This is a genomic window from Ochrobactrum sp. EDr1-4, from assembly GCF_049199085.1.
In the GTDB taxonomy this organism is placed as follows: Bacteria; Pseudomonadota; Alphaproteobacteria; order Rhizobiales; family Rhizobiaceae; genus Brucella.
In genome coordinates this window covers 1-52,885 of sequence record NZ_JBLZOF010000017.1, presented here as the reverse complement: position 1 = coordinate 52,885, position 52,885 = coordinate 1, and the positions used below count along the sequence as shown (strand labels likewise).

Genomic DNA, 52,885 nt, shown 5'->3' with positions numbered 1-52,885 from the left:
AGTTTGAACCGGTGACGGAAACGTGCCGCGTCAAGCAAGATGGCTCAGACCATGGGTTCGATACAAAATCGAAGGGGACAAGCTATGGAACAATGATTGATCTTGACGACGAAATCCTCATGTGAGCTTTGAGAGCGGTTTTTAAAGCGCCATGAATCGTTGCCTGTCTCTACGATTTCGCAATGGTGCGTCAGGCGATCCAGAAGTGCGGTTGTCATTTTGGCATCACCAAAGACGGTGGGCCACTCGCCGAACGCCAAATTGGTTGTAACGATGATCGAGGTTCGCTCGTAGAGCTTGCTTATAAGGTGGAACAGCAATTGTCCTCCTGCCTGAGCGAATGGCAAGTAACCCAGCTCGTCGAGAATAACAAAGTCGAGACGGTTGAGATATTCCGCGGTTCTGCCTTGTTTCCCGTTGCGTGTTTCTGTTTCAAGGCGATTGACGAGATCAACAACATTGAAGAAACGGCCACGTGTGCCATTGCGAATGAGCGCGCGCGCAATGGCAATGGCCAGATGGCTTTTTCCTGTTCCCGTGCCACCAACAAGAACAACATTTCTTTGATCGCTCACAAAAATGCCCGTGGCCAGCTCGCGAACCAAACCTTCGTTGATTGGGGTGCCGGCAAAGTCGAAGTCCTCAATGTCTTTAGCAAGAGGTAGTTTGGCAATGCTGAGCTGGTATCGAATGGAACGTGCTTTGGAAAAGCTACCCCAACTGCATCATGCCGTAGGTAAAGCTATCTGATTATGCTGCTTCCTGCAAAAGTGTAGCAAAAGCCTCGGCAGGTGTCTTAAATCCAAGACACTTTCGCGGTGTTGCATTGAGATTATGGGCGAGGGCGGTCAACTGTGCCTGGCTGACTTGTGTCAGGTCCGTGTTGCTGGGTAAATACCGTCGAATGCGCTTGTTGATGTTCTCAATCGCGCCTTTCTGCCAGGGTGAGTTTGGGTCACAAAACCAGCTTTTAGCTCCCATTCCATCCTCCAAAGCCCGATACGCCATAAACTCGGAACCACGATCAAAGGTAAAACTTCGACGTGCGTGATAAGGCAGTGCAGCAAAGGCCTGAATGATTTTATTCATGATAGGCTTTGAGTGCCGACTGTTGTTTTTAATGATGACGCAATAACGACTTTTGCGTTCAACAAGGGTCATGACATTGGCTTCTCCAAGGTCACGATCAAAGATAATCAAATCACCTTCCCAATTTCCAAATTGCAGGCGATTGCCAATAAAATCAGGACGTTGATGAATGTTAAACGCTTCTGGAATGCGGGAACTGCGCGATCGTCTGGTGCCACGTGGGCAGCGCTTTGTTCGCATCTCGGCCAAGTGTTCATACAGTTTCAGCGCGTATTCTTCCTTGGAATAAATGAAACGATAGATTGTTTCGGCACACAGACGTATCGCGCTCAGGCCATGGCTAATCAGCCGGCCGCAGATCTGTTCCGGCGACCAATGGGCTTCCAATTGTTCAATGACGAACTTACGCAGCTCTGGATAACGTCTGAGCTTGCGCAACCGTGTTCTGCGGTCTTTGCTGATGTTGTCGGCAACAACGCTATGATAGCCATTATAGTCTGGTATCTCAGTGTCCCGAAAGCTGTTGCGCTTGATCTCGCGATAGATCGTCGAGCGATGGCGACCCATCAGCCGCGCTATATCGCCGAGCGGGACTTTGAGCTGTTTAAGTTCGAAAAGACGGCGACGTTCGGACAAAGTGATCTGCGAATAGCAATTCGACATCCAATTTCCTCCATGGCTAACCACATGAATTCATTGGCATGTTGCAGTTTAAAATAGAATGTACCCGGCTACAAATTTTGGTCGCATAAGATAGGTTATGGAACTGTCATCATTCTAGAAGTGCTAACCCAATTAGCGAGCCAATGTTGATTGTTAAACCATTCGTTAAGCTGAAGTCGAGCATGCTTTTCTTCAAACCATAACAATCTTCGAATTCCAGCAGGTATCAATGAACTTCAAAGTTGATCGCCGCACAAAACGGCTATTCAACATTTTAACTGCCATCACGAAGCCTGTCTGCCAATCGGATCATAAGATCCATCCGCTCATGAAAAATCGCAATGATAAGCGATGGCTCGTTTTTCCGGGGCAGACAAAAGACATAATGGTGTTCGCACTTTTTCATCCGCAAATTTGGATACAGATCACCCATATCTCGAGACGCACTATTACCATCAGCGAGACTCACAATCCCCTGCTCCAGTTTGTCGATATAGCGACCGGTTTGCGTATCTCCCCATTCTTTACGCGTATACCGAATAATACTTCTCAAATCGGCTTCGGCTTTCGCGGTCAGAAGATAGTTTTTCAAGTGCGGCCTTCGATCAGTTCTTCATCGAGAATCTCAAGAATAGTCTTATTCGATACTTTTCCCGAAAGTCCTTCTTCGACCCGGGTTTCCACTATGGCTTTTAATTCCTGCCAGGCTTTGTCGGCGTCGTTGTCACCTGGAAACAGCCGCTCTAAGGCATACTGTTTAATGGTTTTTCCTTGCAAGGCAGCAAGGGCCTTCAGGCTCTGATGCTGCTTATCGGAAATATCAATCGTCAGGCGGCTCATGGTCGATCTCCTTACATTTTTACAAACCCACATTAGCGCACTTGTAGCGATGGCGCCATGCCGGGAATGTTCTGTCACGCGATCTAACTCGTCGAGGTAATTCGGCAATTAGAAAATTCGAAGTGTTCGCAGCAGTGTCAGGCCAACACGAATTAGGCAAAGGATTATCGCATATCAAAGAACACTTGATCAGACTGGCGTATAGCCCCGTTTTATTTTTTGACGATGTAAGCGATCTAATGCAGCATAGGCATCTTGCGAGCTATCAAATGATTGGCATTTTGACTGGCCGAAGCTTCCTATTCGCCCCCAATTACGAGTAAATACCCAGACACCAAACAGATCAGGCTCAACAGACAAGCCATAAAAACGCGCCATGTTTTGTGACGGATTTCTGCGTAGCAGATCGACGTGTAGATAATTTGAATTATTCATACACGGGAGTCTGATTCATCGCTCAGACAATATCCAATGAATGTTTTGAATCATTGGGCCGACATTGATTCAAAACTTTGTCGAATTTCAGTACGTTTAGGCAATTTGAACAAGGAAGTGTCGCTTAGCATGGCGTTCAAGCGATATATTCATTCTGATCTAAAATGTTTGGGCCTTCATCTTAATTTCAGCTTGACTGCAATAGAACCCAACTTTCAACACCAAACCCCAGTGCGACGCGGTATAAATTATCGATTGATATATTTTGCTCAGATCTTTCTACAGCACTCAAATACGTGCGATTGAGCCCACATTTATTTGCCAAAAACTCCTGTGACCAGCCACGCTCCGCACGCAGTTTGCGCATATTCAGCGCAACCACGTCTCGCAGTGGGCTTTTGGGCGTCGTTTTCATAGACAAAGCTATTGTGCTTCGACGGTTTTAACGCTACCTGTTTTAACATACATTCGACTTTGGCAGCTGTCATTTTTAAGATGACCGCTAACCATACTGCGCAAATTTGGCCTCATGGGACCTTGCAATGAGACATCAGCGTGTTGGCGAGATTGGCTGTTATCTGAAACTATCGCTGCTGCGGGCCTTGTCGGATGGCTATCGCCTTGGCATCGCCTGGTATTTGGTGCCTGACAGTGAGCGACCAAGTTCAGGCCTGCAGACCGGGTATCTCGACTTACCCGATCGGTGGCGACAGCTAGATCCAGAAGTTTTTGATGCATTGCATTCACTTGTGCGTTCCGGTCGGCGTTCCGTGCCTGCATTGCAACGATCAGGGGTTATCAATGCCATTCATTCATCTCGGCCTCTTGAATATGAACGCGTGCACTCGACGCAACGCGTTAGTTATCGTCGAGCATGGTTTGAAGGCGTCCTTGCCGACTTACGTGACTGCAATCTGATCTTTGCGGATCCGGAAATGGGTTTGATCGAAAAGGGCAAGCCGATACGTGCCGATCATTCCCTTCGCATAACGTCGGAAGAAGCAACAGCGCTGGCAAGAGGCCGAACTGCCATCTTTTTTCATCGAAACTCATTGCGTGCTGGCGGCCATGATGAGGAAGTTCAATACTGGCTCGATCAGTTTGACGCTAATGCATTCGCTATTCGCGCGAACGCCTATAGCGCTCGAACATTTTTCATTATGAACCCGACGCCAGCAATTAAACGCAGAGCTTTGCGTTTTTGCGCGCGCTGGCAGGATCTCAGCGTTAATCTGCAAGGTGCACCACCTGTGATGTTGAGTGCCTGAGATAGCAGTTAGCAGTTGTCCTAACCGCCGCTGATAGCTCGCCTCACTCTACTTTGCGCAAGCCTTTCAAACAGCTCTCGGAAATACCGATTGCTTGGATGGTTTCGTGCGCCTGCAAATCCATTGATCCATTCGCCCTGCTCCCCAATCATGCCTATGAGGTTACAATGACCGTACAAACATTCGCCACCCGTATCCTGGTCGTTCTGACCATGCTTTTAAGCTTGCCTATTGCGCCCGGTTTTGCGCAACACATGGATAATGTAAGAGGCGTGTTGAAAGAAGGTTTTGGGCGGCAATCTCTGCCTCATACAACCGATTGGGGATCAATCAACAGCATTGTCCTGCCGGAAACACGCAATATAATGGACTTGGGACTTCCAGGCGATCGGCCCAGTCGAGGCAACAAGAGGTTGCCTGTTAGGGTAGATCAACTCGACCCATTCGGCTTTAAAAATTACCTGATGAGTAAGAGTGACACGCAAGCCTGCCGGTTTTTAGTGGAGATGGACATATTCTCGTCTTGCCCGCCGCTTGAGATAATCCTTGTTAATCCAGAAAACATCACAGAATTCATCACAATCTCCAAAGAGGTGAAAGCCGGATATCTTTCCAAATCCTTTGTCGAGAAGACGCTGCTGCCTGAACTCATCAAAAATCGTCAGGAAATAATTGGCGACGAAACCATCGATGGAATGAACTCCAAAATTGCGTTGATTGAACCGCCAACTTTTACAACCGAGCATGCCAATCCGCGCATTTCGTTCAAGACACAGATGGTCATTGATAATGGCAGTGTGGTGCTGCGCTATTTTGAGCAAAATGTCTATGTGCTCACTCGCCATGGCTATATCGGGATCAACATTATCAATACCAAGTTTTTGGACAAGAAGCAGATTGATGAAATCATTGATCGCATCATTGGGGTAGACGCGCCCCATCGTTACGACGACACATCCATGTTCGATTTCAACGGCGCCGATATTAAAGCGGAAGACTTTTTGATTTTCGAATAACCGGGGCGCGCGGCACCAAGCGCATGTGGCAAAGCCCTACCCAACGGTCTTGTAACCGGGGACGACTGGTTAGCAGCATTCACCAAAACCGTGCGGCACCGCTCTCAACAAAAACGGCAAATCAGTCCGCGGTCCCTTGCTGCCGTAGGCCGATCTGCAATCAAAAACTTTCACTCATCCTAATTCACAACGACCAAAGGATTTGATCTGTATGATTATCACCGAAGACATCAAAATTGGCAGCGGAGTCTATCACTTCATGGCTATAACCGGAGCCATTGTTGCCACCGATCAGCGCAGCGACACCCATATCAGCGGTCATACCAATGTCAGTGTCAACGATGGTCGCGGCAGCGGCTCGCATTCGATCTCATCAGAAGTCAAAGTGGTGCGCGATGTCTGGTTTAAACAAGAAAATGGTCAGGAACATCATGTACGCATGCATCGTGATATGCCCATGCGCCCGGGACATCAGGTTGCACTGATTGCGGTTGGTGGGCCGCGCATTAAAGGGAAAAATGATATTGAGCTGATGTTTTACAATAAAGACACCAATACCAGATCAATACTGAGTGGCTATCCAATCCATAAACCGGTCAACGCCCTTTACTGGTTCGCTTGCTTTGTACCAATCGCCATCGCCATTTTAATCGCATGGGCTTTTTACGTCGGCACGCCGATCAATAAATTCGGGCTGTTCGTGACGGTCTTTGGCGGCGGCTTTATTAACAATCGTTTATGCAATTACATCCGTGACAGGCGGTTTGAAGCGCTGCTGAAAGCGAGTGACGAGTTCATTGTAAGCGTTCGCACACGCATGGATGAGCAAAGACAAGGACGGCTTCAATCGAAATGAAATCGGTTCACCAATCGTTTGGTTTCCGTTCTGCCTACCCCCTCACAGCCTACAGCGCCGTTTAGCAAAAAACAGCGCTGGCAGAAGCTTCAGAATGTAGGAGAGATGTATCACGTATCAGGTTGGCAGAGAACAACGCTAAGTTTTAGAATCGGTGGATTCAAGAAACATCGGTAGTCGCACGTTTTCGGCAGCTTTTTCTAACCTGCCTTTTAGAAACTCATCGTTCTTTATTTGCGTGAGCATCATGCAAGCTGCGGTAATCGCATCATTTGTATCAAACAGGCGCTTACTTTGCTTCACCAAATCGCCACCTCTGACTGCATATATCTGCATGGCCATTTCGAGGATTTGTTTCCGTAAATCCTCATCGATAATGAACGTAAGATTGCCTTCGGTTATGCCAGGCGAGATTTGATCATCGATATCTTCAAGGGCAGCTTTCACGACGGTCACTCCTATAAAGATTATGCTCTGGACAAAGTTTTGAACACGCACGTTTAGGTCGAAAAGCCTTGAGCCAAGGATTATCCCTCTCGGATTGCCGAGCAATAGAACATTTAGTTGACTCACCTCCGTAAGGAATTAAGGCAGTCATGCAACAATGAATATTTTGTTGATGAGGCAGTATTATCGGTTGGTAGGCATGAAATACCGAATTCAACTGAAGTGGGTTCAGTACGACAACTGACGTCAGAAAATAAACCTTTGTTATCATACCCAAATAAGTGAGAAGCATTCCGCCCAACAACCCGAAAGAACTAACAGAAGCTATCTTTCGGCGATTATAATTATCTAAATCCATTACAGCCACCATCGCGGAAAATATGCACCGAGAAAGAACGACAACGCAGCAATGAAGGCTAACAACGCGATCACCATCCAACCTTTTAAGCCCAAGGTGGTTGAGTTCGAAATCTGCTGCATCAACTTTTGTAATTGTTTTAGAATTCCGTTGAACTCGTCCTTCGTGGCATATTTCGCAACGAATGCATCGTCGTGTTCTTTGAAAGCTCGCTTAAGAGCAGCTTCGCCATCTAGTACGCTCTTGCGATAAGCTTCCTTGGCATCGGCCATTTGTTGCTGATGCTGTAAAACAGAAGCTCTGGGAAACTGCTTTAGCTGATCACTTAATACGTGCACGCCCTCGGTGATATCTCGAAAAGCAGTTGCCAAAGTCAAAGTGGCAAAAAATGACCCTATCAAACGCACCAGCTCAGGTTGTGATTGCACACCGAATACAGCGACAAGCCTGCGTAGGCGTAGTTCCGTTTCTCTATCCAGTTCACCGTCTTTTCGCCAATCCGCGATGAACTTTTCGAGTATATCTGAATCACTCATGTCCATTCTCCAATCCAAGAGTTAGAGCGAGTTCATTCAAGCCTTTGACAGCCTGTTCAGCCTGAAATGCTTTGACGATGTCTTCCTGCGACTCTTTGATGTATTGTGCGAGAGGCTTGCGCTCCGTCAGCAACGCTTCAAGCAAGTTGGTCGGCATACGGGGGATGTTGAAGACGTCCCCACCGCGCAAATCGAAATTCGATCGATATTTCTCATAGGTGGAAAAATCATGTTCATTGAGTGCCTGAGCCATCTGGCGTGCCACAAAAACAGGTTCACCACTGTTTCTCTTCAGGTAGGCATTTAGTAAAACAACAGAGTCTTTATACGGACTGATAATGAAAATCGTTTTCACCTCCACCCGACCACTTTGTTTCAGACGGGATATGGCACTGAGCCCATGATCATTCATGTCTTCTTCGCCCTGTGCCGGCATGTTGACAATCATGACGTCGTAGCTCTCATCCAAAGCTCGCTTCAGATGCTCTACCCAAGACTCGCGTTGGCGAATAAAACGCCCTACCCCATCGGTATCTTTGGTTAGCTGCAACACATCATCATTGTTGCTATCAAAGTCCTCGTAAATGACTTTTAAACCCGTAGTAGATGCAAGATATCCTGTGAGAATAGCCGTAACGCTTTTCCCGATCCCTCCCTTGTAACCTGTAATGTAGATAACAAGAGGTTTTCGTCCCTTTTGCGGGATACTCATAAACCCGTCGAATATTTTACTCATTTTCAACCTCATAATGGTGATTAATCTATTCCGCCCTGGTCTCGGGCTGGCCGAGAGCCTGATGATTGTGTTTGTGGTCGCTCCGTCTTCTCCTCTCTTGCAAATCCTTTGACTGTTTCGTGCGTGACGTTTGTTGTTGTCTCTTTAGTTGCGGGGCTGCTGGTTTTATCGGAGTGCCGTTTTTCCGGGCCTCTTATGTGAGTTGCTTCAATCCCCATCGCAGTTTGCTCATGATAAAAGCTGTTGAGCCTCTTCGCGGTCACCGGAATGCCAATTGCTTTGAGATGATGACAAACAATTGTTGCGTTCGTGAACTTGATCGCGCGTAGAACCTCGTCCTTGAATTCCACTACGCTCAAGTATTCATCAAATTTTGACTCATCCGGTTGCAAGCGCAGCCGAACAATTTTGCGCAAGTGCATCGCCGCATGCTTCGGTGAAGCTGGCTTTTGATTTGATCTTACTTCGTCAACCGATGGGTCGTTTCGTTGAATACGCGACCAAAGCGCGACCAGAGTTTTCATGTTTTGGTGGTCTGGAATATATTGCTGCAGTGCCTGCCGGACCGTTAGACCTTGATCCACCGAGGCTCGGATACCATCCGCATTCTGCTTCAATATCTCCGTGAAGTTTTTGGTTGCCATCTTCGCTCGCACATTGTTTTGCTTTTATGCCTTAAACCTGCTTTGCATTTTCTGTTATGTCAATAGCCATTTTGCAAATAATTCTTTTTATGTTCCTATTATGTCTTCAAATATCTGCAGGTCATGCTAATTATAACGTATTTCGTGTGTACGTCGAAAAGTCCTACTTCTATGCAGAAATGTTGGCACGCAGTGAATTAATATGCAAGCTTGCTTATGAAGAAAAATGGTGCAACATTTTCTATGTTGTAAGAATGGAGAAGGGCCAGCCATCTCCTTTGTACCCACAAAGGACTTTTTTGAAGGAGTGGTTTTTATGCGTCAGGGGTCGCTCGGCTCAGCCCTTCCGTGTTCATAAAAACAATTTAACCAAGGTAAGAGGCGTGATGAGTAAAGAGATAGGCAAAGAAAAGGTCATTCAAATAAGGGTCAGCCAACAACAGGCAGATGACTATAAGCAGCTTGCAGAACTGAACGGGATGAGCCTTTCAAACTATATCAGGCAACATTTTTCTGAGATGTTGCGAATCCAGAAGACATCCAATTTGAAAATCGAAGCTGATGCGCTTCCACAACTGAGCAACCAGAATGTCTTTGCTCTGCGACGCGATTTGTCATTTGTGGGAAGTAGGCTTAATGATCTTTGTGTCGTTGCCAGCAAAAACGGCGGCAACATAAAAGAAGTTGAGCAGCAGTTGAAAGACGCCATTGGCCTAACGGTCAAAACGCTTCAGAAACTCGCTCAATGATCATCAAAGACATTGTCCGTAAGCGGCAGACCGATCCGCATTCAATTCGGTTTGCAAGCAGTATCCAATATAGCCGACTGGACAAACACCAATGGCGTTTAGCACAACGCAATGGGTTTGATCAGAGCATAGAATATTCGAGGAAGCCCGATTTAGAAAAGTTGGTTGGCGAACGCGTCATTCATTCATTTGCGCGCGGAGTGACGGCGATTGAAACTGCCGTTTGGGAGATGGATGCTGTTTCTCGACTTTCTATTTGTCGCGATCCCGTGCTTCATGCGGTCCTTAGTTACAATTCTGCGCATGATGAAAATCCAACCTTTGAACAAATTGAGGCGGACGTTGAAACATTTCTTCGCGCGCGCGGCTATATCGATGCCAAAAGGCTGCGCGGCGGTGAAACTAAGCAAGCGCTTAAAGAGCGTGAATGGGCGGAGGTTAATCAACATGTGGCGTTTGTGCATGGCGACACAGATCACCTACACGTCCATGTCATTGCCAACCGTGTCAGCCGAACGGGCTATGCTGCCAACAATGATAAAAACTATCTGACCAATGAACGCACAGCCGCAAAAATTGCGGGTGAGAGAGGATGGTCGATAGTTGTCGGTCATAATAATTTCGACTTGGTGACCGCTCAGGCCTTGGAACTTGGCGCGAGCGCCGAAGAAATTAAGGCGCTTGCAGACAAAGAATTCCCATCTCTTAAGCACCTGAACCTGAATCATCAGATAAAGCCGCTCAATGCCGAACGTGTGCAATCAGGACGACAGCGTGAATTTTCCGAAGATTACTCTTCGTTTGTTCAGTCAAGCTTTCTCGGATCAAAATCGATGCAAGAGTTTCGTGAGCAATGTTTAAAAGGGGGAATCCTTGTCAAGTTTCGTGTGAAATCGGCAAAGAATGGCCAGGAGTTTCCCACCTTGGCGTTCACGGATCTTGAAGACAAAACTGGTCAATCGGGCACGAAATTAGGCGTGAGTGCAAAAGACATAATCGAAAAATTCGGACCATGGCGTCAAGAATGGCTACTTCCGATCACAACGCGTCCGCCTGATGAGCCCGAATTGCCATCCTTTGTGACGATTGAAGAAATCGCGCAGCAGACCCAGCACGCACATGAGCAAATTCTTCGCACACCTCCTAAAGCCGACAAACAAGTGCGTGCTGACGAAACAATTCACGAAGCCACCGAACGCGTTGTTTCCACACTGGTGAGAAAAACTCAGCACCCTGCCCCGAAAATTGATCTGGAGGATAATGCTTTCGCGCAGCATGCTGAGAAACACGATAGTTCGGCAAACTTGTGCGAAAGATTTCGTCTTTTACGCAAAGTGCGTGAAATGCGGATGGCCAAAGTTATTGGATCTGCACACACTCAAAAGACACAACTCGCTTTGGATAAGGCGTTGCGGGAGCTTTCCAGGGAGCGAATTCGAATCTCACTGCTTTGGAGTGTTACTCCCGTGGAAGACGACAATAGAAAGCGCTTGCTCAGGCGATTTCTGGCGCTCGACGCAAAAGCCGACTACGCTACGTTCACAAAGAAATTTAAAGACAACGAAGTGTATGAACTTAAGTTACAAGGCCAAACCAACCGTCTGACACTCAATTTTGAACTGAACGCCAGATTAGCCGCAGCACGTCTAAGGGCCCTCATTGACCGCCAGTTCCATGGCAAGGAATTTGCGAAAAATCAGTATGAGAAACGAGAGAGTAAGATCAGAAGCGACATCAAAAAAGAGTATGCCGCCGCTGCAGCTCTGATCATAAAACAGCCCTTGCCGACTTTTCAACAGTGGCTCCTCGATCAGCATAAAACACATGCTGTTCTGGCGGCAATAGAATGCGAGCGTGAACGGGCCAAGGCGCCCGTTCAAAAACATCAGCTCAAAACGCCCCCATTAGAGAAGACATCTCAGATCACAGCGAGTCCAGAACATTTAGTTAGAGTTAAGACCGCGCGGGAAATATTTGACGATGTAAAAGCACTGCGGCCCGATCACCGCGATATACCGGTGAATAATCTTTTACAGCAGACCAAAACGGTAAATACCTCGACAAATTCTGGCAGAGATAATTGCGAAATAAATAACAATCCCCAACTAGCTCATACAGAGACACCAAGACAAGGGGACCGAATAGAACCGCCCAAAAAGAAAATTAAAACGTCTACAAAAAATGCCAAGGTTAAGAGTAATAGGAATAAATCTGTGGGACGAGAGATATAGAGATCAAACAAGCTAAGTCTCAAGTTTTTTTCTCGCTTCGCCATTCGCGCGTCTTGTTTCGATCAATGACTTAGTCAGCATCGGATAATCAGCCGGAAGTCCCCATTTTTTTCTGTACTCATCCGGTGTCAGGTTGAATTTTCTTTTAAGATAGCTTGTTAACATTTTCTTGTGAACTAAGTCTTCTAGACAAATAATGTAGTCCTTACTGTACGTATTTTCTGGATCCAATATAACTGCGCCTGACTTACAAAAATCTTTATTCTGCTTTCGCTCATCCCGAAGCTCCTTAAATTTTATCATAGGTCGTGCGATAACTCTTATGCCGGACGCATTAGTATATGAAATGGTATCCTGATTTGAGTTTTCGCTATCACTCGTGTCATGATAATTCTCGTCTAGTTCATAATCACTAATTGGCCGCTCATCCACTGTGGGCAAAAACACATTTTTCAAATTTTGCGTCAGCTCTGCGATTTCGACCGGCGTCATATTACCTTTTTCAATCGCACTCCGAACGATTGATGTAATGCTTTCATGGGCAAGTTTGATAATTTCTTTGTCCATTGGTTGAGCTCTCAATTTGCTAAGGTTACGCACTGGTCTAAGATCGTTGGCATCAAGATAGGCTGAGGTGGAGTTAATTTCAAAGTCTTTTCTTTTTAGACACAGGTTTCTGCATTTTTTATAAAAATTTCCCGCGCCACACTGCGTTAAAGTGAAATTTCCTTCAAATTTTTATATTTTTGCATGCAAGATGTGGCGTGATGACTGTGCTTTCTCAGCTCATTCAGTAAGGCAATTCAATGGTGACCCATGCTCTGTTACGATTTGCATAGTAAACGCACGCGCCCAAGTGACTGACCCATAACCCAATACCATGTCTCAATCAGCTGAGGATGCATAGGCAGGGCGTCAAAGCGGGCCATTTATTTTGAGCACATGATATTCGTATCACATGCGCAGCTTGCTGCGTGAGGGGTTTGGGATGATTGTAAGCGCCATCGTCAAACGATTAATTTGAGCAGTTGGTTGGACCGATCATTTACTCATTGAAGGTGAGCGCCGTTTAAAAGGTGTCAGTGACAAGCCCACAGTATTTTGAATGTTTCTGAACTCTTCGTTTAAGCCGCCCGATAGGTGTTTGAGGCGAAGAAGATATTTTTAAAGGATCGATCTGTGATCTCTTTTAGTTTTATTTCCCGAAAAAAGTTTGATTAGCGCGCACGAGATCTGAGAAGCGCGCAGCCATTCATGAAGAGAGTGGAAAGGTTTCAGGTTTCAGTTTTGCTGGGCCAGGCTTTCGCTCATTCAAAATTATAAGGAGTTATCAAATGCGAATAATAGGAATGTTTGATCAGCGCGGCAGCAGCTTTGCCGGTCAAATGGAACTGATCGGACAGACGATTGATCTGGTGTTCTGGCCGCGTGAAAAGAAAGGAGAATTCAGTCCAGATTACGATATTTATAAAAAGAGCTTTGTCGTGGGTTCTGCCTGGTGCCGGAAGACCTTGGATACAGAAAGAAACTATCTCTCCGTTAAATTCGACGATCCGAGCTGGGTCACACCGATTTACGCACGCCTTCTCGATAAGGATGCAGACGGCAAATATGCCCTCGTCTGGCAACGCCCACGAGCCAAATCCGTTTAAACTTTTCAGGATATTCCTGACTGCCAATTGTCATTCGCATTCTTTGCGTCTGACAACTCGTCGAAAGCTTTCAGCTGTTCGACCATTTTGAGGCAACAAGCCAACGCCGCCGTCTGATCCTTCAGCCTGCAGCCCTTCTCGCCTCCCCTTCCAAAAAGACTGATCGCGCAATTCATCGAACTTTGTCTGAAGCATTCCTGCTTCCGGCATGCCTTTGCGCGCGGTTCGTCAGCTTTCATCAAAACCATCAAATCAACTGACAATCAGAAAGACTGAATTTTATGACAACCGGAAATACCAGTATCCAACTCACCATCTCATTTGATGCGGACAATGAACCAAAATCCGCGACGTTGCGCATTGAACTAGGGCGAGCCCAGATTTCCATGCCCCTCCCCAACGGTCTTCGCTTTGAGGGTGAAAATCCCCTGAGCATCAGCCTGTCTTTTCCCGACAATTTTATTGTTAACAAAGAAGCCCTTCATGCAAACGACACAACAGACACCGAAACCCCGCACGAAACCATCACGTCAACGGCCGCGCAGAACAAAACAGATAAAAAGCAACTGCTGTTGCCGTCTCCCCGTTCATCAAAAGCGCCATCCCGCTATCAAACCCAATGGCCGGTGATTGGTGGGGATGATCTCCTGCTTGAGACCGCAGACGTTTTAAATTCGAAAGTGTTCTCTGACAAATTTGTGCCTGGCATCAAACGACACATCTATATCGCCGGCTGCGATGGTCTCAGAGACCTTAAAAGGCAGCTCAGCATTCCGATCTTCAAGGTTGGAGAATGTGGCGAAGGCCGCATTGCGGATCGTATCAAGCAGCAGAGCAAAGACCGGTACGGGTCCTATTACAAGCTTGATGGTGATTGGCCGGTGCAAGATGAAGGCTATGATGATTATTCTGCCCTTCAGATTTATCTTCCCGAGACCCTCCATGAGAAAAGTCCGGTTCGCGCTTTAACCCGCGGTTTATCCGTTACCCTCCCCCACGACATGAGCCGTCAGCAATTCAGTCGCGGGTTTCAAAAGCGGCTGGCGTCGTGCAGTTGGCTTAATTGGCGCAACACCGACGATGCCATTGATCACTTTGAACGCAAGAACATCAACAGGGATATCATCGACCGCTATACGGATTATGGGGTCGGTGGTGGAGTGGATATAACACAAGCGACCGAGCTCTACTGCATTCGCAATGAAAATCCAGAAGACTGCAAGCGCCTGATAGCCGTCATCGAAAACGTCATTCTCGAGCATATGGGTTTGATTTAGAGAATATTAGGGCGGCAGATGAATGTCTGTCGCCCCAAACCAGATCTACGTGGAAAACCGTGGGTACTCGAGCGGGTGGAGGAGCGATGTCTTGGCCAACGTTTGCAGACAACTGCTTAGCTCACGTTTAATTTCAATCCTCTCTGTCGGTCAATGGTCGCTCAAACTTCACGCAGTTTTGTCATGTAAACGAAAGGGCTACGATACCTATCCCGCACAAAAATGATGTCTTGAATGCAGGACCCAAAGGACCAACTTAGGAGGAAAGGCCTCTGCTGAGCTGCACGGCTCCTTGACGAGGGCATATCACGACGTCGTTATCGTTAATGATCTTCCAGCGCACAAGTTCGTTCTGTGATTACCGATATTCAATGATTTCAGTAATCTAAATTCGAATCCGTCTCCAAGATTTGCATGAATTTTGTAAAAAATTGCATTCATAGCTATATGTCGCTATAGTCAGTGCAGGAGCTAACCCATGACGAAGTTACAGGAATTGAAAAAGCATCTGCGGTCGGGCAAGGTCTATCGTCGGGAAGATCTCGTCCAATGGTCGTCGTCTGTCGATCGGCATCTTCAGCAGCTGCTGGCAGAAGGTTACCTGACCAAGCTATCGACCGGCGTCTATCACCGGCCGAAGCAGACGGCGTTCGGCAAAGCTCCCCCCGAGGATGACGCGCTCGTCGAGGCTTTTCTGAAGGATGACCGTTACCTCGTGACCTCGCCTAATGCCTATAACAGCTTGGGGGTGGGCGCGACACAGCTCTATAACAAGACCGTCGTCTATAACCATAAGCGCCACGGCAACTTCATGCTGGGCGGCCGAGAGTTCGAGTTCCGCAGAAAGCCAGCCTTCCCAAAAACCCTGACCAAAGAATTCCTACTGGTCGACCTGGTCAACAATCTCGACCAGCTAGCAGAAGACCGCGATCAGGTGCTTGCTCGCGTTAAGGAACGTGCCCTGCAAGGTAATCGCACCGCTATCACCCGTGCCGCCAAGGATTACGGCATGGTGCGCACGCGGAAATTCTTCAACACCCTCGCCGCGGATACGCATGTCAGCTGATTTCCTCCATAGACACAAAGATTTTGCTTCCCTGCTGCGCATCGTTGCTGACCAAATGAAGGTGCAGCCAGTGCTGGTCGAAAAAGACTACTGGATCATGCATTGCCTGTACGGCCTGCAGCAGCTGGAGATGGCTTTTGAGCTGAAGGGCGGCACCTCGCTTTCGAAAGGATACGGCATCATCAACCGCTTCTCGGAGGATATCGATATCCGTATCGAACCGCCGAAGGCAATGGAGGTAAAAACCGGTCCCAATCACGACAAAGCGGCGCATCGTGAAAGCCGGAAGACCTTCTATGACTGGCTGGCAGATACAATCACCATCGACGGTATCCAAAATATTGAGCGCGATACCGAATTCGACAATGAGACGTATCGCAGCGGCGGCATCCGCCTTTACTACCCCGAAAAGACCGGCATGAAATCGGATCTCAAGAACGGCGTTTTGCTCGAAGCCGGCTTCGACACAGTGGCTCCCAATATCCACAAGGATATCAGCTCTTGGGCCTATGATTACGCGGCATCGCGTGTCGAGCTGATCGATAATCGCGCACTGGCCGTTCCCTGCTACGAGCCCGGCTACACGCTGGTCGAGAAGCTCCAGACCATTTCCACCAAATATCGCAAGCAGCAGGAAACCGGCCAGTTCCCCGCCAATTTTCTCCGGCATTATTACGATGTCTACTGCCTGCTCGACCAACCGGACGTGCAAGCTTTCCTCGGCTCGGGCGCGTATGATGCCCACAAGCAGAAGCGCTTTCCGAAGGCCGATAATCAGGACATCAGCAGCAATCCCGCGTTCAGCCTATCCGACCCAACGACATTCGCACTTTACGAGCACGCATACAACCGGACCGCGGCGCTCTATTATCATGGCCGGCCCACCTTGAAAGAGATCCTGGCCCGCATCACGTATTACGCTGATCGTCTTTGACGACGACGTTCCATTTGGGCTGATCTTTAGCGGATCAAATGGAACAAGCGCCAAAGGGGCGGCTTGGTTGTCCGGTATGGTCGAGTTCATATCGCAAATCCACAGTTCTACACAGATCACAACTTAAATCGACGCCATTGCACAGTGGTCTTTTGCAATAACTTGAAAGGACATGAACCACTGGCCCCTGTAATTGTGCGAAGTATTGATTGCCAGTCAAGAATAGCGGTTGCAATCAAAAGGAGCTGCGCCACGTCTCAAAATGCCGTGAAAATGAACTGCAGAAATATAGTTCCGACACGACACCACTGATTACTTAATGGACTTAAATAAACCTCTCCAAAAAATTTGCCGTTGGTCCAATGAAATACTTGAGGGAGGCGTTATCTGCCGATAATCTAGGAATACTCATATGCCTATAGCACTCAATTGTAGCCGGGCTACGCAATAGAATAGCCTCCATCGACTGGAATGACGGTCCCATTCACATAGGAAGCTGAATCCGAAATCAGAAATGCTATAACTTTCCCGACCTCTTCCGGTGCTGCCCAGCGGTTGAGGGGAATCCGATTAATTATTTTCGGCGCGCGTGTTGGATCATTTTTGGCTCGCGATGCCATACGCGTATCGATCCAGCCAGGAGCCACTGCATTCGCACGCACCCCTCTTTTCCCACCCGCCACCGCAAGGGAACGCGTTAAAGAGACAATACCTCCCTTGCTCGCGCCATATGCGGGGGAACCGGGCGTCCCAAATATGCTCCACATGGAAGCAATATTGACAATTGATCCGCCGGTCTTCTCAAGTTTTGGCAACGCCAGGGTGCAGATATTGAAGACAGAAACAAGATTGACATCAATTACCGCTGCAAAATCTTCTGCAGTCCACTCCCGATCATGCCGCTGAATACCCGCACAAGTAACAAGCCCGTAAAGACACGAAGTGCTTTCAACGAGATCGGTGACGGCAATGGAACATGATACATCCAATTCTACGAATGTAAGCCCAGGAGGCAGCTCAGTCTCCCGATCAAGCCCGGCTGCAATTACTTTATATCCGTCATTCAGAAGAATCGTTGAGGTTGCCAGTCCAATGCCGGTGCCTCCGCCCGTTACAATAACTGTTCTCATGTCAGTCTCCGTTGGTTACCGGATGGACATCACGTCCATCCGAGCACGAAACTTCAGTGACTCCGCTCAGACCGCATCATGATCTAGGATCAGATCGCGTTCTTTGGTTTCAGGTGACAGAAACGCACTTATAAGCGAGATTGCGGCGAGCAAGATGACGTAAATCGCGACCGGCCACCAACTGCCGTATCTGGCAACCAAAGCTGCGCAGATAAACGGTGCAAAAGCTCCACCGATCAGGCTTCCAATTTCTTTAGACGCCGTGACACCTGCAAGACGATAACGCGAACCAAACATCTCAGCCATCCATGGCGACTCGATGACATACATGCCCATGATCGAAACGCTGAACCCCAGCATAAAGGAAAGCGTTATCAGGACCGGATTCCCGGTTGAGACCATTGCAAATGCAGGAATGGCAAACAGAATGAGAAAGCCTGTCAGACTCATATGAACATGGCGGCGCCCAAACCTGTCACAGAGCTTACCGACAACCGGAATCGTGAAGTAACAAAAGACTGAGGCGAGAACGAGTGCGAGGGTTCCAGTTGTTTTAGTCGCGTTCGGAAGGTTTGCGATGTAACCGATCAGAAAAACCTGGAAGATCATTGATGGGCCAACTTCGCCGATGCGTAGACCCAAGCACCGCAGAAAAGCACCTCGCCCTGGGCCGAATACCCCACTATAGATTTCTTTGAGTGTCGCTTTGGACTGCCGTTCAGCAACCTCCGAAAAGGCTGGGCTTTCCTTCACGTCGCGGCGAATGTAGAGCCCCCAAATAGCGACAAATAAAGATGCCAAGAAGGGTAGTCTCCATCCCCAACTTAGTAGCTGGTCTGACGGTAGCATGCTAACCGCGAGCCAGACGGTCGAAGCAATCAGGGTGCCTGTGTTCGAACCTATACTCAAAAAAGATCCGACAAAACCCCGTTGATTTCGTGGTGCGCTTTCGACCAGAAGGGTAGAAGCACTTGCGAGTTCCGCACCTGCACCGAAACCCTGGAGAATGCGAAGAAGAACAAGCAGCAACGGAGCCCAGATTCCGATATGGGCATATGTTGGTAGTAATCCTATAAAGAATGTGGAAATGCCCATGATCAGAATGGTAATGTAGAGAATGTACTTGCGCCCTATCTTGTCGCCCAGACCTCCAAGAATAAGTCCCCCTATGGGCCGTGCAGCAAAACCCACTGCATAGGTGGCGAGACTAGCAATCAGCCCTACCGCCGGATCGGTTCCCGGAAAGAACAATTGATTGAAGACGGTCGCCGCTGCTAGCCCGTATATAGCAAAGTCATAATATTCAAGCGCCGTTCCGATAACACTTGAAGCTGTTCCTTTTCCGTAGACAGAACTCCGTTCTTGCCGTTCTTCGGCATCACGGCTTTCATTCGTAACACTCACCATGCCCGTTCCTCCCAAAATCAGGTTACTTCAGAAAATCCAGCCAGCCTCACGCTTAACCAGAGAAATCGATCAATACTTTGTATGAGGTGTTCTTGTCCGAGGCGGCTTCGAACGCCTGCCTGGCATTTTTTAAGTCGAAAGTAGACGTGACGAGTGGATCAACATCAACTGCACCGCTTCCAATCAGCTCGACAGCTTTTTCAAATTCGTGATCAAAACGGAAAGCTCCAACCAATCGAAGTTCTTTTACGGTCAGAAGATTTAAGCCACTGGATGGATTGGCGGGAAACAGACCCACCTGCACGATCGTTGCGTTGCGGGTAGCCTTTTCAAGAGCCACGTTCAAACCGTTTTCGTTACCAGAGCACTCAATAACTGCATCATAGTCGCCAGCAATTGCAGAATTACCCCGAAGGTCTAAAACAGCATTTGCTTTCAGATGCTTCCCCATCGCCAAAGCAAGGCTTGCAACATCTGCGACGTCAATGGTGTCTGCTCCGGCTTGTCGCGCAGCCAGCAGGCAAAGCGCTCCAACCGGTCCAAAACCGACAATAAGAATCCGTTTCCCTGCGATGTCCGGGATTTGTTTTACAGCATGTAACGCCACCGCTAGCGGCTCGGCAAAGGCACCGACGTGTATCGGTACTTTATTGCCCAGCTTAAAGGCTCTTTCAGCGCGACAATGGATATATTGTGAGAAAGCACCCGGTTCAGGTGGATTTCGCATAGCACTTCCCATAAAGCGCATGTTTTCACAAAATCTCGTCCTTTTCTCCCGACAATATCTGCATTCGCCGCATGGTTGTGATGGATTGATACAAACCGCATCTCCTATCGCCAGACCCGATACGCCTTGTCCCACCCGTTCAATCGTCCCGACGACTTCATGCCCTAACGTCATCGGCGCTGTCATTTTTACAGATCCAAACCCTCCATGACTGTAGTAATGCAGATCTGATCCACAAATACCGCCGAAGGCTGTCCTGATCCGCACTTCGTCCGGTTGAAGTTCAGTCAAAGGATCTTCGCGTAGCGCAATAACGCCGGGACGCTCCAACAAAACTGAAATCGTTGACGCGCTCATTTTGACAGCAACCATTGATGTGCGGCTTCATTGTGAAAACGCCAGTTTCTCTTCGGACCAGCCATTACGCACAACTGATAGAGATCATAACCGTGACAGACAGCGACCGGATGATAACCGCGAGGGACAAGCGTCAGTGTCCCTTCTTCCAGCACGAGTGCCTGATCCAGGCTTCTGTCATCGGTGTATACGCGCTGGAATGCAAAGCCTTGGGGCGGATTGAAGCGGCTGTAATAAGTTTCCTCCAATTGTGTTTCTGTCGGGAAATCATCGATATCGTGCTTATGCGGCGGATAGCTCGACGTGTGCCCACCCGGGGTGATCAGCTCAATGACAAAGAGCGTGTCTGCGGCATCGTCCCCTTCGGCTAGAATATTGGTGACGTAACGCTTATTCGTACCTGAACCTCGAGTTTCTGTGACGAGATCTTCAGGTCGAAACTGACGAAGAGTTTTATTTCCCTCGATTGAAGGGGCGGAGCATATGGCAAGCTCCAGCTCTGTCTTCGCAATAACACGCCAAGTCGTACCCTTCGGAAGATAGATTGCGTGTGGTAATCCATCGAACGGTGACATTCGCTCACCGAAGTTTCCTCTCGATAATTCATCGATGAAAAGTTCGCCTTGTCCTTGGACAACTACCAGACACACTTCGTTATTGTCGTCGTGGCCTTGGGCCGTGCCACCGTCCTTCAAACGCTCAATGCGAAAGCCAATATACTTCCATCCGGCAGTTTCCGGCGTAACGTCGATTGGGATATTTGTCTTGTTATCTGGCTTGATAAGCAGGTTTTCCATGTTTTCACTCATATTCAATGCGTTGGCAGTCTGCAGCGCGGTCCGCTGTCAGCTGGATTTCTAACGGCTGAGTGCGGCGTGCACCTGCCCGATAAGGGAGGTGCTTTGTTGTGCGAGCAGCCAGGTATCAGCCCCCACCGCCACGAAATCAGCCCCCTGGTCAAAGAATTTTGCTGCAGCGTTCTCACCATATCCAAGAACTCCTGCACCGCAGGACGTTGCGCGGATACGGTTCAATGCCTCACGAATGGCTTCAGCAACTTCAGGCACGCTTGCACCTTGGCCGGTAAAGCCCATTGAGGCGGCAAGATCGCCGGGACCTATGAAAATCGCATCGACACCTTCGACTGCAGCGATATCTTCAAGATTTGCGAGGGCCGTCGGTGTCTCAGCCTGGACAATCACACAGATACGGTCATCCTCTGAAGCCAGATAGGATGCTGTGTCCCGACCATATCCTGTCGCCCGTACAACCCCAGAAATTCCACGCATTCCCCTTGGAGGATATCGCGTCCACGATACGGCCTGTCTCGCCTGTTCTGCTGTATCAATCATCGGAAACATGATCGATCTGGTGCCAATATCGAGAAGTCGTTTTGTAACGGTCTGGTTGGCCTCCGGGGGGCGAACAATCACTTCGCAGTCATCACCGACAGCACGAAGCTGTTCGAGAACGGTCGAAATCTCGTTCGGAGAATGCTCCATATCAATCAGCAGCCAGTCGGCCCCCGATCGAGCAAGAATTTCGGCCGAGGCAGCATTGCCAAGACTGACCCACAAACCGATTTGCTGTCTGTCTTTCAGCCTTGCTTTAAAGGTGTTGCTCTTCATAGCTTTTTCCTGTGAAGCTGTATTTCTCGCTCAGTCATCCGACGGTTAGTCAAGCGACAGATTCTGGACAGTGCGCCCCCCATCGGCGAACAGGCTCTGCCCCGTGATGTAACTGGCAAGATCGCTCAGCAAAAAAGCAATGCCAGCAGCAATTTCCTCTGGCTCACCAACACGCTTCATAGGCGTACGTCGAAGTACGGCCTCCAATGCTTTTGGCTTTTCTTTCTCAAGTGCATCAAGCAACGGTGTTCGGACCGTTCCAGGCGCCATTGCGTTCACCCTGATGCCAAAAGGCGCAAGCTCGACCGCCATAGCACGCACCATCTGTGCCACCGCTCCTTTGGAGGTCGCATAGGCAGTGTGCGAGGGCGTTGCGATGACAGCGTTGACGGAAGACAACAACACAGCCGAATAAGGGTTAGCGTGAGATCGCGGTGCCTTTGCCCAGATCCGTGCAAGCCGTTGCACAATGCGAAAACTGCCCAATACATTGATCTGGAGAATTTCGGCAAACTCTGCGTCTTCAAGTTCCAGAAAATTATGATGCCGGTCAACACCGGCACTGGTCACAACACCGTCCGGGACACCGTGCTCCTCTATAAGCTGACTGATCATCTGGTCGACATCATTCGGCTCTTTTACATCACAACGCAGAAAGCTGATCCCACGAGGCAGGGTGGATGAGGGAATGTTGCGGTCCGTTACCACAACTCGGGCCCCGCTCTCAGCGAGGAAGACCGCGGTTGCAAGACCAATTCCGCTTGCTCCGCCGGTGACCAGATAGAGTTTTTTGTCGAGTTTCATTGGTTGCCCTCCGCTCGAAAGCCGAAAAGTGCCTGCGCATTTGCCGAAAACAGCAATTTTTGACGGTATGGATCCGGAACGATGGAACGCAAAAGTTCGATCAGCACGCCATCATCAGGTGCCGGCTGAAGGTTGGGATGCGGCCAGTTCGACGCCCAGATAACACGATGCGGGAATGCATCAGCGACCGTGCGGGCCAGAACCGCGACGTCTTCATAATCCGGCGCGCCGGAAACAGACGTCTCATAAAGACCAGAGAGCTTGATCCAGACATTTCCGGTTGCTAGCAGCGACATCAATGCTTTGAAAGCCGTATGACCGGTGGTGACAGGTTTGTGAAATTTGCCGACATGATCAATGACGAGTTTGCAGGGTATCTGCGAAATCACGTCCATACGCTGTGGCAATTCCAGACCATCGAGCTGTAAATGCATTTGCCAGCCGCGCGCGGCGAGCCTCTTTCCAAGATCAGGAAGGTCACGCCACCGATAAATACCACCCGGTAACATAAACGCGCGCAGGCCGATAACGCCCTGCATACCAAGATCATCCAGCAATGCGTCTGGCGCATTGAGACTAACGACCGCAATACCCCGCGCCCGATCACCAAGGCTCCGCAGTCCCGACAGCATGACCGAATTGTCAATCCCGTAGATCATCGACTGAACGAGAACGACATTTTCAATCCCCAGTTTGCCCATCACAAGCTGGTAATCAGTAACGGTTGCCCTGGGCACCTTGAACGGCGCGTCTTTCGCGTGCGCGCCTTCAGCATAGATATGCATATGCGCATCAACAGATGCAGCGGGCAGCAGGGAAGCTTGAGAAATCATTGAGCAGCCGTCCCGGAGATGCGGCGATTGAGATCGCCTCGCTTCAGAAAGTCTTCCGATAGTGCCATCCCCAGTCCCGGATTTGAGGACGGGCTGATGAAGCCGTTCTCGACAACCGGAACACTATCAACGATTTCCGCATAAAAGCCCTGAGTGTGAGCGCGGACAGTTTCACAAATCAAGCCGTTTGTACTCGCCGCAAGCAGGTGAACATTGGCACCCAGGGTCACTGGCCCGGTACAGTCATGTGGGGCAATAACCCGGTCAAAAGCATCTGCAAGATGCATCACCTTCAGAGCCTCACTTAGGCCTCCGATCCATGCCACATCGAAATTGGCCACATCGACCGCCCGACGTGAGAAAACCTCGCGATACCAGACCGACGTACCAAAATTCTCACTTCCGGCGACACGCCCCCCCACCTTTGAACGATAGATCGCGAGATCATCGAAATTCTGCATCCAGATCGGTTCTTCGTGCCAGTAAATATTGTAGTCCTTAAGGGCATCCGCAATCTCGAGGGCCACAGGCAGTTTCCACAGGCCGTGATACTCGATCATGATATCCATTTTGTCGCCGACCGAATTTCTGATCTGTTCAATGGGCCAGAGCGCCTTGCGCATTTCGGACGCTGAGATTTCATTGCCGCGATTGCGCAGGGCGAATGGATCGAACGGCCAGATTTTCATTGCTGTGATGCCTTCGGCCAGCAATTCCGCGGCGAGGCGCGCGGGCTCAAAGACCTGCAAAAGCAGATCGTCGTGCCGATCTATTTTTTTAGGGGCCGGGTCATCGCGGCTGATCAGCTCAGTATTATATCCCGCCCGTACCCGATTGTTATACCGGGCGCCTGCACAGGTGTTATAAACTTTGATCTTGTCCTGCACCATTCCGCCGATCAGCTGATAAACAGGCTGATTTTGTATTTTACCAAACAGATCCCAGAGCGCGATATCGACAGCTGAATTGCCCGAAACCTCAACGCTTCGGGAAGGAAAGCCATTGAAATGATTTCCGATCCTGCGAGATATCTCATGCATCAGCGCAGCACGGCGTGTCGGATCCTTGCCTATTAATGCTGGCGCCGCTGTTGAATGAATGTATGCGATCACCGCATCAGGGTTACGGAAAGTTTCACCCAGTCCCACCAAACCTTCATCCGTATGCAATCTCACCCACACGAGATTACTTGCTTCCTGCATCTGAAGCGTTTCAACGCCGATAATTTTCATAAGGTCCTCCACCTGATGGGCGTACAACACCGCATTCTGGCTTTAGTTGTCAATATCGAATCTGAAATTCTAAACGCGTTTAACTATTATCATGTTGTTTTACGTACTATATTTTTTTTTGACAACTCGCATTATATTTACTAATATTTACTTCTTGGAGGAAAAATGAGCACACCACTTGTAGAGCTGACCGTCCAGAAACTTCGTGAATATGTGAGCACCGCAAAGCTCACAAATGACCATCGGCTCCCTGCCGAGACTGTCCTGGCCAATGAACTGGGAGTATCACGGCCGGTTTTACGCGACGCGCTTTCCATACTTAAAAGCGAGGGGATAATTGAGGCACGCCGAGGCTCGGGTAATTTTGCCAAACCAGACCCTGCCGCTCAGTCGGAGTTCTCGCGTCCGAAAAATATGAATGATTTGGAAAGTTGTTTGCGATTTCGAGTCGTTATTGAATGTTCGGCCGCCGAAGAAGCCGCCGCAAGGCGGGACGACAAGGATATCGCGTTCATTGCAGCAACAATAGACGCGATGCAAACTGGTGGGCAATCGGCGCAAAGCATTGCCGAGACCGATCTCGACTTTCACCTGTCAATCGCCCGCGCGACGAAGAATCCATACTATGCAATGACACTGCAGTTTCTTCGTCCTGATATTCTGTTTGGGCTTGAACTCGGCCGACAGTTGCGCTCAGTCCCTACAAACGTTACCTCTAAGCGCGTGAAAGAAGAACATCTCCTGATTTTCGATGCGATCCGCCTCGGCGAACCCGCGCAGGCAAACGCGCGAATGCGACAACATCTTACGTCGGGCATTGAGCGGCTATTTGGGACAAGAAGCTGGTAACGTCGAATTGGAGAAACAGGCATATTTTTCTGTCAGCTTCTCCTGATTACAGAAGCCAGGCTGCTTGGTTGGTGACTATCACTTAGAGTAAGAGTCAAGAACACGTGCCATCAGCCGTTGCAGATTGCCAGTCAAGAATCGTCACTCGATAAGTTTAGATAACCGATTTCAATCTAGGATTAGCAGTAGTTGGCTCATCCGCTAGTGTCGCATATGGCGGGCATGTAGACTGACAGCTTCTAGCAAGCACGGTACTGAGGAGAACTCCCTCGTCGCTTGCATGGCGTTCCATACCAGACGTAAGATTAAACCATGTTGGAAGAAAAGACTCAGTCACTACGAATTATCCCGTTTACCGAACTTCCGTTAGGCTTTGATCTGCTCTGCGATGAAGCCGCAGCAGATGGGATAAGGTTTATGGGTCGATTTCGCACCGAATGGGAAAACGGCGTGAATCGTTTTGATGCTGCAGGCGAAATGGTTATTGGAGCTTTCATTGGCCGCGAACTCGCCGCTGTTGGGGGCCTGAACATTGACCACTATATGAATGATCCACACATAGGGCGGCTGCGGCACCTATACGTCCGTAGATCAGATCGTAGAAACGGTCTGGCAACGGAGGTCGTACGAGCGCTTGTAAAAGGAGGGAGAGGTCATTTTCACACGATCAGACTTCTCACGGATACCGATACCGGCTGCGCATTTTATGACAAAATTGGCTTCACTCGCAGCGATTCTTCGACCGCGACGCACAAACTCGCATTGATCATTGGTCGCACCTGATAGCTACTTCATACTTTATTGGCTTTCCCCACCAACGTTTTGTGGGGCATTTATGTAGCGGATCTATTGTGAAGCTAAGACAACGACTGCATCAACAGAACTTTTCATCGGATTTTCAACGTGTTCACCGCATCGCCGGTTCCCGATGAACTATCGCGATCGTAAGCTCGTCGCGGCTGATGCGTCCGGCGCTAAGAATTCTCAAAGCCTGTATCGATGAACGGAGAGACATAAACATTGACTGGGTAAGACGCTCGTCGAGCCTTGCCAAGGCTTCGCTGGCGCACGCCCGCGGCGATAGCAGTAGCCAAGGCAGACTTGTTGACGTTTTGATGTTTCTGATTCCAAATCAGAAACATTGGTACCTTTAAAGCGGGCATGAACTGGCGGATTTGAAACCGGGCCGAATTGTCGACACTAACTGATCCGTTTTATGTGCTTTCCCGAAGATTTTGAAGTAGAGTGTTGATTGCCCGGGAAACCTCGATGTCCACGCTGATGAGGGCGACCCTATTTTCCTGAATGGCCATGTAACCAAGCTGCATAGATATAATGCGTACTATTACGAGGCCAGCCACGGTCCAATGACTGTTTCCATTAGCGTCAATCCCGCTGACAGTGTTGCCATGCCCTACCCGACAGGGTTCTGGAAATGGTCTCTGTCCAAAACAGTTTAAGCTCTATCCTAACCATCAAATGCTCAGACTGAACACCTAGAATTTAATGTTACTGATCGCGGAAATTGCAAGAAAATAGCTTTGTTGCATGTAACTTGAGATTCCTATCCGTCTTCAAGTCTTTTAAATATCAATTTTATATACGTAATTTGTGTAGTAAAAACATATACTTAAATTATGCATTTTAGATTCCCCTCCACCTATAGACAGCTTAGATTATCTATGCGTATAGTTGTAACGATCCCTATTAAAGGGATGTTATAAAAAGGGAACCGTTGATTATGATCTCAAGACGTAAATTCTTGAATTATTCTGCTTTGACTGGAACTGCGCTTGCTATGCCGAGTTTTTTTCGCAACGCAGCAGCAGCAAATGAGACAATCAATATCGGCATTCCTGTGCCAATCTCCGGGGCATTTGCGGCTAACGGAAAATATGCCTCGATGGGAGCAATTCTGGCAGCAGAAGAGGCGGAAAAGAAGCACGGTATCAAAGTCAAAACATTCGATCTGGATACAGAAGGCAAACCTGCTGTTGCTGTTCGTAAAGTGCAGGATGCCATTGAGCAAAATGGCATCAAGTTGTTTGCTGGCGGTATTCTTTCTTCTGAGTCCCTTGCTATGGGTAAAGAGGCGACCAAAGCTAACGCAACATTATTTACCACTGCCGGTGCTGACGAATTAACCGGTGTTGATTGCAATAAAGGTACCTATCGTTGGAGCGTGCCGACATATGGTGCGATTGAGCAGACGGTTCGCCCTATCATAGAGCAAATGCCAGAAGTGAAGCGATGGTATACGATCACACCGCAATATGTGTTTGGTGATGGTTTGCTCAATGCCGCAAAAAATGTATTTGCCGAAAAAGGTGCTGAGCATGTCGGCAATAGTTATCACTCACTGACAGAAAAAGAGTTTAGTGGTTATCTAACCAATGCGATTGCAGCAAAGCCTGATGCATTGCTGATCCTGAACTTTGGCGCGCAATCTTCTGATACGCTGCGTCAGGCCATCAGCTTTGGCCTGAAAAACCGTATGAAAATTGTTGTGGCATGGGCATCCGGTCTTGAACAATTTCAAGGTTTAGGACCTGACTTGAGTGAAGATGTTTATTTCGGTGCACAATATTGGCACGGTGTGGATGCGCCAGCGAATAAGGCATTGGCAGAGCTGACGCAGGCCAAATACGGCGAGGCTCCTAACTATTCGCTCGCGGGCTCATATCTGATGACAAAACTGCTGATTGATGCTGCGGTTCAGGCAGGCAGCACCGACGGCGATGCCATCGCCAAAGTACTCAATGACATGAAATATGACGGCATAACCGGCGAAGAGCTCATCCGTGCCGGCGATCATCAGGTTATAAAAGACTATTACTTGCTGAAGGGTAAGGCTAAATCGGCGATGAAGGACAATATTGATTATGCTGATGTTGTGTCATCAGGCAAATCATTCCTCGATCCCGAGGCTGCCGGTTGTAAAATGGGCTAAGCCTTAAAGGTCGATTTTTACCTGATGCAGCTCACATGTGCGGGCATTCAACTATGCCCGCGCTTGCTTCTTACTTTCAGGAGAATTCTGGTGATTTACTTGTTCCAGATGCTGAACGGCATCGGGCTAGGGATGCTTTATTTCCTGCTCGCCGTCGGACTTAGCGTTATTTTCGGACTATTACAGTTTGTAAACTTTGCCCATGGTGCATTTTATCTGTTGGGAGCCTATCTGGCTTATGATCTGGTTGAACGCGGTTTCAGCTTTTGGGTAGCAATGCCCGTTGCAACCGTGACTGTGGCGGTACTAGCGGCAATAACCGAAGCGGTATTGCTGCGCCGTATTTATAAATTGCCGCACACATTCCATATTTTGGTAACGGTTGGTATGGCACTCGCCATTCAGGAGATGGTTATCATCATCTGGGGCCCGTTGGGCGGCAGTGTTGCGGCACCGGCTGCGTTAAGCGGCGTGTTCATCTGGGGCGACTTCATCTATCCTCAATATCGTATTTTCGTGATCGTTTTCACAGCCATTCTGGCCGCTCTTTTGTGGTGGTTGCTGGAAGGAACCAGGCTTGGCGCGATTGTACGCGCGGGCTCTGAATCCTCGGACAATATGGCCCTGCTTGGATATAATACCCTGCGTATCAACACGGCTATTTTCGCCCTTGGTGCAGGTCTCGCTGGGCTTGCCGGCGCCTTGGTTGCACCAATTCGTGGTGTCGAGCCGTTTATGGGTATTGATGCACTCGGTATCGCATTTGTTGTCGTCGTGATTGGCGGTATGGGCAGTTATACAGGCGCACTGGTCGCCGGTATTTTGGTTGGTGTGTTGCAAAGTATGATGGCTACAATCTGGCCGGAAGGTGCACGACTGATCATTTATGTGGGTATGGCACTGGTTATCATTTCAATGCCGCGCGGCCTGTTCGGGAGAGCATAAATCATGAAGACCCTGAACAATCCCTACTTTCAGTTTCTATTAGCTGTGGTCGCCGTCCTCGTTATGCCGCTTCTTATGAAATCCGGTATTTTGGCAACCGAAATCTTGATTTTTGCACTCGCGGTTACAGCTTGCAATCTGTTGTTGGGCTATACCGGACTCCTATCTTTCGGACAGGGCATTTTCTTTGGCTCTGGGAGCTATATTGCCGGTATTTTGCTCACGCGCACAGGCATTCCTGCTGGCTTGATGTTGCCGGTAGCGATTGTTGGTGGTGCAGCTTTGGCGGCTTTGGTAGGATGGTTTGCCATCCGCAGACAAGGTGTCTACTTCGTAATGCTGACCCTTGCCTTCTCACAGCTTTTCTTCTTTTTGGCCTATACATTCAGCGATCTCACGGGTGGTGACAATGGTCTTCTGGATGTGCCTCGTCCAAGTTTTGCAGGCGAGACACTTTCATCACCCTGGTCATATTATGTCTATGTTGCGATAGTCTTCCTCGTCGTCTTTGCGTTGCTCCTGCGTGCTATTCAATCAACGTTCGGGCGAACTCTAATAGCCATTCGTGAGAACGAAGAACGCGCGATCGCTGTCGGTTATCCGATCAAAGCATTTAAAGTGGCAGCATTCGCCATTTCTGGCGCCGTCACAGCTTTGGCCGGTGCATTGCATGCCATGCTAATTGGTGTGGCTCCGCTGACCAATATTGAACATCACACCAGTGAAGTCATTTTGATAATGACCATTATCGGCGGCAGTACTAGTTTGATTGCCTCTGTTATCGGTGCCGCGAGTTATTTACTATTGGCTGATTGGCTCTCGGTCATCTGGCCGCGATGGCTGCTTTTGCTCGGCCTGGCACTGATCGTTGTATCGCTTTTTGCCCAAAAAGGTCTCTGGGGATTGCTGGAAAAATTGGTTGCAGCACTCTCGTCAAGGCGTGAAGAGGCCGCAAAACCGGATGCCGCGGAGGAGAAGTGATATGAGTAATATTCATCCAACAAGTTCCTCAGCCAAAATTGCCTTGGAAACAAAAGGCGTTGGCATCACATACGGCAAATTCGTTGCTCTTGCAGATGTCGACCTTTCGATTAAAGCTAACAGTGTCCACTCCATTATTGGGCCAAATGGTGCAGGAAAAACGACACTTTTTCACGCACTCACCGGTCGTGTAAAAGCATCATCCGGTTCGATACATCTTTATGGCAAAGACATCACCTCGGCATCTGCTGAGGAGCGCGTCCAGCTTGGTGTTGCCCGTTCATTTCAGGTCACCAGCCTCTTCCCGACACTGGATGTTTTTGAAAATCTTCGTCTTGCCGCTCAAGGCAAAACACCATGGCAGGCACTGGCACCTTGGCGAAGTGCAAATAGTAATCTTGAAACACTCAAGACGGCTGAACATGTGATGGAACGCCTGAACCTCGCCCATGTGCGCTCAAGGGCGGCAGGTGAACTTTCCCATGGCCAACAAAGACGGTTGGAAGTTGGAATGGCAATGGCCTCGAAACCGCTCGTCATCCTGATGGATGAACCGACATCGGGTATGGGTATTGATGATATTGAGGACATGAAGCGCCTGATTAAAGATCTGGGACGCGATCATACAGTTCTGTTTATCGAGCATAACATGGGCATTGTGATGAATATCAGCGATACCGTGACAGTGATGCGCGCGGGTCGCAAACTTGTGGAAGGTCCGCCTGCCTTTGTGCGTGATGATCCTGAAGTAAGACGAGCTTATCTCGGCAATATGATCACAGGAGATATCGCATGAGTGCTTTTCTTCAAGTGGAAAATATTCATAGCTATTATGGTAAAAGCCACATTGTACAAGGTGTTTCGCTGCAAGTGAATGCAGGTGAAATTGTCACCCTTCTTGGCCGTAATGGAGCGGGTAAAAGCTCAACTCTGAAATCCATCAGCGGATTGCTGACGCCTGCAAAAGGCCGCGTGATGGTTGCCGGAAAAAATATGGCGGGATTGCCTGCCTATAAGATATCGCAACAAGGTCTGGCTATGGTTCCCGAAGACCGCGGTATCTTCAGCATGCTGACGGTTGAAGAAAATCTTCAAATTTCCCAACGTAAAAACTCACCTTGGTCGATGGCGGACATTTACCAGATTTTTCCGCGTCTGGAAGAACGCCGGAAAAACGGTGGTAGCCAGCTTTCGGGTGGTGAGCAGCAGATGCTTTCCATCGCACGAGCACTTCTAAATAATCCCAAGCTTTTGATGCTGGATGAACCGGTGGAAGGCTTAGCGCCGGTCATCGTGGAGGAGATTGTTGAGCAGATCAAAAAAATCCGTGCTTCCGGAGTTCCCATTCTGTTGATCGAGCAAAATCTGGCCGTCTGTACGGCACTTGCCGATCGTCATTATATTCTGGAATTGGGGCGCATCGTCTATCAAGGAACTGCACAGGAATTTATTGCTGATACTGATGCGCGAGACCGCTATCTGGGCGTTAAAGCGAATTAACATGCCGTGTTTGCCCAAGGAGGCGCACTTTTAATGTCTAACATGATTGTCGATGAAAACCGCTTATGGAACAGCCTGATGGAAACCGCAAAAATTGGCGGCCTTCCAAATGGCGGCGTGGCTCGCCTGACGCTTACTGAGCACGATAAAAATGTCCGCAACTGGTTGACAGCCCAATGTGAAAAACTGGGCATGAGCGTCAAAATTGATGAAGTCGGTAATATGTTTGCCTTTCGTGAGGGGCGTAACAATTCACTCGCCCCAATTGCAATGGGTAGTCATCTCGATACACAGCCGACTGGCGGTAAATTCGATGGTATTTTGGGTGTGCTTGGCGGGTTGGAAGTGCTGCGCACACTCGATCAAAGCGGCTATCTCACTGAAGCGCCGTTGATGCTGGTCAACTGGACGAATGAAGAAGGCTCACGCTTTGCACCTGCCATGCTTGGCTCAGGGGTTTATGCAGGCGTTTACAGTCGAGATTATGCTGATAACCGGGAAGATATTGAGGGGGTGAAATTCGGTGCTGCACTGGATGAGATAGACTATCGCGGAGAGGCGACAAAGCAAGAGACAGGCTTTGGCGCTATGTTTGAATTGCACATCGAACAAGGGCCGATTCTTGAGGCACATGAAAAGCTAATTGGCATTGTTCAAGGTGTTCAAGGAATGCGCTGGTATGAGGGACAGCTCATTGGTTGTGCAGCGCATACAGGTTCGACGCCGATGAGCATGCGTCGCAATGCCCTGCTGGGCGCTGCTCGTCTCATTTCATTTGTTGATGAGCTTGCTCACAAACATGCGCCCCATGCTGTCGGTACAATCGGTTTTATGGAAGTTAAGCCAAATTCCACCAATGTTATTCCGGGGGAAGCACACTTTACCATTGATATTCGCCATCCCGATGATGCTGTTCTGGATGACATGGAAGCCCGTCTCTTTGAGATGTTCGATCAACAAAAAGAAATGATTACGCTGAGTGGATCGCTCGAATGCATTTCAAGGACCGATGCTGTTGTGTTCAATTCTGATTGTATCGAAGCGGTGCGCCACGCTGCCAACAAGCACGGGTTTAGCAGTATGGATCTGATTTCTGGTGCCGGACATGATGCGGTGCACATCGCCACAATTGCACCGACAACCATGATTTTTGCGCCGAGTGAAGGTGGCTTAAGCCATAACGAGGCAGAAGCTACGAGCTCACTGGAATGTACGGCTGGTGTACAGGTTTTGCTTGATGCTGTGCTCTATTATGACCGCAAGGTTGCTGAACAGCAAAGTGCAGTTCGAGGATAAAAAATGCGAATTCTAATTGCGCGTCTCAACCACGAGACCAATAGTTTTTCACCGGTTGTTACGAATTTAGAGTCTTTCAACCCGCATTTTGATGCCGATGCTGCACAATTTGCCGACGGTTCCAACACGGCATTGGGGGCATTCTATGCTTATGCCGTACAGAAGAACGCCGAGATTATTGTGCCTCTGGCCGCAACCGCCAATCCAAGTGGGCCCGTGGAAGACGTGGCATTTGAGCGTCTTTCGTCCGCCATCATCGATGGTGTTGCCAAGGGTTGCGACCTTATTTTGCTTGATCTGCACGGTGCGATGGTGACGTGCTCTTATGATGATGGTGAGGGCGAGTTGTTGCGCCGTGTACGGGCTCTTGCGCCGACCACTCCGATTGGTGTGGCTCTTGATCTACATGGCAACATCACGCAGACTATTCTCGATAATTGCGATTGTATTGTTGGTTTTAAAACCTATCCGCATATTGATATGTTTGCGACCGGCGAGCATGTCACCCGCATCATCGACAAGATGTTGGATGATGGTTTGAAGCCTCAACAAGCGCTCAGTCACCCGCCGATGCTGGCCGCAACATTACGCATGAACACCAATGAAGATTGCGCGATGACGGATGTCATTAATCTGGCGAAGGAAGCTGAGAAACGTGAAGGCATTTATGCTGTAACGGTTTTTGGTGGATTTCCGATCGCTGATTTAAAAGAAACAGGCCTCTCCGTCGTAGTAGTTGCGGATAACAGCGATCTGGCGCAAACAGTGGCAGCAGAAATTGCAGGTGTGGCATGGCAACGTCGTGGCGAATTTTTATATACCGAAATACCGCTTGAAACGTCAGTCACGGAAGCAACGCGAGAACGTCAGAAAGTTTCGTCCGGCTATATCCTTATGCTTGATCATGGCGACAACTGCATGTCGGGTGGCACATGCGAAATTATGGATGTATTACAAGCTACCCTTGAAGCGGGGCTCACCAATATTGTGGCCGGACCGTTCAGTGACCCTGATGTTGTTGAGCAGCTGTTTAAGGCAGGCGTCGGGGCAAAGATGACGATCAAACTCGGCAACAAAATAGCTGCTGATGATTTTGTCGCTCCGCAATCACCTCTTGAGTTGACTGGTACAGTGACAGCTCTCAGTGATGGAGATTATACTGTCTCCGGTCCGATTTATACGGGCCAATTATGTCATATGGGGCGCAGTGTTGCATTCAAAACGAAAGAAGCAAAAATTCTGATCACCGAATTGCCACATGAGCCATGGGATTTGGGGGTATTCAACTGCGCCAATATTGATCCTTTGCAAGCCGACTACCTGATATTAAAGTCGCGCATGTATTGTCGCCCTGTATTTGAACCTCAAGCTTTAGCTGTTGTTGAGTGTGCGAGCGGTGGTGTAACAAGTTCCAATTACCAATTATTTTCGTTCAAAAAATTAGCAAGGCCCATTTATCCTCTCGATAATAAGGTCGTCTGGCAGTGACGGGATACAATATGAATCAGGTGTCAGGCAAAATGGATAAGACGGTTAAGTTTAAACGCATAAAACTCTCGGATCAGATTGCCGAGGATTTACGGCGAACGATCGCTGGCGATAAGATGGTCCCCGGTGACCGTTTACCGAATGAAAAAGCACTGATGGAACATTATTGCTGCGCAAAGGGCACTATTAGAGAAGCTTTGAAGGCACTAGAGGTTGAAGGTTTGATCGCTATGCAGTCCGGTCCCAATGGCGGGCCGGAAATTCAGCCATCTTCACTTGAAATTGCTATGCAACAGCTTCGTCAATATATGCATTTTCAGACACTGACGTTTCAAAATGTCTATGAAGTACGAAAATCAATTGAAGTGGCATTAGCACAGAGTGTGATGGGCAAACTCACAGATGATGATTATCGCAAACTGGAAGAGAATATTGAGATTTGTGTCAATGCCAATCGAGATAGTAACCGCACCGTCGGGCGTTCTGCGGAAACGGAATTTCATGACATTTTATGTGATGCTTCCGATAATCCGTTGCTGACTTTTATCTGCCGCTTTCTCAATAGTCTTTTGCGTGATCTGGTGAGTTTCCGGTCTCAAAGCCTGAAGGAGCATGAGCTGTTCGGCGACCATAATGTGGCTAGCCATATTGCGTTAGTTGAGGCCTTCAAGCGCCATGATAAGCAAGCTGCTGCAAAGATCATGGAAGATCATATGTGTTGCGCTGAAGATTTTATGTGCCAACTTGATGCTGCTTTCAACAGCGATTTGCTCAGCCGCTCATCCAGCTAACACAATAAAAACTACACCATAGCGAGTTCCTTAGAGTAGAAATAGAGACCATGCCGCCCTTTATTTTCGCACTGCGTACCGAGTTTTGATGGGAAGGATGGTTGTTGTCACGTTAAGTTTCACTGGCAGGAACGGTCGGCGGCTCGTAGATCTTCACGCGACACCGGCCGCGATTTTCGATTTATCGAAAGCTTCGAAGCGATAGTATCGAATTGTTTGTGCGGCCCGGCGGCGGGACGGAACAGAATATCAATTGCGGGTAGCTGAGTGCATGGAGACGAACCGTTGCAACATGCCTGGTGATCGGTGGCCTTGTATGGTTCGTTTCCCGTTTTCGAAACGGGAGACGCCGACCGGTGAAGGCGAAAGCCGCTTATCAAACTTCGACAAAGCCTCACTTGCACGCGCCAGTGGCGATAACAGTAATCGGGGCAGATTTGTCGGCGGTTCTTTTGTTTTTGAGTCGAAGTCAGTGGCCTTTGTTCCTTTAACGCGGGCATGAACTAGCCGATTTGAAACCAGGCCGAATTGTTGACACGAACTGATCCGTTATATGCGCTTTCCGGAAGATTTTGACGTAGAGTCAAGAGCTGTCGAGCTTCACCCCGACAGCTTCAGGCGGTTTTGGTTCCATACCGCCGGTCAAAATTCTTGGTTGAACCTCACATCAACAGAAGTATGCAATGACCTGAACCAGAAACATACTAACTGTTTCGACTGCAACGTATGAGAAGCAATGCGCTATCGCACTTGAACACGAAGTAGCTTTAACATCTGCTGTATAATCATTCTGGAATAATCTTGTTAAAAAGGCAGCACACAGAAGCGCACTGCCTTTGCCGACCAAAGCGGACTGGAGATCCCTTCAGTTTTTTAGTGCAAGCAGTCCTTCTACTTACACATAGGCACTTTTAGACTATAGACATTTAAATCTAAGTCAAACAAAAAACCCGACAGCGTAACTGTCGGGTTTCTTGTAACCAATCCGTTAGGATTAGAACGAACGCTGGAAACGAACCATACCCTGCCAAGCATCCTGACCCTTGAGAACCGACAGATCGTCGTTCCACTTGGTGTAGGAAACTTCTGGAGTTACTGTGAAGCCAGGAACCAGTTCGTAAGCTACGTTTGCAGTAGCTGCGAATGTTTCTGCTTCTTCGTAAGCGAGCTGAAGGTTGAAGGTAGCCTTGTCGGTTGCCTTGAACTTCGCGCCACCCCAAACAGCCCAATCGCCACCCCAGGTGCCGTAGAAACTGTCGATTGCACGGATACCACGGAACTGGCCGTTAGCATCTGTGAAGCCGTAGTATGTGTCGTTGTTCGACTTGTAGCCGCCCTGTACCCATACGGAGAACTGGTCAGTTACGTTTACGTCGAGGCGAACCTTACCAGCCCACTCTTCGTTACGTGCGTCGTAAGCTGCAACACCAGCGATCGAACCCCAGCCCTGAGCATACTTCAGGCCACCAACAACATGTGGTGTGTAGTCGTCGATTGTTACGTCGAAGTCAGCATCGCCATTGCCACCCTGTTCAAGAGCGATTACAGCTGAGAAGCCGTTGCCGCCAGTGAAGGTGTAGCTGATTGCGTTTGTGCGGTAGCCGCCAGCAAGGATCACGTCGTCGTTGATGACGTCGCCGAGGTAACCAGGGAAGGTTACGAATGCGGATTCGTCAAGACCAACGCGCAGACCACCGAGCTGAATGTAGCCGTAACGCAGAGTGCCGGTCGAACCTGAATCTTCGCCGTTCTGGTACTGGAAGCGAAGTTCCGAGTAGGTCTTCAGTGTGCCAAGTTCGGTTTCCGAAGCAGTCGAGAAACGAAGCGAGAAGCGTGTCAAGAAGTCGTAAGTGTCACGGTCTTTGCCACCCGACTGGGCGAGAACAACGTCACCATCTGGGTTACGAGTAAGACCGCCACCACGGTAGTAAACGTCGTCGCCGCCCTTAACGTCCGCACGAACGTAGCCGTGGATGCGCAGGCAGGTTTCGGTGCCTGGAATGTAGAAGTAGCCAGCGCCGTATGCATCGCAAACGCGGACGTATTCAACTGCTTCTGGCTCTGGAGCGACGATTGCGTCTGCTGCCTGAGCGCCGGTAGCTGCAACGAGAGCTGCAGCGGAGCCGAGGAGAAGGCTCTTAATGTTCATTTCTGACCTCCAGTCAAAATATAAAGTCCCGAGAGCTTTCTGCACTCGATCAACACGATATGGATAAGCCGATAACGAGTTTGTGTGCAACAAGCTTGAGACCAATTAGAATTTTAGAAGGAGCCAGTGTTGTAGTTTTATCACAATTTTGCCACGTGAATGGCAGCTTCGTCGCATTCTGCTGTTGTTTATTAATAAATTATTAATGCAATAATATTGGATATTTCGGCTGCTTCTACCGCTAACTGACAAGATTCGGATCGCGAATGATAAAACTATTTTCGTTTCTATTATGTAAAAACGTATGGCCCGCCCCGTTGCAAGAGGATTTTACGGTGTTCTGATCAGTCTGCGTCAACGTATACGGTCTCATGAGCAAGCTCATGGCCAAGATGGACATCCGCACGCTTAGAGCCCCAATTGTTGATTGCCGCTGAGAAGTGATGGGGTTGTCTAATCGCATTCGTCCCGTCAAGTATCTTTCTGTCTGATGACACTGCCGGCGCATGTTTGTCTTTGCGGTCGACATTTGCCGCCGCATCATAGGGTTTCGCAGGAGAAGCCTTCAAATGTGGACAACGCACTCGACTGAACCAGCCGTGCAACACCATCAGCGGAACGGCTCTACCCACGTCCCGGCAGGGACATCTTGGCGCTCAGATACCGAACGCAATCTGCAATTATAATTCAGCTTTTATGCTGCCGCTCCGACCTTCCTATCGAAGAATTCACCAGTTTTAAGCATCGCGTGCATTGTGACGGCGAGTTTTCGTGCAACAGCAACTGCCGCGCGTTTGAAGCCTACCCTCTCTCTTAATGTCACTCCCCATGCTCGAAGGCTGCTTTCAGCTGAAGTCAGCGTTAGAATTACTGTAGCAGCCTCAAAGAGAAGACCGCGTAAATGACGGTCGCCTCGACGGGATATGTGGCCATCATAATACACTTCCCCAGATTGCTAACGCCGGGTCGTCAACCCAAGCCACGCGCCCACAGAGCGCGACTTCTTGAAGTTGTCTGGATCCTCTATGGCAGACAGGAAGCTGGTAGCAGTAATCACTCCGATACCAGGGATAGACATCAAAATCCGGCACTCTTGCCTTTGTCTCGCGTCGGCTAGCATGCGTCTTTCAAGTGCAGAGGCCTTCAGCCGTACGCTGCGCCACGCCTCCAAAAGCGGCAACACTATGGACGCCAGAGCATCCTGATCGGCAAGCATATGACGGACATTCGCGTCGAAGATGCTTCCCTTGACCAGGGGAACGATCAGTCCAAAAGTTTTCATAACCCCGCGGATTTGGTTCGAGAGTTCAATGGTGATGCTGACCAACCGGGTACGGGCTGCAACGAGCGTGCGCGTGAGCATGCTGTCATAGCCTTTAATTCGAACTTCGCGAAAGAAACCAACTTCTGCCAAGTACGCAAGGCCGTCCGCATCATTTGCATCCGTCTTGTACGCCGCCATGTCCAGTGCTGCCTTCGCATGACGAGCATCGATGCAAATTGCAGGCAGCCCCTCTTCTTTTAAAGCATGATAAAACCATACGGACAACGGGCCGGTTTCGAAAACCACTCGTTCCACGAATGGCGCATGTTTGCGAACAATTTCAGCAATGGTTTTAGGATCAGATAAGCACTTCCCCCGCCATATTCGTTTGCCTTCGCGCCGAATAGAAATTGCTGTCTCTTTCTGCGAAACGTCAAGACCTATATAATCTTTCATGGCTGTTCTCCCCTCAGCTGCTTGGGCCCGGTGTTCAATCGTGAGCCTGCATTTCCATCATATCGCAGAGCAGCTGCCTTCCAATAATTGGATTGGCTTTAATCCCACGATTACCCCATGTGGATACCCCCTGCCAACGGCATCTCAATGTGTGTTAGTTTTCGTTTGAGTTTGATCCATTTTTCCATTCCGCCGTAATCCACTTACGCCTAATAAAACTGTTGTCGTTCAACTCACTACCACGGATGTGGGTGGTCTAACGCGAAATGGAAATGCGGTTTAAATCCTAGTGAAACTCGACAGTCAGTTAGCATACTGCGTAAAAAGAACGAATTCCGTTGCTTCATCTAGGTACTGAATGCCAATGCGACATTGCCGTGCTTTTCCCAGCTGGCGAATAGTTGACTTCGTTCGATTGCCGAGCTTGATGTTGAGAGCAAGGGCTCGCATCCGGTCTTCGTAGGAAGATATGAACTACCTCGTTGATAGTCCAAGCTTTCGTCCGCCCGCCATGAACGCCCTCCCCAACCAATCAAAAGCCATTCCCACGACGAGTCTCGAGCAAATTTTACGAGTAATCTTCGGGAAATGTTTCGCAATCATGCTGGGCTCAGCGCCTGGTTTGTCTTCATTTCAGAAAACAGCAGCCTACTGATTGAAAAGCTTCCTCCCCTTGCCTTCTGGGTCAGAGACCGCAAATAGCCACCAGGCGAATTGATGGTCGACAGTTTCTGGAAAATCCAAGCAATAGCGGTCGATGCAATTTCTGCACCCATAGAAGCTATCGCTTCATGATAGGCTGAGCGGCTGATGCCGAGGAATCCAGAGACTATTCGTGACGCATCATGGAGATCACGCCATGAAGCAATCCCGTTTGCCCCATATTCGAGGATATCAGGGCATGTTCGAAGCACCTGATCGAGAGAGATAGAAAGAGAAACCCGTCCTTGATTGTTTGTTTCGAGGTTCACAGAGATAGGTCTCTCATGAGAAGGCCCTTTCAAATCAATATTTTTAGTATTTGAAGATTCAAAAAGGGATTCTGGTAGGGATTCAATATGCTGCCGCTCAGATTGAGCGACACCGCCGCCCATTTCAGGAGCATTTTCTATATTTTTCAGGGTGATAGCTATTTCATCGTCAATAGCATCAAGATTGGCCTTGATGCCAGTCAGTTCGTCGATTGATGCACGGCGTGGAATGGTATCCACAACGTTACGGAAACGGACGAACAGCTTTTGAAGATTAGCACTATAGGTCCCGGAAACATTGGCGTTGTCTGCAAGTGCTGCCGCGATATCTCTTCGTATGACTGACACTTCATCGCGAAGCCGTTTCAGGGCTTTTTGATCGCTGAGAATTTGATCCGCAACGGCGGCGATTTGAGAGGCACGATCGAGCAAAGGTGCAAAGGAAAAGCCGAAGGCAAGTTCAATGCATCCTTCCCTGTCCTTATGCGCATAGCGTTTACGCGTTGGGCTATCTTTGCGTGCGATGATCCTTGCTTCAACGAGTGAAGCAAGATGGCGTCGCAATGTTGATTCCGGCATGCCGTGGGCACGCAGTGAAAGCTGACGATTGGACGGGAAAACAACCAGTCCGGTTTTCTCATTCATGTCGTCGTCTGGGAGAAATGACAAAAGCGAACTGAGCACTGCCAGACACCGATCATTGAGACCAAAGGCTGACTTGGCCACACAGAGTCGTTTGTAGATCACCCATCTGTTTACCTTACTCATATGCTTCTTCGGCAAATCAGAATTTTGGGCATACGTCCTCATTCGCCCACGCAAAGTGGACGTGACAGTCTGCAGAATTTGCATTCCCTCTTACCTTTCTATAGGCAAAAGAAATCAGCTCACCAAAAAGGTGCCAAGGACTCTTGACAGTGATTCGAGGAAATGCGATTCTTGATTTTGCTACAAACCTTGAAATCGGCTTCCACGACGGCAACGTTTTGGGGGCCTTTTTCTTTTTTGGTCTCTCCTTATTGACCGTTGATCCTATGCGTTTCCATCCCAATTAGGTCTGGGAACGCTCGTCAAACTCTTTAAGCAGGTCTGGCATACGATTCGCCAACCATTCAGCAAATTGGGTCTCTTGTTTTGGAATAGTCATCAAAACACCAGACGCGGTTGATTTCATTCGCCCATAAAGCCTCGAACCTAATGAAAATTGTTGCGTTTCATCAGTATCCACTTCTACAGACGTGGTATGTGACGGCTTTGCTGCTGCGAAAACTAATGCGAAGCGAGTCACGCTATCTGTGGTGATGAAATCGTCACTTTTTATCAGACTTCGAATGGCTTCCAACTGGTTAGAATCTTTCAAATTTTCTGCGAGGATAGTCCACTTTGGGCGACCAACCGATTTAGCACGGCCTATTGCATAGATCACATCCTCTGGCACTGTTGAGGTTACTTTGAAAAGATGTGAAACAGCCGCTTCACCGATCCCCAACACAGGACATATGGCACGATGCGAGAAACCAACTTTTTTCAGCTGAAGTGCCCACATTGCTTGTTCAATCCAAGTTAGGCCTTCGCGGACGCCGTTCTCCAGCGATTGCTCTTCGATTAACTGGCGATCTGTAAGATCCCGGACGAAAGCCTTAATCTTTATCGGTTCATTCTGTCCGCTTTCATCCATCAATGACTTGATGGCGGCGAGCCTCCGATAGCCATACGCTAATTGATACTGGCCCAATTTAGAGGGATGAGGCCGTACCAACACAGGTATTTTTTGGCCTTCTGTTGCAATCGAAACTTTAAGCAACTCTAATTCGTTATCGGTCTCCGCATCGCTTTCAAACCGATCCTTGAAAGGTGATCTTTCAATCTTGTTAGGGTCAAGCGTGACGATGCTATCTTCGTTTAGCTGTGTTAGAGCTCTACCGACGTTGGAAATGACGGGTGAAGAGTGGCGTCTCGCTAATGAACTTAATCCATTGACGTCAGTCGCGTCGTCGGATTCCACTCGATTTTCAGCATCAGCCATTCGCTTAAGGATATTTTTTTTCATGTGGATCGCTCCCATACCTTTTGGATTAAGGAAAGGATTTCAAAATTGACCCGATCTGCGCTTTCAAGTGCTCTTTTCAGTGCTTCGCGGCCAACCTCTCCAGACTCCAACTCGTAAAGTGTTTTCTTGGCAACTGCGGCCCCCGCAATAGCAGTTGATTCAAGTGCTTCGGCAACTAATACATCATCACCAAAAAGCCGTCGCATCACCCCGGACATATATTTTTGTGGTCCGTCGTTTGGATTTACACGAGTTAGCAAAAATTTGAAGTGATCGTGCTCAAACTGAGCGCCAAATTGCGCCAAGACATCGGACAAATCAGATATCATAATAAGAAATTGATTGCAGGATGCGACATCAAGCATTGCGGGATGTACGGTAACAATCAATGACGTTGCCGCGTAAAGAGCGGCTAAGGTCGTGTAACCTAGAGAAGGTGGTGTATCTAGGATCACTAGATCATACTGGTCTGCTACCGACGAGATGGCTTTTCCTAGCCTTTCAAAAAAAAGACCGAGATCGTCTCTGTTCCGAGACGTCAAATAGGACGGCGTATCAAACTCGAAGTCCATCAGTTCGAGATTGCCGGGAACTAGATCTACACCGGGGAAGTACGTAGCACGTATAACCTCAGATAAAGGGCGCCTCTCTTCATCATAGCGCAAGGCTGCGTAAGCGGTCTCGTTCTCTCCTAGATCAAACTCAGGTTGAATACCGAACATCGAAGTCATTGATGCTTGAGGGTCAAGATCGATGCAAAGAACCCTATAGCCTTGGAGGCCAAGGAAATGTGCCAAATGCACGGAAGTTGTCGTCTTCGAACTTCCCCCCTTGAAGTTGGAAGTAGCTAAGACCTGTATGCTCTCACCTGACCGGCGGTGAGGTAGCAACCCTATTGCCTCCTCAGGGCGCAGTTCTGCCAAAAACGATCTCAGCTCTTTAACCTGTTCGATTGTGTAGGTGCGGCGGTTGTTTTCAGCCCGTTCGGGCTGCGGCCCCTTCCCTTCTATGGTGAGGTGCCTCAAAGTGCTTTCGGGTACATTCAGTAAGCGTACGAGGTCGAGTGTTGAGAACGTACGTGTAAACGATTTGCGTGCTTGCGGTGGGTAAAATGCTTCCCGCATATCCCGCAGCTCCACTGAAAGCTTCGAAGTATAGGCTTCGATCTTTGATGCGGTGTCCCTGACGGTGTAGGTATTCGGCTGAAGCATTCTTCCCTCGTGACGGTTATGAACACGAAAAATGTTCATTACCGTCAAAGATAACAAAATTTTCCGATTCGACAACGATTTTTTAGTTAATAAAGGGTTAATGGCGGCTATTGATAACTTTACAACTGTAAAGGTGATCGTAGTGTCAGTGGGTGGTTGGAAACTTTACAGTTGTAAAGACCATGCTTGCATACCGTAGCCCGGTAGTGATGTCGTCCATAGCATCGGCGCGTCTGCTTTTTTCCCATTATATTGGTGGACAGGCGTCGAGCCGCCTAAAGACCGTGATGCATTGACGGATAGTCAAGAACTGCTCCGCCCATCTGCTGTTTAACCTGACGATGTAAATCGCTCTCGCCTCGTTTAAGGTGGTCGGTGATGGATACCTTCAACGCGCTGGGAGGAGGACGTGGTGTGCAATACATTGATCAGGTGATAATGTTTGCTGCGGGCATATGGATGAGTCTGGTCGGCTTTCGCCACATCAAATTCGACAGCCATCAGGAACGGTTCAATCACCTTGTTCGGCAATTTAAGTGGATGGGCCCGCTGTTAGTTCTGATTGCTGTTGTGCTGGTCTTTGCACCGCGACAATAAAGTGGGCGCCGGGCAAGTGTTCGGGCAGGCCGGAGGTAGGCCGTCAGCTATTTATCCGACTGGCGGATGATCTGCGAGAATTCCTTCTCTGGTATTGTCCTGCTGAAGGCGATTACAGGCGGTTCCCGCATAAAAAATTGCGGTGGTTGCTTCGCGTCGGCCGGACAGTAGCCTTCGATCTTAATTCGAGACGTTCGGGCTCGCTGTCAGTTGCTTTTGAAGCAGAATCCAATTGGCGATGGCGCCGGCCCTACAGAGTTCCCGCGCCAGCTCGACGAACGAGTTCGTCCACTACAACACGGACCCTCGGCAGCATGGTGCGGGTCGCTGGCCAAACCGCATTGAACGGAGACCGCACACGGCAACGATCCGGTAGCACCACGACCAGCTCACCCCTATCGATGCAAGACTGAACAAGTGACTGCGGCATTTGACACAAGCCAAAGCCTGCTGTTGCCATTGCGATGATAACCTCGCCATCGCTGGCTTGGTAGGTTGCCGGCGGGTCAAAAGACAGGATACGGTTCTCCTCGTCGAGAAAGCGCCAGGAAGTTGGTCGCTCAGGCTGGCTTCCCAAAATACAGGCGTGACGATGCAGGTCATTCTGGTTCACCGGCACACCGTGCGCTTCTAGATAGCTGGGCGCTGCACAAAGAAGCAGGCGTTGTGATCCTAGGGGGCGGGCAGCGATGTCGGCGCGATCCGGCAGCTCGCCGAACCGAAGGCACAGATCCACTCCTTCCTCCACGGGATCGATGATCCGATCCGAAAAGCTCGCTGCCAGGCGTAGATCGGGGTGTGCCCTGAGAATATCCAGTAGGACCGGCATGGCGACCAGACGACCAAATGCCGCCGGCATATCTACACGGAGTATACCCCGCACCGTACTTGCCTTCGAGCGGGCAGCGTCCTCCGCCGAACGTAGCTGATCAAGTGCGGCCTCGGCTTGCTCGAGATAAGCCGCGCCCTCCGGTGTCAGTGACAGCCGCCGTGTCGTCCTATGCAGCAGCTTGACGCCAAGCCGGTTTTCGAGTTGCACCACCGATTTGGCGGCGGCTGACTTGGTAATACCAAACCGAGCGGCAGCCGCAGTGAACGACCCGGATCTTACCGCGCTGATGAAGACTTCGACGCCAGCGAAAGTGTTTGTGATAGCCATCCTACGCGCCTCGATTGACATCCTCAAGTATACGATTTGGCGAACAATTGCGCAATTGTCGCCATGTCTGCGCGCGGTTATATCTGCTCTCAGTCCAAAGGAGTTATAGATGTCCCGTTTGTTCGTTCCGTTGAAGATTGGCGCTCTCGATTTGCCCAACCGCATCATCATGGCACCGCTCACCCGCAAGCGCGCTGGCGTCGAGCGCGTTCCGAACGCCATGATGGCGGAATACTATCGGCAACGGGCTGGAGCGGGTTTGATCCTGAGTGAAGCGACCTCCGTGTCTCCTCAAGCTGTCGGCTATTGGGGCACACCCGGCATATGGAATGATGCACAGGTGGAGGGGTGGAAACACGTCACCCAAGCGGTTCACGAAGCTGGTGGCCGCATGTTTCTGCAGCTGTGGCACGTTGGCCGCATCTCCGACCCGGAACTCCTCGATGGCGAACTTCCGGTAGCACCCAGTGCGATCCCCGCGGCTGGGCATGTCTCGTCGCTACGGCCGAAGCGGTCATATCCGGTGCCACGTGCGCTGGAAACCCAAGAAATTCCTGGGATCGTCGAGGATTTTCGCCGGGGCGCCGAGCGGGCGAAGGCGGCTGGCTTCGACGGGGTCGAACTGCATGCGGCCAATGGCTATCTCATCGACCAGTTTTTGCAGGACAAAACCAACAAGCGAACCGATCGATATGGCGGCTCGGTGGAGAACCGCGCCAGGTTCCTGCTCGAAATCGTGGATGCAGTGATCGAGGTGTGGGGTGCTGATCGTGTGGGAGTGCATCTCCGGCCTCGTGGCGAGGAACACGACATGGGCGACAGCAATCCCGGCGCGATCTTCGGTCACGTCGCCGACGAACTAGCGAAGCGGAAGCTCGCGTTCATTTTTGTCCGTGAGATCGAAGCCGAAGACAGTTTGCTCGGCGAGATCAAGCGCCGATTTGGTGGCCCGGTCATTGCCAACGAACTTATGTCCCAGGAAGACGGCGAGCGGTTTATCGAAGCCAGCATTGCCGACGCGCTGGCATTTGGGCGCGACTACATCGCCACTCCCGACCTTGCAGAACGCCTTCAGCAGGGCCTACCCCTGAACATACCGAACAAGGATACGTTCTACGGCGAAGGTCCAGAGGGTTACATTGACTATCCGAGATTCTCGCCGTTGCCTTGTTAAGGCGGTCCGCTTAGCTGACCTTGCCACCTTGTTGAATGGCATCCGTCGCAAGTTTCGGGCATTTTCGCGGTAGCAGTAAGTCAGAGCCACTATACGCCAAATACGGCTTGCACACCCTCCGCAAGCGGGAAACTCGCTTTGGTGCCGGTGCTTACCGTGTTCGTAATCGAAGCCTCGCTCTTTCGTAGATTAAAGGGATCTCCCGATGCCACAGCTTTGAAGCACTTGATGACAGTCATTTCCTGTCAGAAATGCTCCTTATCGCCTGTCAACCATGTGTGATACCTCCTCCGGCGCGAAGCGCTATGCACACCATGATTGTTTCCGCAACCTCCTCTTTCGAGGCAGCAGCCTGGATAGCCCGCTTCGCGTGATCGGCAATGCAGCTAGAACACTGCGTTGTCGATTAATCCGTTCAAAGGATAATGGTTTCCCCATCACCGGGAGTGCGCAGCTTGTCGGCGAAACCGTTGATCCGGGCAAACGCCCGTAGGTCAGCCCGGCTCACAGTGCAGTGGTTCACTGCTTCCATATGGCTGCCGATCAGGAGGGTTTCTGGGACGGCTTTGTGGACCGAAAGCACATCTTGCGTTCCCATGATGATGCCGCCCTCGATCCCTACGACCATCGCATAGCCGGTGTTCAGGATCGCCACATCTGGACGATGCGTTTTCAGAGCTGTCGCTACCCGTTCGTGCCAGATCGTGTCGCCAGCCAGATAGACGGTCTTTAGTCCGGCTTTCTTGAACACGACACCGCACGCCTCACCGAGAAGGTTGCCGATCTTGGCGTAGTGCGCCTCGGTCCCGTGACGGCCGTCCGTCTTGATGAGCTGTACACCCTTGAAGCTGGACGTGTCCGAAAGCACGCGTACGTCGGAAAAACCCTGTTCCCGGATGGTTGCAGTATCCGCGTCGTTTTGCGCGAAAATCGGCAGCGCCCTCGCCAGAACCTTGCCCGCTTCTTCATCCCAATGGTCTTCGTGCAGATGGGTGACGATCACCGCGTCCACGTCGATGATTTCTTCCTTCGTTATCGGAAGATGCACAAGGGGATTGCGCTCCTCGCTGTTCACCGAGCCTTCAAAACCCGGCCAGGCGTGACGGTCCGAAAGCATCGGATCGACAAGAAAGCGAACGCCGCCATAGGCGATATGGAGCGTTGCGTTGCGTATCTGCGTGATTTTCACACTGCCCTGCGGCGTGGCGGTAACCTGCGCGCTTGTCGGAAAGGCACTGGCGACAAGCGCAGGACCCGATAGGGCAAAAAGCTCTCTGCGTGTGGTCATGATAGTTTTCTCCCGAACAGGCCGTTAGCGAGCGAGGAAGGCGTCGGTGGAGATCACTTCGCCATAGCCAAAGGAAAGCGCTGCCATCAGCGCCGCGTGCACCTGTGCCGCCGGAGTGGTGACACCGTCGAAGTTCAGATCAAGCGTTGCGCAGGCATCGTGAATCGTTGTGGTTTTGTAGCCCAGATCGTTGGCTGCGCGCACCGTCGCATCGACGCACATATGGCTCATCGCGCCGACGACCACGACGTCCTCAATGCCGTTTTCCTTGAGCAGATCGCTCAACCCGGTTTCGCGGAAGGAGTTAGGGAAGTGCTTGGTGATGACGGGCTCATCATCCTTCGGCAGCACGGCTTGATTGATCTTGGCACCGTCGCTGTCGGGCACGAAGAGTTGTGCTCCGGGCATCTCGTGGCGAATGTTAATGACCAGATCACCTTTTGCGCGGGCATGAGCCATGACGCTTGCGGCATTGGTGGCTGCGGCGTCGATGCCATGAAGCGGGAGGTTGCCCGATGGCCAATATTCATTTTGAAGGTCAACGACCAGAATAGCGCGCTTCGACATGTCGAAAAATCCTTTCAGAGTTAGTTGTTGCTTGCGCCGAATATCGTTTCAGGTGAGTGTTGTCGCAATTGGCGAAAACGACATAATGAAGGGCGATATCGACAATGGCACATGTGCGGATAGGGATCCTGCTTTACCCAGGTGCGCAGACGTCGGCTGTGCTAGGGTTGACCGACCTGTTCAAGGTCGCTTGCCGGTTGGCTGATAATGTCGTTTCCGCTACCCCGCGTCTGTTAGTGCTGCATTTGCAGGTCGAGGGCGATGAAGAGCCCGATATTGTTTTCCAAAGCGAGCCCGACGCAAGCGGGGAGGTCGCAGGTCCTTGCGACGTGCTGATCCTGCCGCCTTCGCTGGAGCCACCAATATCGGCAGAAGTTGCCACGCCGCTTGCGCGCTGGCTGCGCACACGTCATGGTGAGGGTTCGGTATTGGCTTCCCTCTGCGCCGGAGCCTTTCTTCTGGCGGAAACCGGGCTTCTCGGCGGACGAACGATCACAACCCACTGGGGTTCTGCCGATGCCTTCCGCAATCGCTTCCCTGATGTGTCGCTCGATACAGATCGGCTGATCATCGACGGTGGTGATATCATCTCGGTGGGTGGACTGATGGCATGGACTGATCTTGGCCTGAAGCTTGTGGAGCGTTTTCTTGGTCCTGTGGTAATGGCACAGACCGCACGAATGCTGTTGATTGATCCACCGGGACGAGAGCAGCGTTATTATAGCGGGTTCGCTCCACGGCTGACCCATGGGGACGCAGCGATCCTTAAGGCCCAGCATTTTCTTCAGGCGAATGGTGGCAAAGAAGCACGACTTGCGATCTTGGCCGAACAGGCAGGATTGGAACAACGCACCTTCCTGCGTCGTTTCCAGAAAGCCACTGGTATGACCGCCACCGACTACGCTCAACGCTTACGAGTCGCCAAGGCCCAGGAGCTTTTGCAGTTCGGCCAATCTCCCATTGAACGCATCGCTTGGGAGGTCGGCTATTCTGATCCCGGTGCGTTCAGCAAAATCTTCGTTCGCATTGTTGGACTGTCGCCAGGAGAATATCGCCAACGGTTCCGGGCCTGACCATGTTTCCTGACGGCCTGATACCGCATATAACCCGATTTTCAGGACAAGTTGGTGGTCTGAAATCAAAAATGTTTTGGTGCAAAAGGCGGCTGTAGGACTTAGTGGGCATCATGAGGATCCCGCGGTGCCCAACGGCTGCTTTCTTGTTTAGTCTGTTTGAAAGCTTACTAGCCTCTTCACACCCCAAAGCTGCCGAAGAGCTTCCGCCCCCCTTGCAACCGTTTGTCGTTATGAATGACTTTCCATGAAGTGAACGCTAAGATGGTAGAGTTGGCGCCGATGTTGGAGATTTCCGCGGCAAAAAAGATAGAAAATTGACAGCAAAATCAAAATTTACATGGCCCTTAAGCACTAACGGAAAGAGAAATTATGCGGAAGATGGCGGTTATCCTAAGTGCCATTGCCTTGACGTATTCGATCCCCGCGAAGGCTGATCGACTTGTTTGTTCTGAATCGGAGCATCTGCGCTACATGAGGATGGTCGGCGAGGTTGGCGAGATGGGAATCGCCCTTAACCCTGTGGGACAAGATCGTGCGGCTTTTGAAAGGTTGAAAGCAGCATATGAAAAGCTCAACCTGAAGGGACAGAAGACCTCGCTGTACGTCGCGCATATTCCCACCGGTCAGATTTATAGTCAGACATGTGCGAAAGAGCGTTGTACGATGGAAGAAATGTCAGCACCCGAACAGATCTGTTTGATCGATCATATGAACCAATGTAGCTATGTTGCGCTTCGTTTCCGGGGCGAAGAGTTCTGCCTACTCCGTTCACCGCAAAACTAAACGTTTGATCCCCGGCAATTTTATGGATTTTCCGGCACGATCGCCTAACTCCGTTCGGTATGCAGCGAGTTTGTCTCGGAAATCCCGAACTTTGCATTCTCACGCGAATTTCTGTCGCAATAGTCGAGCAAGAATATCCGACTTACATGACAGATTTTTGCGGCACTACAGGCTGCGTCTACCCTCTCGCTGCTCGCAAACCGACTGACGGCATCCCACGCCATTTTCGACATGAGCGGATCAGTTCCGCAATGGAGGCTCGGGCCTATAGCAATCTGGATGCCCGCCCGCTGCGCCGTTTGACGTTGTTGTAATAGTCGGAGGCCTGCTGCACGGAACGATGGCGCGATTGTTCCATGGCTTCCGGCAGGGAGATGCCGCGATTGGCCGCTTCGGTGAGATAGCCGGAGCGCAGGCCGTGCGCTGAAAACTCCTCCGGCTTAAGCCCTGCCATTTGCGCGCGTTGCTTGACGATCCGGTTAACGGCGCTGGGTTCGAGCGCTCGTACGGAAACATTGCCCCAGCGATCGACTTTTCGAAACACGCTGCCCTTGTCGATCTTGGCCGCTTCCAGCCAACGGGTGAGGGCTTCGACGGGACGACCGGTCAGATAAACGATCTCGTCCTGATCGCCGCCACTGGTTTTGGTGCGACCGAGATGCATGCCAAGCGAGGGGAGGGCGGAGCCGTCCTCATCGGCGACAGGCGCCTGTTTGACGAGTTGTTCCGTTCGCAAGCCTGCTATTTCGCTGCGACGGCGACCGCCCGAGGCAAAGGCCACCATCAGGATTGCTTGGTCGCGGAGCGCGGTCAGATCATCGCCCGAACACGTTGCCAGCAGTTTGCTCAAAATGTCGCCGGTGATGGCGCTAGCGCTCTTGCGGCTTCGCGGCCGGTTAACGGCTCGAACGGCAAGCCGGAGGGCGGATTTAACGGCAGGCGACGAAAACGAACCTTCCAGACCGCGCCAGCGTGTGAGTGTTGACCAGTTGGCAAGACGCCGGCGAACGGTTGCCGGCGCATGGGGCCCCGAGACGCGTAGAAAGCCTTGCTGGCGCAATTCTTCTTCTATGCCTGCCGGCATGCCGTGATCGGGTTCGATCTCGCGCTGCTGCGGCCGCCAGAGATGATGGGCAACGAATTTCAGCAACAGGGCTTCGGGCGCGGGGAAGGGCAGGGGGCTGTCGGTTGCAGCCATCGACCAAGCTTCGAGATAGGCCAGATCCGAAGTCAGCGCGCGCAGGGTGTTTTCGCCCATGCCTTCATTGACCAGGTGGCGCAGGGTTTCGATATCCTGATCGGTCAATATTTCGGCCAGCATGTCGCGACGGTTCATTGGTAGCACAGCTGCAAACGTATCCAGCTGCTGGGTGCGCCATTCGATCGGCTTTTCTTCAGCCATTGTTAAACCATTGAAGATTCAGGGTGCAATTTAAGATCGGTCTTCCCGAAATCCTGTCCTTTAAACAGCAGCGGTGCTTTAGCAACACTGGCCACAGCATAGGAATAGCAGTCGCCCATGTTCAGCGCCGCCGGATGGCGTCCTTTGCCAAATCGATCAAATGCTTGTTCAGCGGCGCGATAATGCGCTTGATCGAAAGCTATTGCAGTGATGTTTGGCAAATCCACGAGCTGGTCGATAATTGCAGCGGCATTCTGAAATCCCTTGCCTGTTAGAACCATCCGGGTTTCCAACAGCGTCGGCCAACCGATAATCACTGCCTCACGCCGCACCAGACGTTCAAAGGATATAGCTTCCGGCTCCCGCAGCGCCATCGCCAGGATAATCGACGTATCGATGGCGATCATCGTGGCAATCCGTGCTCATCGTAGAGATCATCATGTGCAGAGGTCATACCCTTTGGCACATCCCGGCGGCCTTCTGCCATGAGATCCAGAAGCGCATCCATAGGGGTGAGTGCCTGCTGCTGGCGCAGTTCCTGATCGTAGCGCTCCAGCGCCCGCTCGACGAGCTTATTAATCGGCTGGCCAGTGCGTTTGGCCAGAGCATGGGCGAGATCACGGGCTTTGGAGCTGCGCACAGACAGCTGTGGTTCAGACATTGCCATTCCTCATTACTTTTGCAGATTATATAGCAATTAGCGGTTTAGATGGCAAGTTTTCGACATAAGATGGCTCACCTCCGATAACCTGTACTTATCGAAGGTTATAAGTCCACACTAGAAGCATCATAAGTGCTGAAACAAAAAGGCTAATTAGCTTATAATTAACACTTCATTTACTATAATTTCAATGTGTTACGAACTCGACCAATTGCCTCTCAAGACCTACTATCGGGGGTAAGCGGGGCATATCCGTTGGCGGTGCCATTTTGGCAGGCAGTCGCGTATAATCGCAATCTATCATAATCTGGTCTGCGGCAGAAGACTGCTTCCAATTGCATTTTGAAGAAGGCTCGGATGAC

At 50.0% G+C, this 52,885-nt stretch carries 51 protein-coding genes and 4 pseudogenes; 23 read left to right on the top strand and 32 right to left on the bottom strand.

Annotated elements, in window-relative coordinates:
* Positions 1-44: 44 nt before the first annotated feature.
* From istB to ACOZHT_RS23960, 6 genes and pseudogenes are all read right to left on the bottom strand, one after another.
* Positions 45-713: pseudogene (istB, locus tag ACOZHT_RS23985) on the bottom strand (IS21-like element helper ATPase IstB); the annotation flags it as partial.
* Between the two features lie 37 nt (positions 714-750).
* Positions 751-1,752, bottom strand: a complete 1,002-nt coding sequence (locus tag ACOZHT_RS23980; RefSeq protein ID WP_421567028.1) for an IS30 family transposase — start codon at positions 1,750-1,752, stop codon at positions 751-753.
* Between the two features lie 274 nt (positions 1,753-2,026).
* The gene (locus tag ACOZHT_RS23975) at positions 2,027-2,344 is read right to left on the bottom strand and encodes a type II toxin-antitoxin system RelE/ParE family toxin (protein WP_421567026.1); all 318 of its coding nucleotides are present in this window, start codon (positions 2,342-2,344) and stop codon (positions 2,027-2,029) included.
* A complete protein-coding gene (locus ACOZHT_RS23970; protein ID WP_421567024.1) occupies positions 2,341-2,592 on the bottom strand; it encodes an antitoxin in 252 nt (83 codons plus the stop codon). The genes ACOZHT_RS23975 and ACOZHT_RS23970 overlap by 4 nt, the downstream gene beginning before the upstream one ends.
* A 189-nt stretch (positions 2,593-2,781) precedes the next feature.
* Positions 2,782-3,027: a WGR domain-containing protein gene (locus ACOZHT_RS23965; RefSeq protein ID WP_421567022.1), complete on the bottom strand. Its 246-nt coding sequence runs from the start codon at positions 3,025-3,027 to the stop codon at positions 2,782-2,784.
* 187 nt (positions 3,028-3,214) lie between these two features.
* On the bottom strand, positions 3,215-3,394 hold the full coding sequence (locus tag ACOZHT_RS23960; protein WP_421567030.1) for a helix-turn-helix domain-containing protein: 180 nt from the start codon (positions 3,392-3,394) through the stop codon (positions 3,215-3,217).
* Between the two features lie 175 nt (positions 3,395-3,569).
* Here ACOZHT_RS23960 and ACOZHT_RS23955 point away from each other — a divergent pair, with 175 nt between their 5' ends.
* The 3 genes from ACOZHT_RS23955 (at position 3,570) to ACOZHT_RS23945 (ending at position 6,167) form a co-directional block, all read left to right on the top strand.
* Complete coding sequence (locus ACOZHT_RS23955; protein ID WP_421567020.1) at positions 3,570-4,295, top strand: hypothetical protein; 726 nt, start codon at positions 3,570-3,572, stop codon at positions 4,293-4,295.
* A gap of 167 nt (positions 4,296-4,462) precedes the next feature.
* Positions 4,463-5,311 carry a hypothetical protein gene (locus ACOZHT_RS23950; RefSeq protein ID WP_421567018.1) on the top strand — a complete coding sequence of 283 codons (849 nt, stop codon included), beginning with the start codon at positions 4,463-4,465 and terminating at the stop codon, positions 5,309-5,311.
* A gap of 211 nt (positions 5,312-5,522) precedes the next feature.
* Positions 5,523-6,167: a hypothetical protein gene (locus tag ACOZHT_RS23945; RefSeq protein WP_421567016.1), complete on the top strand. Its 645-nt coding sequence runs from the start codon at positions 5,523-5,525 to the stop codon at positions 6,165-6,167.
* A 138-nt stretch (positions 6,168-6,305) separates the two neighbouring features.
* Here the strand turns inward: ACOZHT_RS23945 and ACOZHT_RS23940 are convergent, their stop codons facing one another.
* From ACOZHT_RS23940 to ACOZHT_RS23925, 4 genes are all read right to left on the bottom strand, one after another.
* Complete coding sequence (locus tag ACOZHT_RS23940) at positions 6,306-6,614, bottom strand: hypothetical protein (RefSeq protein WP_421567014.1); 309 nt, start codon at positions 6,612-6,614, stop codon at positions 6,306-6,308.
* A gap of 357 nt (positions 6,615-6,971) precedes the next feature.
* Positions 6,972-7,508 carry a hypothetical protein gene (locus ACOZHT_RS23935; RefSeq protein ID WP_421567012.1) on the bottom strand — a complete coding sequence of 179 codons (537 nt, stop codon included), beginning with the start codon at positions 7,506-7,508 and terminating at the stop codon, positions 6,972-6,974.
* Positions 7,501-8,244, bottom strand: a complete 744-nt coding sequence (locus ACOZHT_RS23930) for a hypothetical protein (RefSeq protein WP_421567010.1) — start codon at positions 8,242-8,244, stop codon at positions 7,501-7,503. Before ACOZHT_RS23930 ends, ACOZHT_RS23935 begins: the two co-directional genes overlap by 8 nt.
* 20 nt (positions 8,245-8,264) lie before the next feature.
* Complete coding sequence (locus tag ACOZHT_RS23925; protein ID WP_421567008.1) at positions 8,265-8,888, bottom strand: hypothetical protein; 624 nt, start codon at positions 8,886-8,888, stop codon at positions 8,265-8,267.
* Between the two features lie 56 nt (positions 8,889-8,944).
* Between ACOZHT_RS23925 and ACOZHT_RS23920 the strand changes: the two genes are divergently transcribed.
* On the top strand, positions 8,945-9,637 hold the full coding sequence (locus ACOZHT_RS23920) for a hypothetical protein (RefSeq protein WP_421567006.1): 693 nt from the start codon (positions 8,945-8,947) through the stop codon (positions 9,635-9,637).
* On the top strand, positions 9,634-11,868 hold the full coding sequence (locus ACOZHT_RS23915; RefSeq protein WP_421567004.1) for a relaxase/mobilization nuclease domain-containing protein: 2,235 nt from the start codon (positions 9,634-9,636) through the stop codon (positions 11,866-11,868). The genes ACOZHT_RS23920 and ACOZHT_RS23915 overlap by 4 nt, the downstream gene beginning before the upstream one ends.
* A 12-nt stretch (positions 11,869-11,880) precedes the next feature.
* Here ACOZHT_RS23915 and ACOZHT_RS23910 read toward each other — a convergent pair whose 3' ends face one another.
* Entirely contained in the window at positions 11,881-12,435 is a 555-nt protein-coding gene (locus ACOZHT_RS23910; protein ID WP_421567002.1) for a MucR family transcriptional regulator, read from the bottom strand.
* Between the two features lie 767 nt (positions 12,436-13,202).
* On the opposite strand from ACOZHT_RS23910, the gene ACOZHT_RS23905 reads away from it, so the two are divergent.
* From ACOZHT_RS23905 to ACOZHT_RS23890, 4 genes are all read left to right on the top strand, one after another.
* Positions 13,203-13,520: a DUF736 domain-containing protein gene (locus tag ACOZHT_RS23905; RefSeq protein ID WP_421567000.1), complete on the top strand. Its 318-nt coding sequence runs from the start codon at positions 13,203-13,205 to the stop codon at positions 13,518-13,520.
* A 281-nt stretch (positions 13,521-13,801) separates the two neighbouring features.
* A complete protein-coding gene (locus ACOZHT_RS23900) occupies positions 13,802-14,797 on the top strand; it encodes a hypothetical protein (RefSeq protein ID WP_421566998.1) in 996 nt (331 codons plus the stop codon).
* Between the two features lie 478 nt (positions 14,798-15,275).
* Positions 15,276-15,863, top strand: a complete 588-nt coding sequence (locus ACOZHT_RS23895; RefSeq protein ID WP_421566996.1) for a DUF6088 family protein — start codon at positions 15,276-15,278, stop codon at positions 15,861-15,863.
* Entirely contained in the window at positions 15,853-16,797 is a 945-nt protein-coding gene (locus ACOZHT_RS23890) for a nucleotidyl transferase AbiEii/AbiGii toxin family protein (RefSeq protein ID WP_421566994.1), read from the top strand. The genes ACOZHT_RS23895 and ACOZHT_RS23890 overlap by 11 nt, the downstream gene beginning before the upstream one ends.
* A 440-nt stretch (positions 16,798-17,237) precedes the next feature.
* Here the strand turns inward: ACOZHT_RS23890 and ACOZHT_RS23885 are convergent, their stop codons facing one another.
* The 8 genes from ACOZHT_RS23885 to ACOZHT_RS23850 all read right to left on the bottom strand — a co-directional run bounded on the left by ACOZHT_RS23885 (position 17,238) and on the right by ACOZHT_RS23850 (position 24,915).
* Positions 17,238-17,927 (bottom strand): SDR family NAD(P)-dependent oxidoreductase, encoded by a 690-nt coding sequence (locus ACOZHT_RS23885; RefSeq protein WP_421566992.1) that lies wholly within the window; start codon positions 17,925-17,927, stop codon positions 17,238-17,240.
* 66 nt (positions 17,928-17,993) lie between these two features.
* Entirely contained in the window at positions 17,994-19,334 is a 1,341-nt protein-coding gene (locus ACOZHT_RS23880) for an MFS transporter (protein WP_421566990.1), read from the bottom strand.
* Positions 19,335-19,386: 52 nt separating this feature from the next.
* Positions 19,387-20,433 carry an L-idonate 5-dehydrogenase gene (locus ACOZHT_RS23875; protein ID WP_421566988.1) on the bottom strand — a complete coding sequence of 349 codons (1,047 nt, stop codon included), beginning with the start codon at positions 20,431-20,433 and terminating at the stop codon, positions 19,387-19,389.
* Positions 20,415-21,215: a 5-deoxy-glucuronate isomerase gene (gene iolB, locus ACOZHT_RS23870; RefSeq protein ID WP_421566986.1), complete on the bottom strand. Its 801-nt coding sequence runs from the start codon at positions 21,213-21,215 to the stop codon at positions 20,415-20,417. The genes ACOZHT_RS23875 and iolB overlap by 19 nt, the downstream gene beginning before the upstream one ends.
* 60 nt (positions 21,216-21,275) lie before the next feature.
* Entirely contained in the window at positions 21,276-22,046 is a 771-nt protein-coding gene (locus ACOZHT_RS23865; RefSeq protein ID WP_421566984.1) for an HpcH/HpaI aldolase family protein, read from the bottom strand.
* A 45-nt stretch (positions 22,047-22,091) separates the two neighbouring features.
* Positions 22,092-22,850 carry an SDR family NAD(P)-dependent oxidoreductase gene (locus tag ACOZHT_RS23860; RefSeq protein WP_421566982.1) on the bottom strand — a complete coding sequence of 253 codons (759 nt, stop codon included), beginning with the start codon at positions 22,848-22,850 and terminating at the stop codon, positions 22,092-22,094.
* Entirely contained in the window at positions 22,847-23,683 is an 837-nt protein-coding gene (locus ACOZHT_RS23855; RefSeq protein ID WP_421566980.1) for an amidohydrolase family protein, read from the bottom strand. Before ACOZHT_RS23855 ends, ACOZHT_RS23860 begins: the two co-directional genes overlap by 4 nt.
* Complete coding sequence (locus tag ACOZHT_RS23850) at positions 23,680-24,915, bottom strand: mandelate racemase/muconate lactonizing enzyme family protein (protein WP_421566978.1); 1,236 nt, start codon at positions 24,913-24,915, stop codon at positions 23,680-23,682. The genes ACOZHT_RS23855 and ACOZHT_RS23850 overlap by 4 nt, the downstream gene beginning before the upstream one ends.
* A gap of 165 nt (positions 24,916-25,080) precedes the next feature.
* On the opposite strand from ACOZHT_RS23850, the gene ACOZHT_RS23845 reads away from it, so the two are divergent.
* From ACOZHT_RS23845 to ACOZHT_RS23800, 10 genes are all read left to right on the top strand, one after another.
* Positions 25,081-25,764, top strand: coding sequence for a FadR/GntR family transcriptional regulator (locus ACOZHT_RS23845; RefSeq protein ID WP_421566976.1), 684 nt, complete (start codon positions 25,081-25,083; stop codon positions 25,762-25,764).
* Between the two features lie 312 nt (positions 25,765-26,076).
* Positions 26,077-26,547, top strand: coding sequence for a GNAT family N-acetyltransferase (locus tag ACOZHT_RS23840; protein ID WP_421566974.1), 471 nt, complete (start codon positions 26,077-26,079; stop codon positions 26,545-26,547).
* Between the two features lie 1,015 nt (positions 26,548-27,562).
* Positions 27,563-28,714, top strand: a complete 1,152-nt coding sequence (locus tag ACOZHT_RS23835; protein WP_421566972.1) for an ABC transporter substrate-binding protein — start codon at positions 27,563-27,565, stop codon at positions 28,712-28,714.
* Between the two features lie 90 nt (positions 28,715-28,804).
* Positions 28,805-29,659: a branched-chain amino acid ABC transporter permease gene (locus ACOZHT_RS23830; protein ID WP_421566970.1), complete on the top strand. Its 855-nt coding sequence runs from the start codon at positions 28,805-28,807 to the stop codon at positions 29,657-29,659.
* A 3-nt stretch (positions 29,660-29,662) separates the two neighbouring features.
* Entirely contained in the window at positions 29,663-30,640 is a 978-nt protein-coding gene (locus ACOZHT_RS23825; protein ID WP_421566968.1) for a branched-chain amino acid ABC transporter permease, read from the top strand.
* Between the two features lies 1 nt (position 30,641).
* Entirely contained in the window at positions 30,642-31,436 is a 795-nt protein-coding gene (locus ACOZHT_RS23820) for an ABC transporter ATP-binding protein (protein ID WP_421566966.1), read from the top strand.
* A complete protein-coding gene (locus ACOZHT_RS23815) occupies positions 31,433-32,140 on the top strand; it encodes an ABC transporter ATP-binding protein (RefSeq protein ID WP_421566964.1) in 708 nt (235 codons plus the stop codon). The genes ACOZHT_RS23820 and ACOZHT_RS23815 overlap by 4 nt, the downstream gene beginning before the upstream one ends.
* Positions 32,141-32,173: 33 nt before the next feature.
* On the top strand, positions 32,174-33,436 hold the full coding sequence (locus ACOZHT_RS23810; RefSeq protein WP_421566962.1) for a M20 family metallo-hydrolase: 1,263 nt from the start codon (positions 32,174-32,176) through the stop codon (positions 33,434-33,436).
* A 3-nt stretch (positions 33,437-33,439) separates the two neighbouring features.
* Positions 33,440-34,924 carry a M81 family metallopeptidase gene (locus ACOZHT_RS23805; protein ID WP_421566960.1) on the top strand — a complete coding sequence of 495 codons (1,485 nt, stop codon included), beginning with the start codon at positions 33,440-33,442 and terminating at the stop codon, positions 34,922-34,924.
* A gap of 32 nt (positions 34,925-34,956) precedes the next feature.
* The gene (locus tag ACOZHT_RS23800) at positions 34,957-35,715 is read left to right on the top strand and encodes a FadR/GntR family transcriptional regulator (RefSeq protein WP_421566958.1); all 759 of its coding nucleotides are present in this window, start codon (positions 34,957-34,959) and stop codon (positions 35,713-35,715) included.
* Between the two features lie 153 nt (positions 35,716-35,868).
* Here the strand turns inward: ACOZHT_RS23800 and ACOZHT_RS23795 are convergent.
* The 6 genes and pseudogenes from ACOZHT_RS23795 to repA form a co-directional block, all read right to left on the bottom strand.
* Positions 35,869-36,061: pseudogene (locus ACOZHT_RS23795) on the bottom strand (IS6 family transposase); the annotation flags it as partial.
* Positions 36,062-36,709: 648 nt separating this feature from the next.
* Complete coding sequence (locus ACOZHT_RS23790; protein ID WP_421566956.1) at positions 36,710-37,864, bottom strand: porin; 1,155 nt, start codon at positions 37,862-37,864, stop codon at positions 36,710-36,712.
* 694 nt (positions 37,865-38,558) lie between these two features.
* Positions 38,559-39,584: pseudogene (locus ACOZHT_RS23785) on the bottom strand (IS110 family transposase).
* A gap of 599 nt (positions 39,585-40,183) precedes the next feature.
* Positions 40,184-41,407, bottom strand: a complete 1,224-nt coding sequence (repC, locus tag ACOZHT_RS23780) for a plasmid replication protein RepC (RefSeq protein WP_421566954.1) — start codon at positions 41,405-41,407, stop codon at positions 40,184-40,186.
* Between the two features lie 199 nt (positions 41,408-41,606).
* Positions 41,607-42,605 (bottom strand): plasmid partitioning protein RepB, encoded by a 999-nt coding sequence (gene repB, locus ACOZHT_RS23775; RefSeq protein WP_421566952.1) that lies wholly within the window; start codon positions 42,603-42,605, stop codon positions 41,607-41,609.
* Entirely contained in the window at positions 42,602-43,816 is a 1,215-nt protein-coding gene (gene repA, locus ACOZHT_RS23770) for a plasmid partitioning protein RepA (protein WP_421566950.1), read from the bottom strand. Before repA ends, repB begins: the two co-directional genes overlap by 4 nt.
* A 378-nt stretch (positions 43,817-44,194) precedes the next feature.
* Between repA and ACOZHT_RS23765 the strand changes: the two genes are divergently transcribed.
* Positions 44,195-44,413 (top strand): hypothetical protein, encoded by a 219-nt coding sequence (locus ACOZHT_RS23765; RefSeq protein WP_215779821.1) that lies wholly within the window; start codon positions 44,195-44,197, stop codon positions 44,411-44,413.
* Positions 44,414-44,663: 250 nt separating this feature from the next.
* Here the strand turns inward: ACOZHT_RS23765 and ACOZHT_RS23760 are convergent, their stop codons facing one another.
* A complete protein-coding gene (locus tag ACOZHT_RS23760) occupies positions 44,664-45,572 on the bottom strand; it encodes a LysR family transcriptional regulator (protein ID WP_215779823.1) in 909 nt (302 codons plus the stop codon).
* A gap of 109 nt (positions 45,573-45,681) precedes the next feature.
* Here ACOZHT_RS23760 and ACOZHT_RS23755 point away from each other — a divergent pair, with 109 nt between their 5' ends.
* Complete coding sequence (locus tag ACOZHT_RS23755) at positions 45,682-46,746, top strand: alkene reductase (protein WP_421566947.1); 1,065 nt, start codon at positions 45,682-45,684, stop codon at positions 46,744-46,746.
* A gap of 268 nt (positions 46,747-47,014) precedes the next feature.
* On the opposite strand, the pseudogene ACOZHT_RS23750 reads toward ACOZHT_RS23755, so the two are convergent.
* From ACOZHT_RS23750 to ACOZHT_RS23740, 3 genes and pseudogenes are all read right to left on the bottom strand, one after another.
* Positions 47,015-47,137, bottom strand: a pseudogene (locus ACOZHT_RS23750) (carboxymuconolactone decarboxylase family protein); the annotation flags it as partial.
* Positions 47,138-47,161: 24 nt separating this feature from the next.
* Complete coding sequence (locus tag ACOZHT_RS23745) at positions 47,162-48,034, bottom strand: MBL fold metallo-hydrolase (RefSeq protein WP_421566945.1); 873 nt, start codon at positions 48,032-48,034, stop codon at positions 47,162-47,164.
* A 24-nt stretch (positions 48,035-48,058) separates the two neighbouring features.
* Positions 48,059-48,601, bottom strand: a complete 543-nt coding sequence (locus ACOZHT_RS23740; RefSeq protein WP_421566943.1) for a cysteine hydrolase family protein — start codon at positions 48,599-48,601, stop codon at positions 48,059-48,061.
* A 104-nt stretch (positions 48,602-48,705) separates the two neighbouring features.
* Here ACOZHT_RS23740 and ACOZHT_RS23735 point away from each other — a divergent pair, with 104 nt between their 5' ends.
* The gene (locus ACOZHT_RS23735; protein WP_421566941.1) at positions 48,706-49,674 is read left to right on the top strand and encodes a GlxA family transcriptional regulator; all 969 of its coding nucleotides are present in this window, start codon (positions 48,706-48,708) and stop codon (positions 49,672-49,674) included.
* 372 nt (positions 49,675-50,046) lie between these two features.
* The gene (locus ACOZHT_RS23730) at positions 50,047-50,460 is read left to right on the top strand and encodes a hypothetical protein (protein ID WP_421566939.1); all 414 of its coding nucleotides are present in this window, start codon (positions 50,047-50,049) and stop codon (positions 50,458-50,460) included.
* A 265-nt stretch (positions 50,461-50,725) separates the two neighbouring features.
* Here the strand turns inward: ACOZHT_RS23730 and ACOZHT_RS23725 are convergent, their stop codons facing one another.
* From ACOZHT_RS23725 to ACOZHT_RS23715, 3 genes are read right to left on the bottom strand one after another with little or no spacing between them, the layout of a single operon-like run.
* The gene (locus ACOZHT_RS23725) at positions 50,726-51,862 is read right to left on the bottom strand and encodes a site-specific integrase (protein ID WP_421566937.1); all 1,137 of its coding nucleotides are present in this window, start codon (positions 51,860-51,862) and stop codon (positions 50,726-50,728) included.
* 2 nt (positions 51,863-51,864) lie between these two features.
* The gene (locus ACOZHT_RS23720) at positions 51,865-52,269 is read right to left on the bottom strand and encodes a type II toxin-antitoxin system VapC family toxin (RefSeq protein ID WP_421566935.1); all 405 of its coding nucleotides are present in this window, start codon (positions 52,267-52,269) and stop codon (positions 51,865-51,867) included.
* Positions 52,266-52,523 carry a type II toxin-antitoxin system VapB family antitoxin gene (locus ACOZHT_RS23715; protein WP_421566933.1) on the bottom strand — a complete coding sequence of 86 codons (258 nt, stop codon included), beginning with the start codon at positions 52,521-52,523 and terminating at the stop codon, positions 52,266-52,268. The genes ACOZHT_RS23720 and ACOZHT_RS23715 overlap by 4 nt, the downstream gene beginning before the upstream one ends.
* Positions 52,524-52,885 lie beyond the last annotated feature (362 nt).

Excerpts from the sequence above, each read along its gene's own strand:
- ACOZHT_RS23980 (WP_421567028.1), bottom strand. The coding sequence starts at position 1,752 with ATGTCGAATTGCTATTCGCAGATCACTTTGTCCGAACGTCGCCGTCTT.
- ACOZHT_RS23970 (WP_421567024.1), bottom strand. The coding sequence starts at position 2,592 with ATGAGCCGCCTGACGATTGATATTTCCGATAAGCAGCATCAGAGCCTG.
- ACOZHT_RS23965 (WP_421567022.1), bottom strand. The coding sequence starts at position 3,027 with ATGAATAATTCAAATTATCTACACGTCGATCTGCTACGCAGAAATCCG.
- ACOZHT_RS23960 (WP_421567030.1), bottom strand. The coding sequence starts at position 3,394 with ATGCGCAAACTGCGTGCGGAGCGTGGCTGGTCACAGGAGTTTTTGGCA.
- ACOZHT_RS23955 (WP_421567020.1), top strand. The coding sequence starts at position 3,570 with ATGAGACATCAGCGTGTTGGCGAGATTGGCTGTTATCTGAAACTATCG.
- ACOZHT_RS23950 (WP_421567018.1), top strand. The coding sequence starts at position 4,463 with ATGACCGTACAAACATTCGCCACCCGTATCCTGGTCGTTCTGACCATG.
- ACOZHT_RS23945 (WP_421567016.1), top strand. The coding sequence starts at position 5,523 with ATGATTATCACCGAAGACATCAAAATTGGCAGCGGAGTCTATCACTTC.
- ACOZHT_RS23935 (WP_421567012.1), bottom strand. The coding sequence starts at position 7,508 with ATGAGTGATTCAGATATACTCGAAAAGTTCATCGCGGATTGGCGAAAA.
- ACOZHT_RS23930 (WP_421567010.1), bottom strand. The coding sequence starts at position 8,244 with ATGAGTAAAATATTCGACGGGTTTATGAGTATCCCGCAAAAGGGACGA.
- ACOZHT_RS23925 (WP_421567008.1), bottom strand. The coding sequence starts at position 8,888 with ATGGCAACCAAAAACTTCACGGAGATATTGAAGCAGAATGCGGATGGT.
- ACOZHT_RS23920 (WP_421567006.1), top strand. The coding sequence starts at position 8,945 with ATGTCAATAGCCATTTTGCAAATAATTCTTTTTATGTTCCTATTATGT.
- ACOZHT_RS23915 (WP_421567004.1), top strand. The coding sequence starts at position 9,634 with ATGATCATCAAAGACATTGTCCGTAAGCGGCAGACCGATCCGCATTCA.
- ACOZHT_RS23910 (WP_421567002.1), bottom strand. The coding sequence starts at position 12,435 with ATGGACAAAGAAATTATCAAACTTGCCCATGAAAGCATTACATCAATC.
- ACOZHT_RS23905 (WP_421567000.1), top strand. The coding sequence starts at position 13,203 with ATGCGAATAATAGGAATGTTTGATCAGCGCGGCAGCAGCTTTGCCGGT.
- ACOZHT_RS23900 (WP_421566998.1), top strand. The coding sequence starts at position 13,802 with ATGACAACCGGAAATACCAGTATCCAACTCACCATCTCATTTGATGCG.
- ACOZHT_RS23895 (WP_421566996.1), top strand. The coding sequence starts at position 15,276 with ATGACGAAGTTACAGGAATTGAAAAAGCATCTGCGGTCGGGCAAGGTC.
- ACOZHT_RS23890 (WP_421566994.1), top strand. The coding sequence starts at position 15,853 with ATGTCAGCTGATTTCCTCCATAGACACAAAGATTTTGCTTCCCTGCTG.
- ACOZHT_RS23885 (WP_421566992.1), bottom strand. The coding sequence starts at position 17,927 with ATGAGAACAGTTATTGTAACGGGCGGAGGCACCGGCATTGGACTGGCA.
- ACOZHT_RS23880 (WP_421566990.1), bottom strand. The coding sequence starts at position 19,334 with ATGGTGAGTGTTACGAATGAAAGCCGTGATGCCGAAGAACGGCAAGAA.
- ACOZHT_RS23875 (WP_421566988.1), bottom strand. The coding sequence starts at position 20,433 with ATGGTTGCTGTCAAAATGAGCGCGTCAACGATTTCAGTTTTGTTGGAG.
- iolB (WP_421566986.1), bottom strand. The coding sequence starts at position 21,215 with ATGGAAAACCTGCTTATCAAGCCAGATAACAAGACAAATATCCCAATC.
- ACOZHT_RS23865 (WP_421566984.1), bottom strand. The coding sequence starts at position 22,046 with ATGAAGAGCAACACCTTTAAAGCAAGGCTGAAAGACAGACAGCAAATC.
- ACOZHT_RS23860 (WP_421566982.1), bottom strand. The coding sequence starts at position 22,850 with ATGAAACTCGACAAAAAACTCTATCTGGTCACCGGCGGAGCAAGCGGA.
- ACOZHT_RS23855 (WP_421566980.1), bottom strand. The coding sequence starts at position 23,683 with ATGATTTCTCAAGCTTCCCTGCTGCCCGCTGCATCTGTTGATGCGCAT.
- ACOZHT_RS23850 (WP_421566978.1), bottom strand. The coding sequence starts at position 24,915 with ATGAAAATTATCGGCGTTGAAACGCTTCAGATGCAGGAAGCAAGTAAT.
- ACOZHT_RS23845 (WP_421566976.1), top strand. The coding sequence starts at position 25,081 with ATGAGCACACCACTTGTAGAGCTGACCGTCCAGAAACTTCGTGAATAT.
- ACOZHT_RS23840 (WP_421566974.1), top strand. The coding sequence starts at position 26,077 with ATGTTGGAAGAAAAGACTCAGTCACTACGAATTATCCCGTTTACCGAA.
- ACOZHT_RS23835 (WP_421566972.1), top strand. The coding sequence starts at position 27,563 with ATGCCGAGTTTTTTTCGCAACGCAGCAGCAGCAAATGAGACAATCAAT.
- ACOZHT_RS23825 (WP_421566968.1), top strand. The coding sequence starts at position 29,663 with ATGAAGACCCTGAACAATCCCTACTTTCAGTTTCTATTAGCTGTGGTC.
- ACOZHT_RS23820 (WP_421566966.1), top strand. The coding sequence starts at position 30,642 with ATGAGTAATATTCATCCAACAAGTTCCTCAGCCAAAATTGCCTTGGAA.
- ACOZHT_RS23815 (WP_421566964.1), top strand. The coding sequence starts at position 31,433 with ATGAGTGCTTTTCTTCAAGTGGAAAATATTCATAGCTATTATGGTAAA.
- ACOZHT_RS23810 (WP_421566962.1), top strand. The coding sequence starts at position 32,174 with ATGTCTAACATGATTGTCGATGAAAACCGCTTATGGAACAGCCTGATG.
- ACOZHT_RS23805 (WP_421566960.1), top strand. The coding sequence starts at position 33,440 with ATGCGAATTCTAATTGCGCGTCTCAACCACGAGACCAATAGTTTTTCA.
- ACOZHT_RS23800 (WP_421566958.1), top strand. The coding sequence starts at position 34,957 with ATGGATAAGACGGTTAAGTTTAAACGCATAAAACTCTCGGATCAGATT.
- ACOZHT_RS23790 (WP_421566956.1), bottom strand. The coding sequence starts at position 37,864 with ATGAACATTAAGAGCCTTCTCCTCGGCTCCGCTGCAGCTCTCGTTGCA.
- repC (WP_421566954.1), bottom strand. The coding sequence starts at position 41,407 with ATGCAAATTCTGCAGACTGTCACGTCCACTTTGCGTGGGCGAATGAGG.
- repB (WP_421566952.1), bottom strand. The coding sequence starts at position 42,605 with ATGAAAAAAAATATCCTTAAGCGAATGGCTGATGCTGAAAATCGAGTG.
- repA (WP_421566950.1), bottom strand. The coding sequence starts at position 43,816 with ATGCTTCAGCCGAATACCTACACCGTCAGGGACACCGCATCAAAGATC.
- ACOZHT_RS23765 (WP_215779821.1), top strand. The coding sequence starts at position 44,195 with ATGGATACCTTCAACGCGCTGGGAGGAGGACGTGGTGTGCAATACATT.
- ACOZHT_RS23760 (WP_215779823.1), bottom strand. The coding sequence starts at position 45,572 with ATGGCTATCACAAACACTTTCGCTGGCGTCGAAGTCTTCATCAGCGCG.
- ACOZHT_RS23755 (WP_421566947.1), top strand. The coding sequence starts at position 45,682 with ATGTCCCGTTTGTTCGTTCCGTTGAAGATTGGCGCTCTCGATTTGCCC.
- ACOZHT_RS23745 (WP_421566945.1), bottom strand. The coding sequence starts at position 48,034 with ATGACCACACGCAGAGAGCTTTTTGCCCTATCGGGTCCTGCGCTTGTC.
- ACOZHT_RS23740 (WP_421566943.1), bottom strand. The coding sequence starts at position 48,601 with ATGTCGAAGCGCGCTATTCTGGTCGTTGACCTTCAAAATGAATATTGG.
- ACOZHT_RS23735 (WP_421566941.1), top strand. The coding sequence starts at position 48,706 with ATGGCACATGTGCGGATAGGGATCCTGCTTTACCCAGGTGCGCAGACG.
- ACOZHT_RS23730 (WP_421566939.1), top strand. The coding sequence starts at position 50,047 with ATGCGGAAGATGGCGGTTATCCTAAGTGCCATTGCCTTGACGTATTCG.
- ACOZHT_RS23725 (WP_421566937.1), bottom strand. The coding sequence starts at position 51,862 with ATGGCTGAAGAAAAGCCGATCGAATGGCGCACCCAGCAGCTGGATACG.
- ACOZHT_RS23720 (WP_421566935.1), bottom strand. The coding sequence starts at position 52,269 with ATGATCGCCATCGATACGTCGATTATCCTGGCGATGGCGCTGCGGGAG.
- ACOZHT_RS23715 (WP_421566933.1), bottom strand. The coding sequence starts at position 52,523 with ATGTCTGAACCACAGCTGTCTGTGCGCAGCTCCAAAGCCCGTGATCTC.